At 43.7% G+C, this 57,671-nt stretch carries 54 protein-coding genes, 2 tRNA genes and 2 pseudogenes (1 of these 58 running past the window's edge); 52 read left to right on the top strand and 6 right to left on the bottom strand.

What is annotated here, in order from left to right; all coding sequences use genetic code 11:
- The 12 genes from tadA to DWZ44_RS07790 form a co-directional block, all read left to right on the top strand.
- Window positions 1-393 carry the 3' portion of a tRNA adenosine(34) deaminase TadA gene (gene tadA, locus DWZ44_RS07850; RefSeq protein WP_117804603.1) on the top strand. It extends 156 nt beyond the left edge of the window, so the window shows 393 of its 549 coding nt (coding positions 157-549); its start codon lies off the left edge, out of view; it ends in the stop codon at window positions 391-393.
- Window positions 394-572: 179 nt separating this feature from the next.
- Window positions 573-658 (top strand) — tRNA-Ser (locus DWZ44_RS07845).
- Between the two features lie 172 nt (window positions 659-830).
- On the top strand, window positions 831-2,264 hold the full coding sequence (locus tag DWZ44_RS07840) for an RsmF rRNA methyltransferase first C-terminal domain-containing protein (protein ID WP_117509592.1): 1,434 nt from the start codon (window positions 831-833) through the stop codon (window positions 2,262-2,264).
- A gap of 190 nt (window positions 2,265-2,454) precedes the next feature.
- A complete protein-coding gene (locus DWZ44_RS07835; RefSeq protein ID WP_117509591.1) occupies window positions 2,455-3,741 on the top strand; it encodes a PcsB-like coiled-coil domain-containing protein in 1,287 nt (428 codons plus the stop codon).
- 236 nt (window positions 3,742-3,977) lie between these two features.
- A tRNA-Pro gene (locus DWZ44_RS07830) sits at window positions 3,978-4,051 on the top strand.
- 99 nt (window positions 4,052-4,150) lie between these two features.
- Window positions 4,151-4,936, top strand: a complete 786-nt coding sequence (locus DWZ44_RS07825; protein WP_242857168.1) for a Cof-type HAD-IIB family hydrolase — start codon at window positions 4,151-4,153, stop codon at window positions 4,934-4,936.
- A 510-nt stretch (window positions 4,937-5,446) separates the two neighbouring features.
- Window positions 5,447-8,653, top strand: coding sequence for a response regulator (locus DWZ44_RS07815; RefSeq protein WP_117509590.1), 3,207 nt, complete (start codon window positions 5,447-5,449; stop codon window positions 8,651-8,653).
- Between the two features lie 58 nt (window positions 8,654-8,711).
- Complete coding sequence (locus DWZ44_RS07810; RefSeq protein ID WP_117804602.1) at window positions 8,712-10,556, top strand: ABC transporter substrate-binding protein; 1,845 nt, start codon at window positions 8,712-8,714, stop codon at window positions 10,554-10,556.
- 146 nt (window positions 10,557-10,702) lie between these two features.
- Window positions 10,703-12,844 carry an ATP-binding protein gene (locus DWZ44_RS07805; RefSeq protein WP_117804670.1) on the top strand — a complete coding sequence of 714 codons (2,142 nt, stop codon included), beginning with the start codon at window positions 10,703-10,705 and terminating at the stop codon, window positions 12,842-12,844.
- A 173-nt stretch (window positions 12,845-13,017) separates the two neighbouring features.
- The gene (locus DWZ44_RS07800; RefSeq protein ID WP_022463031.1) at window positions 13,018-13,482 is read left to right on the top strand and encodes a MarR family winged helix-turn-helix transcriptional regulator; all 465 of its coding nucleotides are present in this window, start codon (window positions 13,018-13,020) and stop codon (window positions 13,480-13,482) included.
- Window positions 13,466-14,815: an MATE family efflux transporter gene (locus DWZ44_RS07795; protein WP_117804601.1), complete on the top strand. Its 1,350-nt coding sequence runs from the start codon at window positions 13,466-13,468 to the stop codon at window positions 14,813-14,815. Before DWZ44_RS07800 ends, DWZ44_RS07795 begins: the two co-directional genes overlap by 17 nt.
- 163 nt (window positions 14,816-14,978) lie before the next feature.
- The gene (locus DWZ44_RS07790) at window positions 14,979-15,416 is read left to right on the top strand and encodes a MarR family winged helix-turn-helix transcriptional regulator (RefSeq protein ID WP_022463033.1); all 438 of its coding nucleotides are present in this window, start codon (window positions 14,979-14,981) and stop codon (window positions 15,414-15,416) included.
- Between the two features lie 90 nt (window positions 15,417-15,506).
- Here the strand turns inward: DWZ44_RS07790 and DWZ44_RS07785 are convergent, their stop codons facing one another.
- Entirely contained in the window at window positions 15,507-16,148 is a 642-nt protein-coding gene (locus DWZ44_RS07785; RefSeq protein ID WP_022463034.1) for an endonuclease III domain-containing protein, read from the bottom strand.
- A 45-nt stretch (window positions 16,149-16,193) separates the two neighbouring features.
- Window positions 16,194-17,069, bottom strand: a complete 876-nt coding sequence (locus DWZ44_RS07780; RefSeq protein WP_022463035.1) for an AraC family transcriptional regulator — start codon at window positions 17,067-17,069, stop codon at window positions 16,194-16,196.
- 167 nt (window positions 17,070-17,236) lie between these two features.
- On the opposite strand from DWZ44_RS07780, the gene DWZ44_RS07775 reads away from it, so the two are divergent.
- The 3 genes from DWZ44_RS07775 (at window position 17,237) to DWZ44_RS07760 (ending at window position 22,925) form a co-directional block, all read left to right on the top strand.
- Window positions 17,237-18,187: a phospho-N-acetylmuramoyl-pentapeptide-transferase gene (locus DWZ44_RS07775; protein ID WP_117804600.1), complete on the top strand. Its 951-nt coding sequence runs from the start codon at window positions 17,237-17,239 to the stop codon at window positions 18,185-18,187.
- Between the two features lie 303 nt (window positions 18,188-18,490).
- On the top strand, window positions 18,491-20,809 hold the full coding sequence (gene yicI / locus DWZ44_RS07765; RefSeq protein WP_117804598.1) for an alpha-xylosidase: 2,319 nt from the start codon (window positions 18,491-18,493) through the stop codon (window positions 20,807-20,809).
- Window positions 20,810-20,897: 88 nt separating this feature from the next.
- A complete protein-coding gene (locus tag DWZ44_RS07760; protein ID WP_117804597.1) occupies window positions 20,898-22,925 on the top strand; it encodes a glycoside hydrolase family 31 protein in 2,028 nt (675 codons plus the stop codon).
- Between the two features lie 84 nt (window positions 22,926-23,009).
- On the opposite strand, the gene DWZ44_RS07755 is transcribed toward DWZ44_RS07760, so the two are convergent.
- Together DWZ44_RS07755 and DWZ44_RS07750 are read right to left on the bottom strand one after the other, a co-directional pair.
- Entirely contained in the window at window positions 23,010-23,831 is an 822-nt protein-coding gene (locus DWZ44_RS07755; RefSeq protein ID WP_117804596.1) for a hypothetical protein, read from the bottom strand.
- Window positions 23,812-24,447 carry a helix-turn-helix domain-containing protein gene (locus DWZ44_RS07750; protein ID WP_117804595.1) on the bottom strand — a complete coding sequence of 212 codons (636 nt, stop codon included), beginning with the start codon at window positions 24,445-24,447 and terminating at the stop codon, window positions 23,812-23,814. Before DWZ44_RS07750 ends, DWZ44_RS07755 begins: the two co-directional genes overlap by 20 nt.
- A 149-nt stretch (window positions 24,448-24,596) precedes the next feature.
- On the opposite strand from DWZ44_RS07750, the gene DWZ44_RS07745 reads away from it, so the two are divergent.
- Window positions 24,597-24,872, top strand: coding sequence for a hypothetical protein (locus DWZ44_RS07745; RefSeq protein ID WP_055265064.1), 276 nt, complete (start codon window positions 24,597-24,599; stop codon window positions 24,870-24,872).
- Here the strand turns inward: DWZ44_RS07745 and DWZ44_RS07740 are convergent.
- Together DWZ44_RS07740 and DWZ44_RS07735 are read right to left on the bottom strand one after the other, a co-directional pair.
- The gene (locus tag DWZ44_RS07740; protein WP_117804669.1) at window positions 24,858-25,058 is read right to left on the bottom strand and encodes a Uma2 family endonuclease; all 201 of its coding nucleotides are present in this window, start codon (window positions 25,056-25,058) and stop codon (window positions 24,858-24,860) included. The genes DWZ44_RS07745 and DWZ44_RS07740 overlap by 15 nt on opposite strands.
- A gap of 38 nt (window positions 25,059-25,096) precedes the next feature.
- Window positions 25,097-25,339, bottom strand: coding sequence for a hypothetical protein (locus DWZ44_RS07735; RefSeq protein ID WP_055265060.1), 243 nt, complete (start codon window positions 25,337-25,339; stop codon window positions 25,097-25,099).
- A gap of 136 nt (window positions 25,340-25,475) precedes the next feature.
- Here DWZ44_RS07735 and DWZ44_RS07730 point away from each other — a divergent pair, with 136 nt between their 5' ends.
- The 36 genes and pseudogenes from DWZ44_RS07730 to DWZ44_RS07560 all read left to right on the top strand — a co-directional run.
- Window positions 25,476-25,958, top strand: coding sequence for a glycoside hydrolase family 3 N-terminal domain-containing protein (locus DWZ44_RS07730; RefSeq protein ID WP_416388409.1), 483 nt, complete (start codon window positions 25,476-25,478; stop codon window positions 25,956-25,958).
- 206 nt (window positions 25,959-26,164) lie between these two features.
- A complete protein-coding gene (locus tag DWZ44_RS07725; RefSeq protein WP_022461716.1) occupies window positions 26,165-26,428 on the top strand; it encodes an IreB family regulatory phosphoprotein in 264 nt (87 codons plus the stop codon).
- Between the two features lie 11 nt (window positions 26,429-26,439).
- The gene (gene ruvX / locus DWZ44_RS07720) at window positions 26,440-26,883 is read left to right on the top strand and encodes a Holliday junction resolvase RuvX (RefSeq protein ID WP_022461717.1); all 444 of its coding nucleotides are present in this window, start codon (window positions 26,440-26,442) and stop codon (window positions 26,881-26,883) included.
- A 15-nt stretch (window positions 26,884-26,898) separates the two neighbouring features.
- Window positions 26,899-27,159 carry a DUF1292 domain-containing protein gene (locus tag DWZ44_RS07715; protein WP_022461718.1) on the top strand — a complete coding sequence of 87 codons (261 nt, stop codon included), beginning with the start codon at window positions 26,899-26,901 and terminating at the stop codon, window positions 27,157-27,159.
- Between the two features lie 178 nt (window positions 27,160-27,337).
- Entirely contained in the window at window positions 27,338-29,002 is a 1,665-nt protein-coding gene (locus DWZ44_RS07710; RefSeq protein WP_055218756.1) for a ribonuclease J, read from the top strand.
- Between the two features lie 5 nt (window positions 29,003-29,007).
- The gene (locus tag DWZ44_RS07705) at window positions 29,008-29,343 is read left to right on the top strand and encodes a YlbF family regulator (RefSeq protein WP_158565848.1); all 336 of its coding nucleotides are present in this window, start codon (window positions 29,008-29,010) and stop codon (window positions 29,341-29,343) included.
- A gap of 26 nt (window positions 29,344-29,369) precedes the next feature.
- The gene (locus DWZ44_RS07700) at window positions 29,370-29,783 is read left to right on the top strand and encodes a solute-binding protein (RefSeq protein WP_117804592.1); all 414 of its coding nucleotides are present in this window, start codon (window positions 29,370-29,372) and stop codon (window positions 29,781-29,783) included.
- A 30-nt stretch (window positions 29,784-29,813) separates the two neighbouring features.
- Window positions 29,814-30,479: an O-methyltransferase gene (locus DWZ44_RS07695; RefSeq protein ID WP_022461075.1), complete on the top strand. Its 666-nt coding sequence runs from the start codon at window positions 29,814-29,816 to the stop codon at window positions 30,477-30,479.
- Window positions 30,476-31,705, top strand: a complete 1,230-nt coding sequence (locus DWZ44_RS07690; protein WP_117804591.1) for a peptidase U32 family protein — start codon at window positions 30,476-30,478, stop codon at window positions 31,703-31,705. The genes DWZ44_RS07695 and DWZ44_RS07690 overlap by 4 nt, the downstream gene beginning before the upstream one ends.
- A gap of 823 nt (window positions 31,706-32,528) precedes the next feature.
- Window positions 32,529-33,578, top strand: coding sequence for an NAD-dependent epimerase/dehydratase family protein (locus DWZ44_RS07685; protein WP_117804590.1), 1,050 nt, complete (start codon window positions 32,529-32,531; stop codon window positions 33,576-33,578).
- Between the two features lie 22 nt (window positions 33,579-33,600).
- Entirely contained in the window at window positions 33,601-34,851 is a 1,251-nt protein-coding gene (locus DWZ44_RS07680) for a nucleotide sugar dehydrogenase (RefSeq protein WP_117804589.1), read from the top strand.
- Between the two features lie 33 nt (window positions 34,852-34,884).
- Complete coding sequence (pssD, locus tag DWZ44_RS07675) at window positions 34,885-35,352, top strand: PssD/Cps14F family polysaccharide biosynthesis glycosyltransferase (RefSeq protein ID WP_330411414.1); 468 nt, start codon at window positions 34,885-34,887, stop codon at window positions 35,350-35,352.
- 15 nt (window positions 35,353-35,367) lie between these two features.
- Window positions 35,368-35,862, top strand: a complete 495-nt coding sequence (locus DWZ44_RS07670; RefSeq protein ID WP_117804588.1) for a glycosyltransferase — start codon at window positions 35,368-35,370, stop codon at window positions 35,860-35,862.
- Window positions 35,863-35,872: 10 nt separating this feature from the next.
- Window positions 35,873-36,994, top strand: a complete 1,122-nt coding sequence (locus DWZ44_RS07665) for a polysaccharide pyruvyl transferase family protein (RefSeq protein ID WP_117804587.1) — start codon at window positions 35,873-35,875, stop codon at window positions 36,992-36,994.
- A gap of 16 nt (window positions 36,995-37,010) precedes the next feature.
- Window positions 37,011-38,780 (top strand): 2-succinyl-5-enolpyruvyl-6-hydroxy-3-cyclohexene-1-carboxylic-acid synthase, encoded by a 1,770-nt coding sequence (gene menD, locus DWZ44_RS07660; RefSeq protein WP_117804586.1) that lies wholly within the window; start codon window positions 37,011-37,013, stop codon window positions 38,778-38,780.
- A gap of 12 nt (window positions 38,781-38,792) precedes the next feature.
- Window positions 38,793-39,656 carry an SDR family NAD(P)-dependent oxidoreductase gene (locus DWZ44_RS07655; protein WP_117804585.1) on the top strand — a complete coding sequence of 288 codons (864 nt, stop codon included), beginning with the start codon at window positions 38,793-38,795 and terminating at the stop codon, window positions 39,654-39,656.
- A complete protein-coding gene (locus DWZ44_RS07650; protein WP_117804584.1) occupies window positions 39,656-40,750 on the top strand; it encodes a glycosyltransferase family 1 protein in 1,095 nt (364 codons plus the stop codon). Before DWZ44_RS07655 ends, DWZ44_RS07650 begins: the two co-directional genes overlap by 1 nt.
- Window positions 40,751-41,416 (top strand): DUF1919 domain-containing protein, encoded by a 666-nt coding sequence (locus tag DWZ44_RS07645; protein ID WP_117804583.1) that lies wholly within the window; start codon window positions 40,751-40,753, stop codon window positions 41,414-41,416.
- Between the two features lie 25 nt (window positions 41,417-41,441).
- Window positions 41,442-42,506: a glycosyltransferase family 4 protein gene (locus DWZ44_RS07640; protein ID WP_117804582.1), complete on the top strand. Its 1,065-nt coding sequence runs from the start codon at window positions 41,442-41,444 to the stop codon at window positions 42,504-42,506.
- A gap of 20 nt (window positions 42,507-42,526) precedes the next feature.
- On the top strand, window positions 42,527-43,732 hold the full coding sequence (locus DWZ44_RS07635; protein ID WP_117804581.1) for a hypothetical protein: 1,206 nt from the start codon (window positions 42,527-42,529) through the stop codon (window positions 43,730-43,732).
- A gap of 6 nt (window positions 43,733-43,738) precedes the next feature.
- A complete protein-coding gene (locus DWZ44_RS07630; protein WP_117804580.1) occupies window positions 43,739-44,896 on the top strand; it encodes a glycosyltransferase in 1,158 nt (385 codons plus the stop codon).
- Entirely contained in the window at window positions 44,880-45,455 is a 576-nt protein-coding gene (locus DWZ44_RS07625; protein ID WP_117804579.1) for a serine acetyltransferase, read from the top strand. Before DWZ44_RS07630 ends, DWZ44_RS07625 begins: the two co-directional genes overlap by 17 nt.
- Window positions 45,456-45,473: 18 nt before the next feature.
- A complete protein-coding gene (locus DWZ44_RS07620; protein ID WP_117804578.1) occupies window positions 45,474-46,397 on the top strand; it encodes a deacetylase in 924 nt (307 codons plus the stop codon).
- Between the two features lie 8 nt (window positions 46,398-46,405).
- A complete protein-coding gene (locus tag DWZ44_RS07615) occupies window positions 46,406-47,851 on the top strand; it encodes a lipopolysaccharide biosynthesis protein (protein ID WP_117804577.1) in 1,446 nt (481 codons plus the stop codon).
- 20 nt (window positions 47,852-47,871) lie between these two features.
- On the top strand, window positions 47,872-48,993 hold the full coding sequence (locus DWZ44_RS07610; RefSeq protein WP_117804576.1) for an ATP-grasp domain-containing protein: 1,122 nt from the start codon (window positions 47,872-47,874) through the stop codon (window positions 48,991-48,993).
- A gap of 64 nt (window positions 48,994-49,057) precedes the next feature.
- Window positions 49,058-50,173: a YkvI family membrane protein gene (locus DWZ44_RS07605; protein ID WP_117804575.1), complete on the top strand. Its 1,116-nt coding sequence runs from the start codon at window positions 49,058-49,060 to the stop codon at window positions 50,171-50,173.
- On the top strand, window positions 50,167-50,592 hold the full coding sequence (locus DWZ44_RS07600) for an acyltransferase (protein WP_117804574.1): 426 nt from the start codon (window positions 50,167-50,169) through the stop codon (window positions 50,590-50,592). The genes DWZ44_RS07605 and DWZ44_RS07600 overlap by 7 nt, the downstream gene beginning before the upstream one ends.
- 113 nt (window positions 50,593-50,705) lie before the next feature.
- Window positions 50,706-50,834, top strand: a complete 129-nt coding sequence (locus DWZ44_RS18990) for a hypothetical protein (protein ID WP_256372546.1) — start codon at window positions 50,706-50,708, stop codon at window positions 50,832-50,834.
- Window positions 50,835-50,919: 85 nt separating this feature from the next.
- On the top strand, window positions 50,920-51,237 hold the full coding sequence (locus DWZ44_RS07595) for a serine O-acetyltransferase (protein ID WP_158565847.1): 318 nt from the start codon (window positions 50,920-50,922) through the stop codon (window positions 51,235-51,237).
- A 34-nt stretch (window positions 51,238-51,271) separates the two neighbouring features.
- Entirely contained in the window at window positions 51,272-51,640 is a 369-nt protein-coding gene (locus DWZ44_RS19145; RefSeq protein ID WP_117804572.1) for a hypothetical protein, read from the top strand.
- Window positions 51,634-51,735: pseudogene (locus DWZ44_RS19505) on the top strand (sugar O-acetyltransferase); the annotation flags it as partial. The gene DWZ44_RS19145 and the pseudogene DWZ44_RS19505, both read left to right, overlap by 7 nt.
- Window positions 51,736-51,922: 187 nt before the next feature.
- Window positions 51,923-52,960 (top strand): acyltransferase family protein, encoded by a 1,038-nt coding sequence (locus DWZ44_RS07580; RefSeq protein WP_117804570.1) that lies wholly within the window; start codon window positions 51,923-51,925, stop codon window positions 52,958-52,960.
- Between the two features lie 711 nt (window positions 52,961-53,671).
- Window positions 53,672-55,057 carry a phosphoglucosamine mutase gene (glmM, locus tag DWZ44_RS07575; protein ID WP_117804569.1) on the top strand — a complete coding sequence of 462 codons (1,386 nt, stop codon included), beginning with the start codon at window positions 53,672-53,674 and terminating at the stop codon, window positions 55,055-55,057.
- Window positions 55,058-55,151: 94 nt separating this feature from the next.
- Window positions 55,152-57,020, top strand: coding sequence for a glutamine--fructose-6-phosphate transaminase (isomerizing) (gene glmS / locus DWZ44_RS07570; RefSeq protein ID WP_117804568.1), 1,869 nt, complete (start codon window positions 55,152-55,154; stop codon window positions 57,018-57,020).
- Window positions 57,021-57,026: 6 nt separating this feature from the next.
- Window positions 57,027-57,230, top strand: coding sequence for a 4Fe-4S binding protein (locus DWZ44_RS07565; protein ID WP_117804567.1), 204 nt, complete (start codon window positions 57,027-57,029; stop codon window positions 57,228-57,230).
- A 9-nt stretch (window positions 57,231-57,239) separates the two neighbouring features.
- A pseudogene (locus DWZ44_RS07560) lies at window positions 57,240-57,617 on the top strand (sugar phosphate nucleotidyltransferase); the annotation flags it as partial.
- Window positions 57,618-57,671 lie beyond the last annotated feature (54 nt).

The following is a 57,671-nucleotide window of genomic DNA, read 5'->3' as shown; positions in this document are numbered from 1 at the left end:
GCGCGGGGCTATAACCGCAGAAATACGGATAAAAACACGCTGTCCCACGCGGAACTGAATGCGATCCGGAAAGCAAGCAAAAAGCTCGGCGACTGGCGGCTGGAGGGCTGTACATTGTATGTCACCCTGGAACCGTGCCAGATGTGCGCCGGTGCGATCGTACAGGCGAGAGTCAGCGAAGTCATCATCGGCAGCATGAACCCGAAGGCGGGCTGCGCGGGATCGATCTTAAATATGCTGGAAATGCACGAGTTTAACCATCAGGTGAAGGTCGAGCGCGGCGTGCTGAAAGAAGAGTGCTCGGAGATGCTGAGTGCGTTTTTCCGGAGACTGCGGGTGGTGAAAAAGAAGAAAAAAGAAGAGAGGAAGAGGGCGGAAGAAGGGAAAGAATAAAAGAAGAGGCAGCATCGGGATGGGATGCTGCCTGAGGAAGATTATTTGTTTGAGTAAGTTGCACTTTCGAATATTTCCGTAAAAAATACAATCCCCGCATTTCCAGCAGAAACCATCGAAAAAATCATTGACGAATCCCGAAAAAAGCACTATAATATATGATGTATTTGACAAAATACGGAGAAGTACCCAAGAGGCTGAAGGGTCTGGCTTCGAACACCAGTAGGTCGGAAACGGCGCAAGGGTTCAAATCCCTTCTTCTCCGCTATGCAAAAAAGAGACAGCAAAAAGATTGAAAAATCGAAAAAGCTGTCTCTTTTTCTGTGAGAAATTATGAAATAGATGCAAAACAAAAGAAACAAAGACAGAAAAAGCATCGCCAGTTCACGAAAAGGGACCGATGCACAACAAAGCAAAATAAAAAGGAGAGACAATACATGGCGCAGTTACCACAGGAATTTCTGACCCGCATGCAGGACATGCTGGGCGATGAATTTGATGCATTTTTAACTTCCTACGACGCACCCCGCACAGCCGGGCTGCGTGTGAATACAAAAAAATGCCGGACCGAAGATTTCCCGCCGCTTGTTCCGGGAACGTGGAAGAAAATTCCGTGGATTCCAAACGGCTATTTCGTGCCGGACGGCATGCGCATGGGCCAGTCTCCGCTGTATGCGGCAGGCGTCTTCTATCTGCAGGAGCCAAGCGCCATGACCCCGGCGTCCCGCCTCCCGATCGAACCGGGTGAGCGTGTGCTCGATCTCTGCGCCGCACCGGGCGGCAAGGCAACCGAGCTGAATGCGCGCCTGAAAGGAACCGGCCTTCTTGTCGCCAATGACATCAGCAACGCCCGCGCCAAAGCACTGCTGCGCAATCTGGAGCTGTTCGGAAGTGAAAACGTGCTTGTCACCAATGAGACACCGGCAGGCCTTGCAGACGTCTTCCCGGGCTTCTTCGATAAAATCCTCGTGGATGCACCGTGCTCCGGCGAGGGCATGTTCCGGAAAGATGAGGCAGTCATCGGCACCTGGACCCCGGAGCGGCCGGATTTCTTTGCGGATCTGCAGCGCGAGATCACCTCGAATGCTGTCAAAATGCTGCGTCCGGGCGGCCTCATGATGTATTCGACGTGTACCTTCGCCCCGCAGGAGGACGAGGGAACCGTTTCTTTCCTTCTGGAAAACTTCCCGGAAATGGAACTGATCGAGATGGAAGGCTACGAAGGTTTTTCAAAAGGCAATCCAGTCTGGGGAAACGGCGATCCGGAGATTGAAAAGACCGTGCGCATCTGGCCGCATAAAATGAACGGCGAGGGCCATTACCTTGCCCTGTTCCGCAAAAAAGGCGAAGCCATTCCTTATGAGACAGAAGAAAAACCGATCGAAAAGAAAAACAAAAAACAGAAAAACCGGAAAAAAGACCGTGGAACGGAAGCACCGGGTCCGTCGAAAGCAGAAAAACAGATCCTTTCCGATTTCCTGTCCCGGATGACAGCACCGATCCCGGTGGAGGAACTGGAAGTCCGCGCCGGAAAAGTATACCATTCCCCGTCCCTGCCGGATGGCGTGCGGAATCTTCATTTCCTGCGGAACGGTCTGTATCTCGGTGAACTGAAAAAAGACCGTTTCGAGCCGTCACAGCCGTTTGCCGTGACACTCTCCGCGGACAAGTTCAAAGATTACATGAATTTAAAGGCAGATGACGAGCGTACCGAAAAATATCTTCACGGTGAGACAATTTCCGTAGAGCCGGGAGAGACCGCATCGCCGTCAGGCTGGAAGCTGGTCTGCGTCGATGGATTCGGCCTTGGATGGGGCAAACTGGTCAATGGAACCTTGAAAAATAAGTACCCTGTTGGATGGAGAAAGTAGAAAAATCATGCCAGTTTTTGCAGGAAAAACGTCGAAATATTACAAAGTTATTAACAGAAATTAAAAAAGACTTTCATTTCAGACATACTTGTGTTATAATGGCAAAGTACGGCGGGAAAAAAGGCCCATTTTCCGCAGTAACTTGGAGTGACAATCAGCAACAGAACGTAATAAGTATGAGGTGTACGACATGAAAAAAAAGAAATTATTCAGCCTGGTTTTGGCCACAGTGCTTACGGCAGCAACCGTTCTGCCATGCTATGGTGCCAGTACAAAGGAGAAAATTTCAAATGCTCAGGCAGAACAGGCTGCCGCACAGTCTCAGCTTGACAGCATACAGAGCAGGATTGACGAACTCAATTCCAAAAAGGGACAATCAGAAGAATATCTTTCCGAACTGAACCAGCAGCTGGACGATCTGCAGAACCGTCTGCAGGAGCTTCAGGATCAGTATGATGCGAAGCAGAACGAACTGGTACAGATTCAGGCAGATCTGGAAGATGCAAAAGCAAAAGAAGAAGAGCAGTACGAGGCGATGAAGCTCCGTATCCAGTATATGTATGAAAATTCCTCCGGAAACGGATACATGGCAATGCTCTTTTCTTCCAAAAGCATTTCAGAGCTGATCAGCCGGGCAGAATACATACAGAAAATTTCCGATTTCGACCGCGATCTTATGCAGGAGTATGAGGACACGGTAGACCAGGTAAAAGAAAAAGAAACACAGGTGCAGGAAGAGCAGGCAGCGATCGTAGAACTGCAGCAGCAGAGCAGCGATCAGCAGGAAGCCATTCAGGAGCTGTACGCAGCAGCTTATCAGGAACTCCGTACCTACTCCGCAGAGCTGGACGATGCAAAATCCAGCGAGAGTGCACTGGTAGATGAAATCAACAGCAAAGCAGATGCAATCAACGACCTGATCCGTCAGGCGAAAGAAGAGGAGATTGCAGCGCAGAAGAAAGCAGAAGAGGAAGCAGCCGCCGCACAGCAGGCTGCCGCAGAAGCTGAGGCAGAGGCCGCCAGAAAACAGGCAGCCGAGGCCGCAAGAGTCGCAGCCGCAGAAGCAGCAAATGCCGCAGCGAAAGCAGATACCGATACAAGCAGCAGCTCCGGAAGCAGTTCTTCGGACAGCAGCGCATCCTCCACGACAACGGGGAGTCCATCCGCGTCAGATACTTCCAGCAGCTCCTCCAGCGGAACATACCTTGGAAGATTTAAACTGACAGGCTATTGCTCCTGTTCCATCTGTACCGGACAGTGGTCCGGCGGATCCACCGCGAGCGGAACCACACCGACCGCAGGAAGAACGATCGCCATGGGCGGTGTACCATTCGGAACGAAACTGATGATCAACGGCCAGGTTTACACGGTAGAAGACCGCGGAACCGCTTACGGCCACGTAGACATCTTCTGCAGCAGCCATTCCGAGGCGCTGAGCTTCGGCGTGCAGTATGCAGATGTATATCAGCTGAGCTGAGAAACAAAGATAAGAGATATGCCGGAACAGAACTTCCGGCATATCTCTTTTTTTGACTTTCTCAGAAACTGTCATTCTAAAAGAACACCAAAAAGGCCGCAAACCCGTGTGAAATGTACCTTTTGAAGCAATAATAAAAAAAATTAAAAAAATTTCAAAAAAGGTGTTGACATTCCTATAGACATCATATATAATAGCTATTGTTGACGGACGAGAGTTCAGAAAACAAATAAAATCGAAGCGTGGCTCAGTTTGGTAGAGCGCTGCGTTCGGGACGCAGAGGTCGTGGGTTCGAATCCCGTCGCTTCGACTGGAATGAAAATGCCGAAAGCCTTGACAATCAAGAGCTTCGGCATTTTTTCGTATGTCAGAAAGAGAACAGGAAACAGTACACGAGGAGGAAATTTTTGTGAAAGCATTATTTTTTGATATTGATGGAACGTTACTGAGTGAGATTACAAAAGAAATTCCGCAGAGCGCGCTCGATGCATTGAAAAAGACAGCGGAAAAAGGAAATCTTACGTTTATTAATACCGGCCGCACCTGGTCGGAGCTGCCCGAGGAGCTGAAAAAGCTTCCGTTTTCCGGATTTCTGTGCGGCTGCGGGACCTATCTGCGCCGGGACGGCGAAATCCTGATGCATCAGACGATTCCGAAAAAGCGCTGTGAGGAAATCCCGGTTATTTTAAAGGAGTGCAGGATCGGCATGATTCTGGAGGGAACGGATAATGTTTATTTTTCGTCGGAGGTATCCCGTTTTCGGGAGGTCGAGCAGACCCGTGCCTATTTCGCTGCTGTCGGAATCGGACTCGCGGAGACAGCGGAGACAAAAGGAATCATTTACGATAAATTTTGTATCGTAACCGATGCACAGTCTGATATAGAACGTATGTACCGTGAATTTGAGCAGGAGTTTGATATCATGGATCGCCGCGGCGGTGTATACGAAATCGTTCCGCACGGCTGCAGCAAAGGAACAGCTGTGGACTATGCGCTGAAACAGTTTCAGCTGGAGAAAGAAGATGCATACGTATTTGGCGACAGCAGCAACGACCTTACCATGTTCCGGTGCGGCGCACACACCATTGCGCTTGGAAAACATGATGAGATTCTGGATCCGTACACAGAGTACGTAACCGATACCGTCGAGCGGGACGGCGTGGCAAAGGCGATGGAGCATTACGGATTGATCTGACAGAAAAAAAGAAAGCGAAGGGGCGCATTTGAAAAGAAATTTTCAGGTGCGCCCCTTTGGTTGCAATTTTCTGAAAAAGGAAACAAGAAAAGCAGCGTCTGAAAAGGTATGTGCATTGCAAAGTAAAAAATTTCATGGTAATATAAAAATGAGTTTTTATGTATATTTGTAATGATACCAGGAGGTGAGCGTTCAGAAGTTCCATGGAAACAGAAAAAAATCAGATAAATAAAAAAAGCCTCAGATACCGTTTTACAGCAGGAACGATCGGAGTAAGTGTCTGGCAGCAGGAATGAATGCTCACTTGGCAAAGCCTATAAAAATTGAAAACATAAAGAGAATTTTGTGTGAATATTGTGTGTAGTGGCTGCAACTTCTCAAATCCGTATACCTGTTTTTCACGTTTTGTAGGATATTATAACGTAAATGTAAAACTGGCAGGGACAGGTTCTCTGTATACAGATAAAAGCAGGATAATGAAGCATAAAACAGAGAGAGGATTTTTATAAAATGGAAAAGTATGAAGACAAAATATATTCTTTAGGTGAGGCTGTAACGGGACAGACACAGGCTATGTCACAGGCCGTACAGAAAACACTGGAAAATAACGGCGGGGTAGGTATAATGACAGGATCTTATGACCAAAACCTGTCTATTTTGTCTGTGAATAATCTGCTGTTGCATAGTACAGGATATACATTCGATACTTTCATGGAACAGACAAAAGGCTCATTGAGAAACTTCTTTTATGACGAGGAAGATAGACTGGAGCGAGACCGTTTTTTGCAGCTTCACGGAACAGGGGAAGCACAGATCCTTACAGCAGACGGTACAGTGAAAAATGTACGGCTTTGTAAAGAGGATGCGACAGATGAGGCGGGCAGACAGATCTGGGTTATGTCCGTACAAGTCAACTGGGATCATGTAAATTTGACACTGCTCAATGAGGCTATCTGTTCCGGCTTCTGGTATTTTGACTGTGACGAAAACAGTGAGATTGTGAATGCAAACTGGAGTCATGAATTCCGAAAAATGCTTGGCTATCATGACACTCTGGACTTTCCGAATAAACTGGAATCCTGGTCAGATCTTCTGCATCCACAGGATAAAGAAAGAGTAATGGTGCAGCTTCAGGCGGCAATTAAGGATAAGACGAACCAGATAAAATACCAGGTAGAGTATCGTATGAGAATGAAGGATAATCAATACCAGTGGTTTCGGGCATCGGCAGAAGTAATACGCCGTCTGGATGGTTCTGCCAGCAGGATTGCCGGGATTTTTATTAATATTGATGCGGAAAAAAAAGAGGCCATGCAGGCACAAAAATCTGCTGCTTTCCACCGGGCTTTTACGAAAGCAGACCTGTGTGAGTATTATGTAAATCTGGAAGCGAATACTTTTGATACCTTTAAGGTTGAACCGTCCCTGATGACAGTCTTTGAACAGAGTCATACATGGGATGAACTGATCCGTCATTTTGTGGATTCCTATGTTGTGGAGACAGATAAGAAGGCGGTATCCTCTTTTTACGACCGTGGTTATATTGCAGAAAGGCTGAAGGGTCTGGAAACCGAATTGGCTTTAGAGTGCCGTATCACTCTGAATGGAGAAGAACGATGGGTCCGCAATGTGGTCATACGTGGCGAAATAGAGGATTCAGAATATGCCATGATCTTTCTGCGTGATATCACAGAGACAAAGGTAGAGAGCGCACGGCATCTGCAGATGGCGGCGGATAATGCTTCCATGGAGCAGATAATTCAGAGTATTGTGCGTCTGGTTGACCGCTTTGTTGTCTGTGATCTGGAAAATGACAGATATGAATTCTATAACCTGAATGGACAGATGATATATAAACCTCTGGGATTCTATCATGATTTTCAGATGCAGGTTCTTGAAAAATATAAGACACTGGAACCATTGGAAACTATGGACATCCTGATCGCACCGGAAAATATCCGGAAGAATCTGAAAAGTGAAAATGATATTTATAAGTTTGAGTATTGCAGCCTGGATGAAAAGACTTATAAAATCGCTTCTTATATTCCTTTGGAATGGAAGAATGGAAAGCTGGAAAAGGTATTGCTGGCATCCATGGATGTGACACAGGAGAAGAAAGCAGAGATTGAATCCCGTCAGGCACTGAAAGAGGCTTACCGGTCTGCAGAAAATGCAAACCGTGCGAAAACAGAATTCCTTTCCAATATGTCCCACGATATCCGGACACCGATGAATGCCATTGTCGGCCTGACAGCAATTGCAGGAGCAAATATTGAGAGCCAGGACAGAGTCATTGAATGTCTCAGCAAAATTACAAAATCAAGCCGTCATCTGCTGGGGCTGATTAATGAAGTGCTGGATATGGCACGTATTGAAAGTGGAAAAATGACGCTGGCACAGGAGGATTTCAATCTGCCAGATCTGGTGGATAATCTTATAACACTCACAAAACCGGTGATTGATGAACATAAACACAATTTAGATATACACATTAATCACATTGAACATGAGAGTGTCTGTGGTGACAGCCTGAGAATCCAGCAGGTATTTGTGAATCTGATGAGTAATGCGGTCAAGTATACACCGGATGGCGGGAATATTACTTTTTCCATAGAGGAAAAGCCAAATGGATTTTCGGAACTTGGATGCTATGAATTTACGATTGAGGATAATGGGATCGGTATGTCACCGGAATTCCAGAAAATCATGTTTGATCCTTTCAGCCGCGCAGATGACCATCGGACAACCAGAGTCCAGGGAACAGGTCTGGGAATGGCAATCAGCAGAAATATTGTGAACCTGATGAATGGTAATATTAAAGTGGAAAGCACCTTACATAAGGGAACTAAAATTACAGTAACAATTTATCTGGAACTTCAGGAAAAAGAAAAAGAACAGGACAGAAATCTGATGAATCTACCTGTTCTGGTTGTGGATGATGATAAGACATGTTGTGAAAGTACAGTTGCCACATTGAAGGAGATTGGGATTACAGGCGAATGGGTTCTCTCCGGCAGAGAAGCCGTTGAGCGCTGTTATGCACATCATGAGCTAAAAAATGATTACTTTGCTGTTATTTTAGATTGGAAAATGCCGGATATGGACGGAATTGAAACAGCCAGACAGATCCGGAAACGGATAGGGAAAGAGATTACCATTATTGTACTGACATCTTATGAATTCAGCGAGATCGAAGAAGAAGCAAAGGCTGCAGGCGTAGATGCTTTTATTGCAAAACCGCTGTTCCGTTCCCGTTTGGCGGCTACATTGCGGCAGTTTACTTCTGGCAGAAAAGAAAAAACAGCAAGAAATTATCTGGATGAGCTGTCTGAAGCAGATTACACAGGAAAAAGAATTCTGCTGGTCGAGGATAATGAGTTAAACAGAGAAATTGCTGTTGAAATTCTGCAGATGACAGGGGCGGAAGTGGAAACGGCAGAAAATGGAAAAATTGCAGTTGAAAAAGTAGAAGCTTCACCGAAAGGCTTGTATGACCTTATTTTTATGGATATCCAAATGCCTGTCATGAATGGTTATGAGGCAACCGCAGCAATCAGGAGCCTTCCGGGTGAACAGGGAAAACTACCGATTGTTGCCATGACAGCAAATGCTTTTGCAGAAGATGTACAGCTGGCAAAAAATACAGGCATGAATGGACATATCGCGAAACCGCTGGATATGAATAAGCTGAATGATGTTCTGGAAAACTGGCTGTAATTGTTTCCCAATTATTGAATTAATGATTTTATCAGGAAAGAATGAGGAAAATACGAGGATGAAAAAGGCAAAACAATGTCTGACAGCATTACTGCCAGGTGTGCTTTTAGCAATTACTGTTTTGTCTGGCTGTGGACAATCTCAAAAAGCAGTATCTAAAAATGACGATCACCTTACCGTGTATCTGTGGGAAAATCGTTTAATGAAAAATATTGGACCCTATATCCATGAGCAGTTTCCAGATCAGGATATTGAGTTTATTACCGGTAACAATGATACCGATTTATATAGCTATTTTGAGGAACATGGTGAACTGCCGGATATCATAACCGTACGTCGATTTTCTGGAAAAGATGCACAGGATCTGGAGCCATATCTAATGGATTTTGCTTCTTATGACGTGGTTTCCAGGTATTACTCCTATGCATTGCAATATTATAAAAATTCAAAAAATGAGATTCAGTGGCTTCCTATCTGCGGTATACCGCAGACGATTATTGCCAACAAGACATTGTTTGAACAGTATGGAATCAAGATACCGAAAAACTATAAGGAATATGCACAGGCATGCCAGCAATTTTATGATAATGGTATAAAACCGTATTCCCTGGATCTTGCAGAAGACTGGTCTGCTCATGAGGTGATTCAGACAGGTGCAATTGGGGAATTCATGAGTCTGGATGGAATCGAATGGAGAAGCTCAGCTGAAAGTGCATCAGGGGATATCGCGTTTGATGATGCGTTATGGAAACGTATTTTTTCAGAAACCAATACATTTTTGAAGGACTCACATTTTACAAGTGATGATATCAGCGTCGATATTAATACTGCAACGCAGATGTTCCTTGTGGGAAAAGCAGCAATGTTTCATGGTTATCCGGCACTTATGCAGGAATTTCAGGAACAGATGGATGCAGAATTAACTCGTATACCGTTTTTTTCACAGATTTCGGATGAAGCTTTTATAAATATGACCCCTTCTCTGAATATTGCATTTAACAAAGAACTGGAAAAAGATCAGGAAAAACTGGACCTGGCATTCGATGTCCTGGAGTGTATGATTTCAAAAGAAGGACAAACATTGATCGCAGATGGAAAGGGTGTAATTTCATTAAATGTAGATGTTCCAAACATGATGGAAGATGTACCTGGACTGGAAGATGAAATTAATAATAATTCTGTTTATATCCGATATTCTGCTCAAAAATCATTTTATGCCAGTCTTGAGGCTGTTCACGGATTATTGTCAGGGGAAATGGATGAAACACAGGCTTATGATGCTTTTCGCAGCACAATGAACAGTAAGGATTCAAAAGAAGAAACCACAGTTAATTTTGAAAATGAATATTCCATTTCGCTAAATGATAAAAACGGTCGTGATGCGGCATCTTCTATTTTAACTACGATTAGAGAAGAAAAGGATGCTCAGCTGGCTTTGGCACCATATTATTATTTTACTTCCTCCATTTACAAAGGGGAGTGTACCTGCAGCCGGGTTGGTCTGATGACAGCAAAGAGTTCAGATACACCATTATACCTGGCAAAAATCAATGGCAAAGAGATTTATGAACTTGCGGAGAAATATCTTGCTGATTCTGATGAAAAATTCCATATAACCAATAAATATGAATTACCAATTGCATCCGGTATGAAAATAATCGTCAGGCAGGAGGAAAACGGATTCTCATTAAAGGACATAGAAGTAAATAAGAAAAAAATCGACAAAGAAAAGGAGTACTCTATTCTTCTTACAGAAACCACAATGTCTGTTTTGAAAAAAATAAATCCGGAATGTGAGATCAGGCGGCTTGGTAACACAACATTATCAAGTGCATGGACCGCAGCAATGGAAAACGGACAGCAGCCGTCAGCACCGGAAGATTATATAGAGGTTGAAAAATAAAAGTGGGAACAGAACAGGCGAAAACAAAAAGAAAAAAGATGATAGTACCATTGTTCTTTTTAATTCTTATCTTTTTAAACTTAATTTTTGTAAAGCTCCTTTTGAACAGGATGAACAGCTATATCGCAGAAAACGGGAAAAGCAGTATGGGAGCAGTTGTTGAACAGATACAGCAGACCTATGATCTGCAGGTGAATGGATACTACAGTCGGCTGCATATGCTTGAGGATTTTCTTACTCAAGAGGGAGTGAGATCTATTGAACTGGATAGAAACAAGAAGTTCTTTGAGGCATGGCAGAAAGAATCTGAAAGTACACTTATATTTCTCCAGGAAAATGGAAAGGCAATAACCACTGATGGAACAAAACTTCGGGTTGACATGCCAAGTAAACTTTTGTTGGATTTGAGGAACGGATATAATATTGGAAAATTGGTTTCTCTTGATTACAACCAGAAGAAAAAAGATGGTTATCTGGTTGCAATTCCATGTCAGGAATATACGATTAAGGGGGAAACTTATACGGCAATTGGAACCTTGTATGATCATTCAAAATTAGATTCCATGTTAAGTGTGAAAAGCTATAACGGGAATGCGTATCTGTTTATGCTGGATAACGACGGAAATATTACTTATACAAATCAGAAAGAAGATAAATTTTTCAGGAACTATTTCTTGTTAAAGCATTTAAAAGGAGATCAGGCTATCACTGAGGAAGAGGCTGATTCTCTTCAAAAAAAGCTGGATGGCAGAGAACAGGGGGTAGAACTTGTGGAAAGTGACAAACCTTACTATCTGGGATACTGTCCGATAGAAAATAATAACACCATGCTGATTTGTATTGTAGAAAAAAGTGTTGTAGATAATGTACTAAGAGACTATCAGAAAACAATAGTGTTTGAAACAATACTCATGGCAGGTTTTATACTTTTGCTTTTTGCCGGATTATTCTACAGTATTTCCAGACGCAGTCTTGCTGAGCAAAAAGCTGAATACGAAAAAAGAAATAATGAGATTCAGACGCAGGCAATGAAGGATATGGAGGAGTCCAATAAAAAACTGAAAAAAGCAAAGGACATTACAACGGAAGCCTTGCAGACCGCTGAAAATGCAAATAAGGCGAAAACGGATTTCCTGTCCAATATGTCACATGATATTCGTACACCAATGAATGCAATTATCGGCATGACATCATTGATCAGACATGATGCCGGTAATAAAGCGAAAGTAATAGAGTATGCAGATAAAATAGACATTTCATCACAGCATCTGTTAGGAATCATTAATAATGTTCTGGATATGAGCAAAATTGAGGCAGGAAAAACAGTTTTTAAGTATACCGATTTTTCCATCTTGGATTTTATTACAGAACTCAATACCATATTCCATTCACAGATAGACGAAAAAAATCAGACTCTTACAATCATAAAAGAAAACATCCGGCACGAGTGGGTGAACGGAGATCAGGTTCATCTGATGCAGATTTTCAGCAACTTGGTTTCTAATGCAGTGAAGTACACGCAGGAAGGTGGAAAAATTCAGTTTCTGGTAGAAGAATGTGAGACAAAGTCATCTGTCTACGCAAAGTACCGTTTCTTGGTCAGCGATAATGGCATGGGAATGTCGGCAGATTTCAAAGATACAATTTTTGATGCTTTTACTCGTGCTGAAAGTTCTATGACGAATAAGATACAGGGAACTGGTCTTGGAATGGCTATTACCAAAAATCTGGTTGAAGCAATGGGAGGCACCATTGATGTGGAGAGTGAACTGGGCCAGGGAAGCTGTTTTGAGGTTCTTATAGATCTGAGAATAGCAGAAGATAGATTTGTTTCTTCAGCAGAACAGGCAGAAAAGGATGAACCGGCTGGCAATGTCCTGAAAGGAATGAGGTTTCTGTGTGCAGAGGACAATGAGCTGAATGCAGAAATCCTGATGGAATTGTTAAAGATTGAGGGTGCAGAGTGTACAATCTGTGAAAATGGTAAAAGGGTCTTAGAGGCATTTGAGCAGTCTGCTCCGGGGGATTATGACATGATCCTGATGGATGTGCAGATGCCGGTTATGAATGGTTATGAGGCAACAAAAGCAATCCGAAGAAGCTCCCATGAACTGGCAAAGACAATTCCAATCATTGCTATGACCGCCAATGCGTTTTCTGAGGATATCCAGCATTCTCTGGCAGCCGGTATGAATGCCCATGTTTCAAAACCGGTTGAGATGAAGGTACTGGAAAAGACGATCAGAAGCATAAAATCCGGCGGGGGGCACCGAAATGCAGCTCATTGAACAGTGACAAATGGATATGGAAAAGAGCTGATGAAAGAATCTGGCATTGCCAGAACTTTCAATCAGCTCTTTTTTATCATCAGTTCCCTCTTGACATTTTTTCATTTCCTGCTATACTTATCAAAAGTAATTACTAAAGATAACTAATTTTTAAACAGAAAGGAACCTTTTCCATGACACAGGAAAAATTAAAGCAGTTCCTGGATGCGTGTTTTGATGCAAAGCGTCTGATCGAGAAGCTCCCGGACCTGCCGGACGGTATGAAGCCGCGGCAGGTGCATGTGCTGGATGCGGTGAATGAGATTCAGAAAAAGCAGGGCTTCTGCCGCGTCAGCGACATCAGCAGCTATATGAACACAACGCTGCCGAGCATCACCAAGCTGGTGCAGGAACTGGAGGAGAGAAATCTTCTCGTGAAACAGGCGGATGAAAAAGATAAGCGCGTGATCAACCTGACACTGACCGAAGAGGGAAAAGAGTTTGTGGAACTCCGCGTGACGCACTTTCACGGGGAATGGGCATCCCGCCTGCCAGATCTGGACGACGCGGTGGTGGACGAATTTGTGCATGCAATCACACGGATGCAGGAAACGATGCCGGGAATAAAAGGAGTGAAAAACAATGGCAAAAGAAAATAAGAAAGAAGTATCGTTTGTAGAGGGACCGATTTTCCAGTCCCTGATCCGTTTTGCGCTGCCGGTGCTCGGCGCGCTGATTCTGCAGGCGGCTTACGGTGCGGTCGACCTTCTCGTGGTCGGCTGGTTCGGCGATGCGTCGAGTATTTCCGCTGTCGGAACCGGAAGCAACTTCATGCAGATGGTAACATTTATCATCACCAGCCTTGCGATGGGTTCGACCGTTATGATCGGCCAGCACATCGGCGAGGGCAAGCCGGATAAGGCCGGCAAAACCGTGGGAACCTCGATTGTTCTGTTCGCCATCATCGGTGTCGTCATGACGGTGATTCTGGAGCTGTTCGCAGGCCCGATCGCCAATATTTTACAGGTCCCGGCGGAGTCTTTTGACAAAACCGTCCTCTACCTGCGGATCTGTTCCGGCGGTATTCTGATCATCATCGCGTACAACGTCATCAGCAGCGTGCTTCGCGGAGTCGGTAATGCAAATCTGCCGCTTTTATTCGTCGGCATCGCCTGCGCAGCCAATATTGCCGGAGATCTGTTCTTCGTCGGTGTGCTGAAACTGGACGTTGCGGGAGCAGCGCTTGCGACGGTTCTGGCGCAGCTGATTTCTGTCATCGCCTCCATGGGTGTGTTGAAAAAAGGCAATCTGCCGATTGAATTCAAAAAAGAAGACTGCCGCATCGACCATGACGAGCTGAAGAAAGTCCTGAACGTCGGTGTGCCGATCGCGCTGCAGGAGACGACCGTACAGATTTCCTTCCTTGTGATCAACTCGATCATCAACGGCATGGGCCTTATGCCGTCCGCCGGATACGGTGTGGCGCAGAAGCTGACCTCATTCATCATGCTGATCCCGTCCTCTGTGATGCAGTCTGTGTCAGCATTCGTGGCACAGAACACCGGAGCCGGAAAGAAAGACCGCGCGTGGAAGGGCTTCCTCACCGCAATCGCAACGGGCTGCTCTCTTGGAGTTGTGATTTTCTGCATCGGTTTCTTCGGTGGAAGTGTCATCTCCAGAATCTTCACGAGCGATCCGGCCGTTATCGAGCAGAGCGCCGCTTACCTGCGCGGTTTCGCACCGGAATGTATTCTGACCTGTGTGCTGTTCAGCAGCATCGGATACTTCAACGGCCGCGGCATCAGCATCCCGGTTATGATCCAGGGAATCACCTCCGCCTGCCTGATCCGTATTCCGCTGGCGCTGTTCTTCTCACACCTGCCGAATACGAACCTGACCTTCGTCGGCATGTCCACCCCGATCACAACCGTATACGGCATCTGCTTTTTCATGATCTGCTTTGCACGGTTAAAGAAAAAAGGGCAGATGTAATTGAATCAAACATAACAGAACTGCCTGGGAAACGGCACGGAGTGATCCGCCGTTTCCCAGGCAGTTTTTGGTATTGTTTGTCCGGAACTTTTTTGATACAATACAGACAGAAAGAGCGGAACCCTGTTCAGAAGGGACAGAACAGACGGAAAGGGGAAGAGGAGTGGATAACAGAGAAATCATCAATGAGACACTGGTCCATCTGTTTCACGAGATACAAAAACTGGAAGAAGAGGCGATCATCACCGAGGATTTCAAGGATCTGACGAACAACGATATGCACATCATAGAAGCCGTCGGCCTGGAGGGCGGCAATATGTCATCGATCGCGGCAAAGCTCGACATCACGGTCGGATCGCTGACAACGTCGATGAACAGTCTGGTGAAAAAAGGCTACACCGAGCGGGAGCGCAGCGAGAAGGACCGCCGGATCGTCTACATCCACCTGACCGGAAAGGGACGGCAGGCATTCCATCATCACGCAAAATTCCACGAGCAGATGACGGATGCCGTGATGGCGGAACTCGGAGAAGAGGAAGTGCAGGTGCTCGGGAAAACGCTGAAAGCGCTGACGGACTTCTTTCGGTCATATAAAAAATAGAAACAAAAAGGCTTTTGCAGCCGGGACAGAATCAGAAAAATCTGTCCGGTATGCAAAAGCCTTTTTCGCATGGAAACGCATAGAAAAATGCTATTTTTCTACGCCGTTCTTCTCACAGATATCCGCGAGCACACACCGTTCACAGTGCGGTGTCGTCCTCGCAGTACAGACCTCGCGTCCGTGCTCCACAAACCGGTGGCAGAGCGAGCTTCCTTCTTCCGGCGGCACAATTTTCCAGAGTGCCATCTCCACCTTCTTCGGATCCTTGCAGTCATGCACGAGCCCGATGCGGTTGCACAGCCGGATGCAGTGCGTATCCGTCACAATCGCAGGCTTTTTGAATACATCGCCCATAATCAGGTTCGCACTTTTCCGTCCCACGCCCGGGAGCTTCAAAAGTGCGTTAAAGTCATCCGGCACCTGGCTGTGGTACTCGTCGCGCAGCATGCGCATGCAGGCGTTGATGTCGCGTGCCTTGCTCTTTCCAAGACCGCACGGCCGCACAATTTCCTCGATTTCCTCCGGTGTCGCGTTTGCCAGCGCATCGATATCAGGATACTTTGCGTAGAGATCCTCCACCACAACATTGACCCGCGCATCGGTGCACTGTGCGGCCAGGCGGACACTGACGAGCAGCTTCCACGCCTGGTCATAGTCAAGCGTACAGTCGGCGTCAGGATATTCTTGTTTCAAACGTTCAATGACGGCAAGCGCCAGTTCTTCTTTTGTCATCGTGTTAAACTCCCATTCTCAAAGATATAAAAACAGCGAAAGCTATCAGGATCCTTTCTCGCGTGCTGCCTTCCGAAGCTGCAGCGGCGTCGTGTGAAACCGCTCGCGGAAGAGGCGGTGAAACAGCTTATCGTTTGTAAAGCCATGCTTTTCCGCGAGCGTGCCGACCGGCAGATCCGTGGCGATCAGGTCGCGGTAGATGCGGGAAAGACGGTAGGAATTCAAGTATTCCAGATACGTCGTTTCCATGTTCTGGCGGAAGAAGCGGCAGAAATATTCCGGCTGCAGCGAGACAACATCGGCAGCCTCCTTCAGCGTAATCGGCCGCTGGTAATTTTCCTGCGTGTACGTCAGAATCGTATCGAGCCGTGTCTGCGTCCGGGAGCTCATCGGGTGGTGCGCAAGCGGGCTCTTCTCAGAAAATTTCGTGTAGAGCAGATCGAGAAACGTAAAAAGCTCCCGCTGGAACGTCAGCAGATAGCCGTCGGGCATTTCCTCATGAAGCTGCATCATCGAAAGCAGAAGACGCCGGAACTGGCTGATATTTTTCTGCACTTCCGGATTCGTACTGTCGTAGTCAATCGAGAACCAGAGCTGTGACGGATCAGGCAGATAGTTCGCAAGGAACGCATCCGGAATCTGCATCAGAATCGAGCGGTTTCCCGTGGACGGACAGCGCGCCGTGTGGATACGCCCGGAATTGATCAGCAGAAATTGCCCCGGAAGGACGGTCTTTGTGCGGTCCGAGAGCGTGACAATGGAGGAACCCTCCAGAATATAAATGATTTCCAGCGCGTCGTGCCAGTGCGGCGGCGAAAAACTGCCGAAATCGTCGGTTACACGAAATTCGATGCTGCGGTTCGGCTGCAGCGTGATGTGTTCCTGGCGTGTCTGGCGCGGCAGATGATCTTTGCGTGGCATAAAAAACTCCTTTTTTGTTCAACTTAGTGTATCACTATCTTATCACGAAACCCCCGAATTGGGTATAGCAATTTTTGTATGAAGTTGTTATAATAAATGAACACAAAGCCACGTCACATACGGCTTCGTGCAAACTCAATCTAAAGAAAAGTGAAGGAAGAAAACGTATGTATCAAGTATGGAGTAATTTTTTAAATCCCGGCCAGATCGCCATGCTGGGAATCGTGGTCACCTTTCTGCTGACCTTTCTGGCGTTAAAGCATCCATTTTCCTTTCTGCCGAGCGATCACGGCAGAGAATTTGCCGTAAACGGCGGCCTCTCCCGCGGAAAATTGCGCGGCGTCGGCCTCGTGATCGTCATCTGTTTCCTGATCGGAAGCGTATTGTTCCTGCCTCTTGGCGCCGAGTATGTGATCTACGCGATCCTGCTCGTCTGCATCATGCTGAGCGGCTACCTCGATGATGCATCCGAAACCCCGTGGAGCGATTACAAAAAAGGCGCGATTGACCTCGTCATCTCCATTGTGACCGTCATCACCTTTGTGAATTACAATTCCACCACGATCTGCTTCGGAAGCATGTCCCTTACCATTCCGAAAGTGGTCTACATAATCCTCGGCATCATCCTGATCTGGATTTCGATCAACGTTACAAACTGTTCCGACGGTGTCGACGGACTCTGCGCGAGCCTTTCCTGCGTGGTTATCTTCGCGTTCAGTATGATTTTCCACGATGTCCTTGGAAGCTTCACCGTAGCCAATTACCTGTTCGTGGCAGCGCTTCTCGCGTACCTGTATTTCAATACCTCGCCGAGCAGCATGCTGATGGGAGACGCCGGTTCGAGAGCACTTGGCTTCTACATCGCCATCCTTGCCATGCAGTCCCGCCATCCGTTCTTATATCTGCTGATGGCAGGCGTGATGATCGTCGACGGAGGAATCGGTCTTGTCAAAGTATTTTTACTCCGTTTCCTGAAAATCGCGATCCTCAAAAATACAAGAACACCGCTGCATGACCATGTCCGCCTGAAATACAAATGGTCCGACAGTCAGGTTGTGATCCGCTTTGTGATCCTGCAGATCCTGCTGGCAGTTGTTGCCTATCTGATTGTGGCATAAAGAAAAAACAAAAGAAGAAAGATGGGAGTGTGTCCCGGCAAAAGTAACTGGAAATGAAACAGGATACTTTTGCGGGACACACTCCCGTTTTGCATATTGGAACCAGAAAAAGGTTCAAACCGGAAAAAAGATAATATCGCCGTATTTTTTCACAGAATCCTCCCTGTTTTCGACAGGAAAAGTGTGGTAGGATAAAATTACCAAAAAACGTCAGCCTGAAACAGGAATTCTGTAAAAAATGATGAAAAGAGAGCGCTTTTCATCCTCTGTTTCGGGCGCATCAAATCAGGAGGTAATGAAAAGATGAAATTCACAGAAGGTTACTGGCTTCCGAGTGAAAAAGCAAATGCATCCCATGCAATGCAGGCTTATGAAGTAGAGCAGATCCCAGGCGGTATGCGTATCCTGGCTACCACCCGCCCGATCGAGCACAGAGGTATGACCCTGAACCTGCCGACCATCACCGTTGAGTTCGTGGCACACACACCGGATACCATCTCCATGGAAGCATGGCACTATGAAGCCTACGACAACAAAGTTCCGTCCTTCGACAAAACAGAGAGCGTATACGAGGACGTAACCGTTACCATCAACGACGATGAGGCAGTTCTCGACACCGGAAGCGTACTGGTACGCGTACAGAGAAAAGGAATCTTCGCTTACACCTTCGAGGCAGACGGAAAAGTCCTGACCGGAAGCGGATTCCGCAACCTTTCCTATATCAGATGGGATCGCAAGCAGAGCACCATGCTGCCGGCACCGAACTACATGACCGAAAAATATCAGCCATACATGGTAAGTGAGCTGTCCCTTGGCGTAGGTGAGTGCGTATACGGCCTTGGCGAGAGATTCACCCCATTCGTGAAAAACGGACAGGTTGTCGATACCTGGAATGAAGACGGCGGTACTGCATCCGAGATCGGATACAAATGCGTACCATTCTATATGACAAACAACGGCTACGGTATTCTCGTTGACAGCACCGACAACGTTTCCTTCGAAGTAGCAAGCGAAAAAGTTGAGTATGTCGGCTTCTCCGTACCGGGCGAGAGAATCAAATATTATCTGTTCCACGGCCCGTCACCGAAGAAGATCATGAACGAGTACACCGCACTGACCGGACGTCCGGCACTTCCTCCGGCATGGTCCTTTGGTCTGTGGCTGTCCACATCCTTTACCACAAACTACGACGAAGAGACTACCACATCCTTCATCGAGGGAATGGAAAAGAGAAATATTCCGCTGAGCGTTTTCCACTTCGACTGCTTCTGGATGCACGAATTCCACTGGTGCGATTTTGAGTGGGACAAGAAATGCTTCCCGGATATCCGCGCAACCTTAAAGAAATATCACGACAAAGGTCTTCACATCTGTGCATGGATCAACCCGTATATTGCACAGGGAACCACATTCTTCAAAGAAGGCGCTGCAAACGGCTATCTGCTGCAGAGAGCAGACGGAAAAGGCGTATGGCAGACCGACAACTGGCAGGCAGGTATGGGCCTTGTGGACTTTACCAACCCGGATGCGGTCAAATGGTATACCGATAAACTGAGAACTGTTCTGGACTGTGGCGTAGACTGCTTCAAGACCGACTTCGGCGAGAGAATCCCGGTTGACGTTGTTTACCACGACGGAAGCGATCCGCAGGCAATGCACAACTACTATACATACCTGTACAACCAGGCAGTATTCAATCTGTTAAAAGAAGTAAAAGGCGAGAACGAGGCAGTTCTGTTTGCAAGAAGTGCAACAGCAGGAAGCCAGAAATTCCCGGTACACTGGGGCGGCGACTGCTCTGCAAACTATCCGTCCATGGCAGAAACCCTGCGCGGCGGTCTTTCCTTCGCGATGAGCGGCTTCTCCTTCTGGAGCCATGATATCTCCGGATTCGAGAGCACCGCAACACCGGATCTGTACAAGAGATGGTGCGCATTTGGACTGATGTCCACCCACAGCCGTCTGCACGGATCCACAAGCTACCGTGTGCCGTGGCTGTTCGACGAAGAGTCCTGCGACGTAGTAAAATTCTTCACCAACCTGAAATGCTCGCTGATGCCGTACATTTTCCAGAAATCTGTAGAGGCACACGAGGAAGGAACCCCGGTAATGCGCCCGATGGTATTCGAGTTCATGAACGACCCGGCCGTTCCGTATCTGGATCAGCAGTACATGTTAGGTGATGCCCTTATGGTTGCACCGGTATTCCGCGAGGATAAAGTTGCACAGTACTACCTGCCGGAAGGCACCTGGACTGAGCTTCTGACCGGCGAGACAAAAGAGGGCGGCAGATGGTATCAGGGAACCTACGACTACTTCTCCATGCCGCTGTATGTAAGAGAGAACAGCATCGTAGTAAGAGGAAACTGCGACACCAGACCGGATTACGACTACGATGACCACGCAACTGTTTGCGTATATCAGTTAAAAGACGCAGCCGAGACAAAGGTTTCGGATATCCACGGAAACACCGTATTCACCGTGAAAGCAGTTAAAGACGGCGATGCAGTGAAAGTGTCCGTAGAAGGCGCACATACCGAACTGAAAGTAGAAGTCTTCGTCGGAAATGAAAAGAAAGAAGCTGTTCTGGCAGCAGATGCAAGCGAAGTTGTTGTTGCATAAACATCGGAATGTAAGAATATAGGGGAGGGAGAGGCACGGAAAAGAAAATTTTTCTGTGACCTCTCCTTTCAAAAAGGAGGAAAAAACAATGCGTTTTCAGACAGAAAATGGTGTACTAATTGCACAGGCAAACGGAGAAACACTGCGGATTGAGCCGTGGGGAAAAGATTCCTTACGTGTCCGCGCAACGATGCTTCCGGGATTTTCCGGAAAGGACTGGGCACTGACCGAAGTGCCGGAAAAAACAGAGGCAAAAGCAGAGCAGTTTGAGGTCGATCATCTGGAAATCGACGGATCGATGGGAAAAAGAACCAGCGCATCGATCACCAATGGAAAACTCCGTGCTGTGGTCAACTTTGCAGGCGTTATCACCTTCTACAAAGAAGATCAGGAAATTTTAAGAGAATATCACCGGTGCTACGACGGAACGATCAGCAAAGAGAGCCGCTGCTTAAAAACGGTCAACCGTGAGTGGAAAGGTGTGATCGGCGGAAGCGAATACAGCCTGAACCTGAAATTTGAGAGCAACGACGAAGAGAAGATTTTCGGAATGGGCCAGTATCAGCAGAAATACATGGATCTGAAGGGATGCACCCTGGAGCTGGCGCAGCGGAACTCCCAGATCAGCGTACCATTCGCCGTATCCAGCTTAGGATATGGTATGCTGTGGAACAATCCGGCTGTCGGACAGGTAACCTTCGGAAAGAACTACACCGAATGGACTGCACGCTCGACCAAAGATATGGACTACTGGCTGACCGCAGCCGATACACCGAAAGAGATCCTGGAAAATTACACCGCAGTGACCGGCCGCGCGCCGAAATTCCCGGAGGACCGTATGGGCCTGTGGCAGTGCAAGCTGCGCTACCGTACGCAGGAGGAAGTGCTTGAAGTGGCACGCCGCTACCAGAAGGAAGGCATCAAAATCGATCAGGTTGTCATCGATTTCTTCCACTGGACCGTACAGGGCGACTGGAAATTCGATGAAAAATACTGGCCGGATCCAAAAGCCATGGTGGACGAACTGCATTCCATGGGAATCAAAGTTATCGTTTCCGTATGGCCAAGCGTAGACCGGAAGAGCGAGAATTTCTGGCCGATGCTGGACCGCGGCCTGCTGATTAAAACAGAGCGCGGCGCCCTGCAGACGTATGATTTCCAGGGGGACTGCGTGGAAATCGATGTGTTCAACCCGGAAACCAGAAAATACGTCTGGGAAGTCTGCAAGAAAAACTATTATGATTTTGGAATCGATGCCTTCTGGCTGGACAACTCAGAACCGGATTTCGGCGTTTACGATTTCGATCATTACCGCTATATCGACGGACCTGCTCTTTCCTGCAGCAATATCTATCCGCAGCTGTACAGCCGTGTCTTCTATGACGGCATGAAAGCAGAAGGAGAAGAAAATATTGTAAACCTGCTTCGCTGCGCCTGGGCCGGAAGCCAGAAATACGGAAATGTTGTATGGTCCGGCGATGTGCCGAGTACCTTTGAAGCCTTCTATGATCAGCTCCAGGCCGGCCTTAATATGGGTCTTGCCGGCATTCCGTGGTGGACAACCGATATCGGCGGCTTTATGACAGATGATGTCAACGACCCGGATTTCCAGCAGCTTCTGATCCGCTGGTATGAGTTTGCCGTTTACTCTGCTGTTTTTCGTATGCACGGCGACCGCGGACCGCACAACATTCCACCGCTCGATGACCGTGATTTTGGCGGCGGCTACCTGTATACCGGCCAGTCCAATGAACTGTGGAGCTATGGAGAAGAAAATTACCGGATCATGAAAAAATATTACGACATCCGCATCAGCATGCACGATTACATCAAACAGCTGTATGACGAAGCATCCGAAAACGGTTCTCCGCTGATCCGTACCATGTTCTACGAGTTCCCGGATGACAAAAAATGCTGGGAGCTGCAGGATCAGTATATGTTCGGAAGCGAATACCTGGTAGCGCCGATTTTCCATCTGAACGAGTTCGAGCGTGAAGTATATCTTCCGGCAGGACGCTGGGAAGACACCAGAGACGGAAAAGTGTACGGAGGAGGACAGACCGTTCTTGCCGCCGCACCAATCGATTCGATTCCGGTATTCAAGAAAATAGCATAAGATCGTGTAAAAAGGTCAAAAAAGAAAACAGTACAGAAGACACACACAGCGTGGGGACTTTTCTGTACTGTTTTTACTTTGTCTCTAACTGCGCATCAGATATCCATATTTGCGCATCTGTCGGCGTATGATTTGCTCAACACGCTGGCGGATTTCCAGAGGGTAGTAATCGGCCAGAGAAGCCAGTTCCGTGCGGACATCTTTTGGCGTAAAGGAAAAGTGAAGCTGGATACCGTATAATTCCTCCGCAGCATCCAGCTGTGTATCAAAATCAGAGCTGAAAGGTTTGGCTTCGATGCGTTCCATACAAACATCCATCGGCAGATCCAGAGGGTAGTCATTGCTGGTGTCTGCAAACAGGCATAAACCCTGATCGAACAGGGGACTTAGAGAATATTGCGCTGTTTCTGTATCATATAGAACAGCGATGTTGTTGGTGTGCCGGTCTTCATTCAGAAAGAAGGCATCAATTTCCAGCATAGCGGTCAAATATGCGCCGAAGTTCTGAATTCCCGTCATGTTTTCTAACTGGTCTGCCAGAAAACGAATGCGTTCCGCAGGTTCTGAAAAAGCAGCAAGTGAGATTGCCAGACTGTCTCCGGTATTCTGACGGTACAGTTTTTCCAATGGGATCAGCATCTGATTTGCTTTTAGAAAATCAGGACTGGAACAGCCACTGCGGAGAGTGCCGCGGTATGCAATCCGAACAGGCTGATACAGGACAAACGGATGGGAAAGAGTGCTTTTTTGCAGTAAATGAGACACCAGTGTCTCCGAGAGTCCCTCATATCCCATATAGTCGGATTTGTACCAGATATTACCGATTTTCCACTTGAGCTGGTCCCCTTTTGAGGTGTGATCTGTTTTTTTGACAGGCAGCTGATTATCAAGACGGATCTGTTCCATGGCGTGCCTCCTTATTCTTCAGAATCAGGATCCATTGCTCGTCACCGGCCATTCGCCCATCTGTTTTTTCAATGATAAGCAGCGGATCATAAAAGGGAAGTCCCATTTCTTTTAAAATATCTTTGGCATGATCGCGTGTTTTGGGAAAACAGCGGCTTTCCAGAAACCAGGTAAAATCATCCCAGGTCGGATGCTCCACAACGCCAAAGGCACGAAGCGGAATTTTTTTTGTGTAATTCTGGATTGCAATTTTCTCATGACGGAAGTCGATATCAATCGTTGTGCAAAGCTGATCGCGGTAAAGAAAACACATCCGCGTTTTGACATCGGGATCCGTGCTGAAACAGTGAGCACGGGCAATTTGATTGTATACTGTCTGCCTGCTGACCTGAAAGGTGCGCGCGATCTCGGCAATACTTTTTCCCTGCTGCTGCATGGCAGCCATCTGAATGATTTGCGGCAGCGAAAAAGCTGGTTTTCTTCCAGCCGCATGGCGCAGTGCTTCTTTTTTCGCTAACTGCTGGTATTGTTTCGCGTCTTTGGAAAGCCTGCGCAGCTCCTTTGGGTCCGTTGTTCCAAAGATCTCGTAAATCTGTTGCTCAAATGTGTTTTTCATGCAATCACCTCGTTTCTGCCATTACTGTATCACAGAGATCTGAAAGCGTCAAGAAATCATTTATTGACAAAAAACGAACTGATTGAGAAAAGTTACGGCTCGCAGATGTCTGAGAACAGCAATCATGGCGATGAAAGAACTTCCCTGCAGTGCAGGCAAAAGCTTGGCAGAAAAAAGCAAAGGCAGACCCCATTCTGCGTGAAAAACTGCTTCAGACAAGGGAAAATCCGAATCCAATCCACGCATTCTGCGAAATCTGCCATGCCTATGGCGTTTCCATCTATGAAATGGATCTTGCCATGGCAGGTGAAGAATTTTACGCAGAAATCAAACGCAGCACCAATGGCGGCGGAGAAAATTCCCCGGCGCTTGAAGGGGAAGATGACTTCTATGAGCTGTTTCTGGCAGCGTTAGAAAATATATGATTTTTTGCGAAGAATGTAAGTATTGATGAGTGTAGAAAGCTGCATGGATAGTGCCTGATGAACCTGCGAAGGGCTTGCCATGTCGTAGACGACACCGTCAAAAACTTCGAAGCGTTTCTCTTCTGGAAGCATTTCATACTGTTCCAGCGTGACTTTTTCGAGCTGTGGTTGAAGAACTGGCGTCATAAAATACACATCTTTTCCCAAAAATGAAATGAAATCGCTTAAAATTCTTTCTTTAAATGTTCTGCGAGAATCGTATCGTAATCGCCTTCGATTTCCTCATCGCGCCCTGCATACCGCAGATTGGTCTCCACGCCGACCGGCTCCACATCGTCTGCAAATTCCCAGATATGATACCGCAGACCGCGGTGCTCAAAGTCGATGCTTCCGCAGTTGTCCTCTTCCGTATAGGAAAACGTGATTTTTTTCTCGTTTAAGACAGATTGAATTTGTGTCATATGCATAAAGCGTGATACCTCCGATTTTGTAGTTATCTGGAATAAAAAACAGCTACATTTGTTTACATTAGTATAGAACAGGGCGGGAGAAAATTCAATCGAAATTCTGGTCAGAATCATCGCAGCAGCTCTCACACGCGGTGTGCAGAGACAGCACGGGGTCGGAACGACCATCAAACATTACGCCTGCAACAATCAGGAAGAAAACCGCCGCGGCGTATCGAGCATCGTCTCCGAGCGCGCTCTGCGTGAGATCTATCTGAAGGGCTTCGAAATTGCAATCAAAGAATCCCAGCCAAAGGCGATCATGACCTCCTACAACAAGGTAAACGGTGTCCACACCGCCAACAGCTACGATCTGTGCACAACCGCTGCAAGAAAGGAATGGGGCTTTGCCGGCATCATCATGACAGACTGGACCACAACAAACGCCGACGGAGGCTCCTCTGCCGCAAAATGCATTGCTGCCGGAAACGATCTTGTGATGCCGGGAACCGAAACCGACCGCCGCGAAATCCTGGATGCGCTGAGTGCCGAAAATGACCAGTATCTCGAGGAAAAAGACCTGACCGCCTGTGCCCAGAGAATCCTGGAAATGATTTTTACTTCCAATTCATATGAATAATGCGGCGTTTTCAGGGATAAAATAACATCAGAAATAGCTGCCGCCTCTTCGCAAAGCAAAATTTTCCATGCGGGCTTTGAATATTACAGTTCGCTGAGATGCAGTGAACTGTAACATTCAAATAGTTGGGCAATTTCACGATTGAAATTTCCCATAACATGTATTAGAATATAAATGATATCAATAAATACGAGGACGTGAAAAGAATGTCAGGATTAAGTAACACACAATATTTTAAAGTAAAAACAGAGCCGGAGATTCAGGTAAAAGAGGTACTCGAAACCGTTTACAACGCCATGGTAGAAAAAGGGTATAATCCAGTCAACCAGATCGTAGGCTATATCATGTCAGGCGACCCGACGTACATCACAAGCTTTAAGGGAGCCAGAAGCCTGATCATGAAAGTAGAGCGTGATGAACTGGTAGAGGAACTGTTAAAAGAGTACATCAAAAATGAATCCTGGAAGTGAGCGTAATTACTATGAGAATAATGGGATTAGATTACGGCTCAAAAACAGTAGGGGTGGCAGTCAGCGACGCCCTGGGTCTTACTGCGCAGGGAATCGAAATTGTCCGCAGAAAATCGGAGAATAAGCTGCGTCAGACGCTGGCCCGGATTGAAGAGATAGCAAAAGAGTACGGCGTGGAAAAAATCGTACTCGGCTTCCCGAAACATATGAACAACGACATCGGAGAGCGGGCCGAAAAATCTCTCGAGTTCAAAGAAATGCTGGAGAGACGGACAGGCCTGCCCGTTGTCATGTGGGACGAGCGGCTGACAACGGTCGAAGCAGACCGCACCATGATGGAAACCGGAATCCGCAGGGAAAACCGCAAGGAGTACGTAGATATGATTGCAGCTGTTTTTATCCTGCAGGGATATCTGGACTATCTTTCCCATCAGAAGGAATCACAGGAAAACTGAACAAAGGAATATTGTATGGAAAAAATAACATTTGTAACAGATGATGGCGGCAAAGAAGAATTTTACGTGGAAGAGCAGACCAGAATCAATGGAGTCAACTATATTCTGGTATCCGATTCAAAGGACGACGAGGCAAATGCCTATATTCTGAAGGATATCTCCACCGACACCGACGCAGAGGCAGAGTATGTTATGGTAGAAGACGACACCGAATTCGATGCCGTTTCCGGCGTATTTGCTTCCATGTTGGATGACGAGGCAGACATCACCTATTGAACCAGCCGTTTTGAAGCCATACCGGGACGCAGACAAAGCGGGACCGGGACAGCGCTTTAAAGGGCAAATCCTGCAGGTGCGGGACATGCTCCATCAGCCTGAAGTGACGCTCAGGGGATGCGCGCGTGAAGCCGTACCGGTAACGGAATCGTTTGGAAAACATGCGCGGAGGTGCTATTTGAAAAAGAATAATGGAAGTAAATTAAAAATTATACCGCTTGGCGGTCTGGAACAGATCGGTATGAACATCACCGTTTTCGAGTATGAGGACAGTATCATCGTCGTAGACTGCGGACTTGCATTCCCGGAAGACGACATGCTCGGTATCGACCTGGTCATCCCGGATGTAACATATCTGAAAGAAAACATCGACAAAGTCAAAGGCTTCGTCATCACCCACGGCCACGAGGACCACATCGGTGCGCTGCCGTACATCTTAAAAGAAGTGAACGTGCCGGTCTACGCCACCAAACTGACGATTGGCCTGATCGAAAACAAATTAAAGGAGCACAACCTGCTCCGCACCACAAAACGGAAAATCATCAAACACGGACAGTCCATCAACCTGGGCGCATTCCGTATTGAGTTTATTAAAACAAACCACAGTATTGCAGATGCAGCAGCACTGGCAATCTACTCCCCGGCTGGCATCATCGTCCACACCGGAGACTTCAAAGTCGACTACACACCAGTCTTTGGTGATGTCATCGACCTGCAGAGATTCGCAGAGATCGGAAAGAAAGGCGTTCTGGCACTGATGTGCGACAGTACCAATGCAGAGCGGCCTGGCTTTACCATGTCCGAGCGGACCGTAGGAAAGACGATCGACGGCCTGTTTGCCGAGCATCAGAATTCCCGAATCATCATCGCAACCTTCGCATCGAACGTCGACCGTGTGCAGCAGATCATCAACTCTGCTTATAAATACGGCCGTAAAGTTGTCATCGAAGGCCGCAGTATGGTCAACATCATCTCCATCGCGCAGGAGCTGGGCTACATCAATATCCCGGAAAATACCCTGATCGATGTGGAGCAGATGAAAAACTACACCGGCGAGCAGCTTGTCCTGATCACCACCGGAAGCCAGGGCGAGTCCATGGCAGCACTGTCCCGTATGGCGGCACACCTGCACAAAAAGATCTCGATCCTGCCGGGCGACACCGTGATCTTCAGTTCCCACCCAATCCCGGGAAATGAAAAAGCCGTTTCAAACGTCATCAACGAACTGTCTGCACAGGGTGCCAACGTCGTATTCCAGGACGTTCACGTATCCGGACATGCCTGCCAGGAGGAAATCAAACTGATCTACTCCCTGGTAAAACCGAAATACGCCATTCCGGTACACGGCGAATACCGCCACTTAAAAGCACACGCAGAAGTAGCACAGAGCCTCGGCATCCCGAAAGAGAACATCTTTCTCATGTATTCCGGTGATGTCATGGAACTCGATGAGGACGGCGCAGCAGTAACTGGCAAAGTCCACACCGGAGCCATCATGGTCGACGGACTCGGCGTTGGTGATGTAGGAAATATCGTCCTGCGTGACCGCCAGCATCTGTCCGAGGACGGAATCATGGTCGTTGTACTGACTCTCGAAAAGAGAACGAACCAGCTTCTGGCCGGCCCGGACATCGTATCCCGCGGTTTCGTCTATGTACGCGAATCCGAGGATTTGATGGGCGAGGCAAGAGAAGTTGTAGAAGAGGCGCTGGATGGCTGCCTTTCCAAAAATATCTCCGACTGGGGCAAGATCAAATCCACGATCAAAGATGCCCTCGGCGATTATGTATGGAAGAAAACAAAGAGAAGACCGATGATCCTTCCGATCATCATGGAGGCATAAATACCATGGACAAAGTAACAGAATGTCTGGATGCGCTCATCGAAGAAATGAGGGAGAGCAGGGCATATCAGAATTACTTGTGGATGGAAGAGGAACTTGAAAAAGACCCGGACTTAAAAAGCTGGGTCGACGACTATCGAATCCGCAACTACCGACTGCAGCAGTCCGAAAACGTAGACCTTTACGATGCGGTAGATTCCCTGGAGCGGGATTCCTACGCACTCCGCAAAAGCGAGAAAGCAAACGCCTATCTTGAAGCGGAACTCGAGGTCTGTAAGATGGTACAGAAGGTGCAGGACTGCATTTCAGAGGCAATCCGCATCGGAGTACCGGAAATCTAAAACCGAAAATCAAAAGGAGAGCGCCCATGTCCGAAAAGAAAAGGGATGCCGGATACCGCGCAGCGCTGACAGGTGCGAAAGGAACCGTGCGCCTGCTCATTTACGTCTGCGTGATTCTTGTGATCATTCTGGCAGCGAAAACTTCATATCAGTTTGGACATGACGTGTTTGCCGAGGAGCCAGTCGCATCCAGAGGAAAAGGAAAGGAAGTCACCGTACAGGTGCGTTCCGGCATGGAGGCGAAAGAACTTGGCGAACTCCTGAAAGACAACGGACTGATCGACGAAAGCCTTCTGGTTTTCGAAGTCCAGTACCGCCTGTCCGGCTACTACGGCGGCATCAAGGACGGTTCCTACGTGCTGAACACCGCACAGACCGTCAATGAAATGCTGGAAATTCTGGCGGGCGTCAACACCGAAGGACAGCCGTCCGCGGAATAACGCACGTTTGCAAAACAAGAGGAATCTTACATGATAATAGACGAACGAATGGTAACCTACATCAATTCCCTGGACACCGGCCACACCCCGTTTCTGGAAAATCTGGAGCGGACGGCCAAACAGACAAAAGTGCCGATCATTCGCCGTGAAATGCAGAGCTTTTTAAAAGTATTCTTAAAGATGAAACAGCCAAAGAGAATCCTGGAGGTAGGAACTGCCGTAGGATTCTCTGCTGTTTTCATGGCACAGTACGGCGAACCGGACGCAGAGATTACCACAATAGAAAATTACGAAAAACGCATCCCGATCGCACGGGAGAACTTCGAAAAATCCGGCTTTGCCGACCGCATTACCCTGATCCCGGGAGATGCCGCCGAAGTTTTAAAAACCCTGGACGGGCCGTATGATTTTATCTTCATGGACGCCGCCAAGGGACAGTACATCCACTTCCTGCCGGAAGTCCTGCGTGTCCTTGATAAGAACGGCGTACTGATCACCGACAACGTGCTGCAGGACGGCGACGTCATCGAATCCCGCTTCGCCGTGGAACGCCGGAACCGCACGATCCACAAACGGATGCGGGAATACTTATTTGAACTGACACACAATGAAGGGCTGCTGACATCGGTCGTGCCGCTGGGAGATGGAATCGCGATCACGATGAAAAGCCATGAGAAGAGAGAGGAAACAACATGAGAAAACCGGAATTACTGGTTCCAGCCAGCAGTCTGGAAGTATTAAAAGTAGCAGTGATCTTCGGCGCAGATGCCGTATATATCGGCGGAGAAGTCTTCGGACTCCGCGCGAAGGCGAAGAACTTTTCGATGGAAGATATGAAAGAAGGCGTGGAGTTTGCGCATGCGCATGGAGTGAAAGTGTATGTCACCGCGAATATTCTGGCACATAACCAGGATCTTGAGGGCGTGCGGGCTTACTTTGCCGAATTGAAAGAGATCGGGCCGGATGCACTGATTATTTCCGATCCGGGAGTCTATCTCATCGCCATGGAAGTGTGCCCGGAGATTGAACGGCATATCAGTACACAGGCGAATAATACGAACTATGGGACGTATCAGTTTTGGTATGAACAGGGGGCGAAGCGCGTCGTGACAGCGCGGGAGCTGTCGCTGGCGGAGATCAAAGAGATTCGGGAGCATATTCCGGAGGAGATGGAGATCGAGACGTTTATTCATGGGGCGATGTGTATTTCGTACTCGGGTAGATGTCTGCTGTCCAATTATTTCACGGGAAGAGATGCGAACCAGGGGGCTTGTACACATCCGTGCCGGTGGAAGTATGCGGTCGTGGAAGAGTCCAGACCGGGGGAGTATCTGCCGGTGTATGAGAATGAGAGAGGGACGTATATCTTTAACTCGAAAGATCTTTGTATGATTGAGCATATCCCGGATTTGTTGGATGCGGGGATTGACAGTTATAAGATTGAAGGAAGAATGAAGACGGCGCTGTATGTGGCGACGGTGGCAAGGACGTATCGGAAGGCAATTGATGATTATCTGGAGAGCCCTAAGAAGTATGAGGAGAATATGGAGTGGTATCGGGATCAGATCTCGAACTGTACGTACAGGCAGTTTACTACGGGATTTTTCTATGGAAAGCCGGATCATGAGAGCCAGATTTATGATAGTAATACGTATGTGAAGGAGTATACGTATCTGGGGATTGTTGGGGAGAAGAATGAAAAAAGCAGATATGCGATTGAGCAGAGGAATAAGTTTTCGGTTGGGGAAGAGATTGAAGTGATGAAACCGGATGGGGAGAATGTCCGCGTTACGGTGAAGGGGATCTGGGATGATGAAGGGAACCAGATGGAGAGTGCGCCGCATCCGAAGCAGAAATTGTGGATTGATCTTGGCGTGGAATTGGATAGGTTTGATATTTTGAGAAGGAAAGAAATGGAATAGGATAGGAAAATAAAAGGGATTAGGAACGTGTCATTTTCGAAAGGTTGCTAATCCTTTTTTGCGCGAATAGAGATTATGTAAAATAATGGTAATGATAAAAGAAACAAATAGGAAAAAGTTCGACATTCTGTGAAGAAAGTTGCTTCATAATGTTTACAAACTGGAGCAAATAAGCTAGAATGTACATGATATTATTGGACTAAGGCTAAATGCTGTTTTAATAGGCCGTAAGTCACAAAAATATGTTAAGTATCATTACAAACGGAATGTATATAACTGGCAATGTCTACTCAACAAAATCAGTTGAGGTCTGATGGTCTATGGTGGAGCGTAATACACATGCGATAATAGGCATTTTTGCATAAATATACGCCGCATTTTACTGTGAAAATCATGTTTTGTGCAGTAGGACGTTAATACTGATAACTGCATTTATCTGCGTGGCGTTGAGTAACGGACGGAAATTACTAATATTCTGTCGTGTAGACATCATAAAAAATGAATAAATCATTGTGCAGGTTGCAATAAGAATGATGGGTTTGTTTGTATGATTATTACAAAAAGATGGAATGGATAAATTTGGAAAAATAGATGTAGAAAAACAGGTCTACTCAATAACATAACACTTTGATGTAGAGGGTGGAGAGTGCGGCGTATGAATATGCGCCGGAGAAATGCGGAAGAAGATGCAACTGATTTTGTTGAGTGAACTTGTCTGGATAAAGATATGTTGGAAAATAGACGAAATATCGGGAAAAGTATTGATTGCTGGGGTGATTGGATACGACAGCATAAGAAAACACTTAGAAATGGAGGAATACATATGAGCACAGTTACTTTAGATAATAAAACGATTTTAGTCACAGGTGCAGCCGGTTTCATAGGCTCCAACCTTGTGAAACGAATTTATCAGGAGGCTCCTTCTGCTACGGTCATCGGCATTGACAACATGAATGCTTACTACGACGTGGCACTCAAAGAGTTCCGCCTGAATGAGCTGGCTAAGTATCCCACATTTACCTTTGTCAAAGGCAACATCGCCGACAAGGAGCTGATCACGGAGCTGTTCGAGAAGTACAAGCCGTCTGTGGTCGTCAACCTTGCTGCACAGGCTGGTGTGCGTTACTCCATCACCAACCCGGATGCTTATGTGGAATCTAACTTGGTCGGCTTTTTCAATATCCTCGAAGCCTGCCGTCATTGCGAGAGTCTAGAGCACCTGGTGTATGCTTCTTCTTCCTCCGTCTACGGTTCCAACAAGAAGGTTCCGTACAGCACGGATGACAAGGTAGATAATCCTGTGTCTTTGTATGCAGCCACTAAGAAATCTAATGAGCTGATGGCACATGCCTACTCGAAGCTCTATAACATTCCGTCCACTGGACTGCGCTTCTTCACCGTGTATGGTCCTGCAGGTCGTCCGGACATGGCCTACTTCGGATTCACCAACAAGCTGGTGAAGGGCGAAACTATCAAAATCTTCAACTATGGCAACTGCAAGCGTGATTTTACTTATGTGGATGACATCGTTGAGGGTGTTGTCCGTGTGATGAAGAAAGCACCTGACAAGAAGAATGGCGAGGATGGTCTGCCGATTCCGCCGTATGCAGTTTACAACATTGGTAATCAGAACCCTGAGAACCTGCTAGACTTCGTGCAGATTCTGAGTGAGGAGTTAGTAAGAGCGAAAGTTCTGCCGGAAGATTATGACTTCGAGGCACACAAGGAACTGGTTCCGATGCAGCCGGGTGATGTGCCTGTGACCTATGCAGATACTAGCGCACTGGAGCGTGACTTCGGGTATAAACCGAGTACAAGTCTGAGAACTGGATTAAGGAAGTTCGCTGAGTGGTACGCTGAGTTTTATAAATAAAGAAAATTAGAGGGATAGAGAAATGAGAGAGTTTAAGGATTTAAAGATTGCTGTGGCTGGTACTGGTTATGTTGGTCTTTCTATTGCTACGTTGCTGTCTCAGCATCACAAGGTGACGGCAGTAGATATCATTCCTGAGAAAGTAGAGCTGATCAATAACAAAAAGTCTCCGATTCAGGATGAGTACATTGAAAAGTATCTGGCAGAAAAGGAACTGGATCTGACCGCAACGTTGGATGCGAAGGAAGCATACAGTGATGCTGATTTTGTAGTCATCGCCGCACCGACAAATTATGATAGCAAGAAGAATTTCTTTGATACCTCTGCAGTGGAAGCTGTCATTAAACTGGTCATCGAATACAATCCGGAAGCCATTATGGTTATCAAGAGTACCATCCCGGTTGGTTATACAGCAAGTGTTCGTGAGAAGTTCCACTGCGACAATATCATCTTCAGCCCGGAGTTCTTGCGTGAGAGCAAGGCTCTGTATGATAACCTTTATCCCTCCCGTATCATCGTCGGAACCGACGTGGATAATGCTCGACTGGTAAAGGCAGCACACACTTTTGCAGAACTCCTGCAGGAAGGCGCAATTAAGGAGAACATTGACACTTTGTTCATGGGCTTTACTGAGGCAGAGGCAGTTAAGCTGTTTGCCAACACCTATCTGGCACTGCGTGTCAGCTACTTCAACGAACTGGATACTTATGCCGAGATGAAGGGACTGAACACACAGCAAATCATTAACGGTGTTTGCTTGGATCCTCGTATTGGTACTCATTACAATAATCCTTCCTTCGGTTATGGTGGATATTGCCTGCCGAAAGACACCAAGCAGCTGCTGGCGAACTACGCCGATGTACCGGAAAATCTGATCGAAGCAATCGTTGAGAGCAATAGAACAAGAAAAGACTTCATCGCCGACCGTGTTCTGGAGATTGCTGGTGCTTATGAAGCGAATGACAGCTGGGATGAGAGCAAGGAAAAAGAAGTTGTTGTTGGTGTATACCGACTGACCATGAAGAGCAACAGTGATAACTTCCGTCAGAGTTCTATCCAAGGTGTCATGAAGCGCATCAAGGCCAAGGGCGCAACTGTGATCATCTATGAGCCGACTCTGAAAGATGGCGAGACATTCTTCGGATCAGTAGTGGTTAATGATCTGGATAAGTTCAAGGAAATGAGCCACGCCATCATCGCAAACAGGTATGACAAGTGCCTCGATGATGTGAAAGAGAAAGTTTACACTAGAGATATTTTCCAGCGTGACTAAGCAGGGATAAAGAAGATTAGAGGAGAGTGTCAGATGAAAGATAATAAAAATATAAAGGTATGCTTGGTGGGTTCATCTGGCGGTCATTTAACCCACCTTTATATGTTAAAACCGTTTTGGAAAGATAAGAATCATTTTTGGGTTACATTTGATAAAGAGGATGCAAGAAGTCTGCTTGAAGGTGAAAAAATGTATCCTTGTCATTATCCGACAAACCGGAGTCTAAAGGCTCTTATTAAGAATACCAAGATTGCATGGAATGTGTTACACAAGGAAAAGCCAGATTTGATTATTTCCTGTGGTGCAGCAGTTGCGGTCCCGTTTTTTTATATTGGTAAAATGATGGGCGCAAAGTTGGTCTACATCGAGGTTTTTGATCGAATTGATAAACCGACAATGACAGGAAAGATGGTTTATCCCATTGTGGACAAGTTTGTTGTGCAGTGGGAAGAGCAGAAAAAGGTTTATCCGAAAGCGGTTAATCTGGGAAGTATATTCTAAGTAGGGGACGAGAAAATGATATTTGTGACGGTAGGAACACATGAGCAGCCATTTAATCGGCTGATTCAGAAAATAGATGAATTAAAGAAAGACGGCATTATAAACGAAGATGTAATTATCCAGACTGGCTTTAGTACATACGAGCCGAAATACTGTCAGTGGAGTAAGTTGATTCCATATCAGCAGATGGTGAAAAATGTGGCCGCCGCCCGTATTGTAATCACTCACGGTGGCCCGGCAAGTTTTATCATGCCACTACAGATAGGTAAGACTCCTATTGTTGTGCCACGTCAGCATCAGTTCAATGAGCATGTGAACGATCATCAGGTGGAGTTTGCGAGAAACGTGGCTCAGAGAATGGGAACGATTATTCCGGTGGAGGACATTAATACACTGGGAGATATCATAACGAACTATGATCAGATTGTTGCCGGCATGGGACATGGTATGAGTAGTAATAATGCCAAGTTTAATGAAGAACTTGAAAAACTGGTAGATGAATTGTATTGAGGATGGATGGATGAGAAAAGTTGGAATCATGTCGATGCAGCGCATTGCAAATTACGGTTCGTTTTTGCAGGCGTATGCATTGAAACAGCTAATTGAGAAAGTTGGCTGTAATGTAGAATTTGTGGACTACCATGTAGGTGCTCCAGTAATTGCAGAAAATGCAGATAGTAAAAACAAGGTTGTCCGAAAGATAGAAAAGGGGCTGGAAACCTTTCGGTATCAGGCTCCTCTTGCACACAAATTATCGTTCATCCGATATAAACAGTCCTTTGCTCGAAAGTATATGCCGCTTTTGGGAATTGCAGACGAAATGAACTACAATCCGACAGTGGATTGTCTTGTGATTGGCAGTGACGAGGTTTTTAATTGTATTCAAAAAAATTCCAATGTGGGCTATTCGCCAGAATTGTTTGGGAAAAATAACTATGCTAAGAAACTTATCACTTATGCAGCGTCTTTCGGCAATACCACATTGGAAAAGCTGGAAAAGTATAAAAAGGCCAATGAAGTCGGAGCTTTGTTGAAGAAGTTTGACGCGATTTCTGTACGAGATGCTAATTCAGGAACTATTGTAGAACAGCTCACTGGGAAAGAACCAGTGTACAATCTGGATCCGGTTCTGACCTATGATTACATGAACTGCTGCGACAAAATCCCACAGGTTCAGACTAATGAGAAGTATTTGATTCTGTACGCGTATGCAGGTCGTATTTCCAATGATGAGGCAGATTGGATTGCTGCTTATGCAAAAAAAAAGAATTTGAAGGTATATGCAATTGGTGGTATCCAAAAATGTGCAGACCGATTCGTGGACTGCTCACCCTTTGAGGTTCTGGCCTATTTCAGAAATGCAGAAGAAGTTATTACCGATACCTTCCACGGCAGCATCTTCTCGGTGATCACACATCGGCCGTTTACAACATTGATTCGCAAGAGTGTAGGTAACAGCTATGGTAATGAAGAAAAGTTGAGCGATTTGCTAAAACGACTGGGACTGGCCAATCGGATGACAACGAAAATTGAAGATACAGAAAACATCAATGAAAAGGCGATTGATTACGCGAAAGTTGATGAGCAGTTGAAAGCACATAGAGAAGTGGCGAAGGAGTATCTGAGAAAAAATCTCTCCTGAAGGAAAGGAATGACATATGTATACTGAACTGAAAACCTATCAGATTATTATAGCTTTACTGAAGAAATATGGCATTACACATTGTGTTCTGTCTGCGGGCAGTCGCAATGTTCCGTTTGTTCACTCAATTGAAGAAGACCCTGATTTTCATTGCTATTCAGTAGTTGATGAAAGAAGTGCTGGTTATTTTGCACTTGGTTTGTCGCAGGAATTGAACCAACCGGTTGTAATCTCTTGTACGTCCTCTACGGCAACCTGTAATTATTGGCCGCCTGTTGCAGAAGCATTTTATCAGGGGGTACCGATCGTTGTATTGACCAGTGATCGTGATCCTGAAATGCTTGGTCAGTGGGAAGATCAGATGATTGATCAGGTTGGAATGTATGATCGACATGTAAGAAAATCAGTTAATCTTCCGATTATTAATAATCGCGATGATGAAATTTATTGTCAGCGACTAGTCAATGAAGCATTACTAGAGTTGAATCATCATGGAACTGGTCCGGTGCATATCAATGTTCCGATGAAGTCCTATAACAATTCTTTTAATATTAAGACTCTCCCAGAGGTTACGAAGATTGACCTTCTTTGCTTAGATGATGCTGATGACTTATGGAAAGAGAAAATTGAAAAACTGAAAAAAGCTAGGCGGATTTTGGTTACCTGTGGACAGAACAGCTATGTTAGTCCTGCTCTTCAGGAAAGCTTAAAAGGATTTTTTGAAAAGTACAATTCTGCGGTATCAATTGAGTATATGTCTAATATTGAGATAGAAGAAGGTTTGAATCTCAATGTTTGCATGGATGCACGGTATGTTATCCCAAAGAAGGTAAAAGAATTCTTGCCGGATATTGTGATTTCTTTTGGTGGCAATATTTTTGCAGGAATTAAAGAGCAATTTAGAAAGTTTGCAGGAGAGTTTGAACATTGGCTGGTTCAGGAAGATGGCCGGGTTGTTGATCTTTATAAAAGCATTACCACGATTTTCGAATGCAAGCCAGAATATTTCTTCAAATATTGTGTAAATGTAGCTGACGAAAATCAGACGAATGACTGTGAATATTATCAGGGACTGAAGAGATATGTGGATTCGGTTATCTACCCGGATTTCCCGTATTCGCATGTGTATGCAATTAAAGAAGTTGTAGAAAAAATCCCGGCAGACTCTGTATTGCATTTGAGCATTAACGATAGTATTCGTATTACGAATTTCTTTAAGCTTAATCCGAGAATTAAAACCTATGCAAATATTGGGACACATGGCATAGATGGCTGTTTGTCTTCTTTCCTGGGACAGGCCGCTGCGGGAAATAAACAAAGCTATCTCGTAATTGGCGATTTGGCATTTTTCTACGATATGAATGCAATGAGACTGCGCCATATTAAGAATAATGTTCATATTTTGCTGATTAATAATGAGGGCGGATCAGAGTTTTACTTCAATCACATGTGGAAAGATGAGGCAAGTGATTTGCACACAACCGCAAGGCATCATACTAAGGCTGAGGGGTGGGTTAAATCGAACAACTTTATCTATTTGAGCGCACATGACAAAGAATCTATGCGGGAAGCTCTTAAGGAATTCATGCGCAGCGATTTGGAGAAGCCAGTTTTCTTAGAAGTGTTTACAGAAATGAAAACGGACTCGGATGTGATTTATGATTTCTTTGATCTCAGCAGACCGAAGGATGTACAGTCTGAAACGATTCGTAGGAGTAAGGAATTCATCAAGGCAACTATAGGACAGGAGAAAGCTCAGAAAATTGCAGGGCTTTTTAAGAAGTAAGGAGCTTACGGTATGGGCTATAAAAGAATTATCAGGAAAATTGCAAAGTTTATTTTGGCATCTCAGCCAGATGCATTTGTACAGGTAAATGTTGGACAGATTCAATTAGGCAGCATTTTGAAGGACAAAAAGATTGTCATTACCGGAGGAGGAAGTGGCCTTGGATTTGCAATGGCTAAAAAATTCATCTCTGAGGGTGCACAAGTTGTTATATCCGGAAGAAATGCTGATAAATTGAATGCTGCAGCAGAGAAACTCGGAAATAGCAATTGCAAGACCGTGGTTGCAGATGTCTGCGATGTAGCCCATAGCAAGGAGTTCTTGGAAAAGGTAAAAGAACTGTTGGGTGGCAGGATTGACTGTTTAGTCAGCAATGCCGGAGTGTCTTTGCACGAAAATATTTATACGAATGTGACTGTAGAGGGATTCGATAAACAGTTTAACACTAAGTTTCGTGCGGGCTACTTCCTGGGAAAGGCTTTTCTTGAAATGAAAACGAAGGAAGGACAGCCAAATGCAGAACTACTGTATATAACATCTGAAACGGGTGATCAAGTATATGATATTCCGTATGGGATGACAAATGCAGCATTAAACAGCATGGTTGGTGCGTTTTCAAGAAGAGTATACCAGCAAGGAATTCGTGTGAATGCAATCGCACCGGGTGTTACTCTTACGGAAATGACAAGAGATTATGCTGAGTCAAGTGATGGTAATCTGTATAGAAATTGTGCTTCCGGCAGGACTTTCCTCCCGGAGGAAGTAGCAGAAGTTGCATGTTTCCTTTTGAGTGATGCCTCGAAATGCATTTCTGGTGAAGTGCTTCATTGTAATGCAGGAAATCACTTGAAAGCATTTTGGGATGAAAGTAAATAATGAAAGTTTTAGTGATTAATACGGTTAGATTCAAACTGAACGGTATATCGGCGGTAATAAAGAATTATTATCAGGCTATGGATAAGAAAAATCTTCAGATGGATTTTGTTGCTATTGATGAACCTAGTGATGAATACCGTAGCTTTTTCGAGGAAAGTCATCTGAGATGCTATGTATTTCATAAGAAAAATATTGTTAATTATTTTTGCAAAATCTTGGAGCTTTGCCGTAAAGAAAAATACAACATTGTTCATATACATGGTAACAGTGCAAATATGGCAATCGAACTATTTGCAGTAGCGCTTGGAGGAGTAAAAGTTCGAATTACGCATTCACACAATACTGCAACAATGCATCCATTCATGCATAACCTGTTGTGGCCAATATTTTCAGAATTATGTACAACTAGGTTGGCATGTGGTGAAGATGCTGGAAAGTGGTTGTATAGAGATAAGAAATTTACTGTTTTAAACAATGGGATTCAAACAAAAGATTATGCATTCTCTGAAGAAAAGCGTAATACGGTACGAAAAGCGCTTGGAATACAAGATGATGAAGTATTGCTTGGTCATGTCGGAAACTTTATTGAGCAAAAAAATCATTCTTTTTTGATTGATATTTTTGCAGAAGTACATAGTGAGAATCCAAAATATAAATTGATTTTAATTAGCGATGGAATGCTGATGCCTATAATTAAGGACAAAGTGCATTCTCTAGGATTGGATGATGCAGTAATATTTTTAGGAAAAACCTTGAAGGTATCAGATTATCTTCAGGCAATGGATTTGTTTTTACTCCCGTCATTACATGAGGGACTGCCAGTGGTTTTGGTAGAGGCACAAGCGGCAGGTCTTATTTGTGCTGTATCGAATACGGTAGCAAAAGAGGCTGACTTGACGGGGAGCAGTGTTTTTCTGCCAATAGATTCTACTGCTCCGTGGGCAGAAGCAGTAAAAAAGCTGGGATATAAGACAAGAAACAGAGAAGAAGACTCAACGAACAATATAGCTTTAATTAAAGAAAAAGGGTACGACATAGAACAAAATGCTGATAAGTTGCGTCAAATTTATGTAAATGCGTGTGAGGGAAGATAAATGACGTATGAAGGATTGAGACTAAAAGTATTAAAATTCTGGCGAATTGGTTTGGCAAACCATAGAAAAAAGCATCTGAAATCTACAGATTTCACGATTATCTCTAATAACTGTTGGGGTGGGATGATTTATGAAAGTTACAACCTGCCCAAAGAATCGCCTACGGTTGGAATGTTCTTTATTGCAAAAGATTATATTGAATTCTTGTCTGACTTAAAAGGCTATGTCAATGGAAAATTGACTTTTATCAAGTCTGAAGAATCTCGTTGGAAAGATATGCCGCAGATTTCAGGAGATAAGAGATTTGGTTCGTATCCTGTGGGCGTTTTGTCTAATGGGAAAAATTCGATTGAAATCTTCTTCTTACATTACCATAGTGAGCAGGAAGCAAGAGAAAAATGGGAACGTCGAGTGCAGAGAATTAACTGGAATAAGTTACTGGTGAAGTTTAACGACCAAAATGGTTGCACAGAGACAGAAGTGAACAAGTTTATGGAGACGCCTTTTAAGAATAAGGTGTTCTTTACTTGTAAGCACTGGCCAAATGAAAATGGGGGGTACACGGTTATTCACCAGTTCCCCAAGCACGAGTTTATAATGGCTTCTTATGAGCCTTTTGGAAAGAGCAAGTATATAGATATCACAAAGGTGCTGAATAATTTGTGATTCAGCCGTTTGTAATGGAGGAATCATGAAAAAAATAGATATTATAACTAAAGCAATGACTTCCGGTGGAGCAGAAAGAGTAATTGCCCAGCTGGCTAATTATTTTGCTGAACAGAATGTCAGTTGCAGAATAGTTACTACCGATAAACGAGAAGTCATGTATCCGCTCGATGAAAAAGTTAAAGTTGTTGCAATTGGGAAAAAATCAGATAATAAAGCAATTGATAGAGTACTGAGATATAAAAAAATCAGAAGTGTTATTCAAGAAAATAAGCCAGATGTTGTATTGACTATGCCGGAAGATACGGGCATTTATGCAATTTTAGCATTGATAGGTACAGGAATTCCAGTCTATGTTTCTGAGAGAAATAACCCATGGGTCATGCCAAATGTGAAAATCACACGATTTTTAAGAAAATTGGCTTATCCATTTGCAAAAGGCATAATTTTTCAGACAGAAATGGCGAAATTGTTTTTTTCAGAGCATATACAGAAAAAAGGGGTTGTTTTGCAAAATCCAGTGGATGCAACGAGAATTCCAGAACCATACACAGGTGAAAGAAAAAAGGTGTTTGCGGCTGTGGGGCGTTTGGAACCGCAAAAGAATTTCCCGATGCTAATTAAGGCTTTCTCGGAATTTCACAAAGAAGAAAAAGATTATCAATTGATTATTTACGGAGAAGGAAAAGAGCGCACTAATCTTGAAAAGCTCATTAAACAACTTAATCTCGAAGGCTCGGTGTCTTTACCTGGAAGAAACAAAGATGTTCTTAATGCCATTAATGATTCTGCTGCTTTCATTCTTTCTTCAGACTATGAAGGCATGCCAAATGCATTGATTGAGGCAATGTGCATGGGAATGCCTGTTATTTCGACTGACTGTCCTTCGGGGGGACCAAGAGAATTGATTCGTAACGGTGAGAACGGTTTACTTATAGATGTAAATGATGTCGAAGGTATGAAAAAAGCAATGAAGCAGCTCGTCATTGGTAGAGGTGAAACACTTGGGAAAAATGCATATTTAACAGGGAAAAAATTAACAGATCCATATATTTTTGAAGAATGGAAAAATGTACTATTTAGAGTGTGATATTTGAGAGGAAAGTATTAATGGCGCATTTAAGGATAAGAAAACAAGATATACCAATAATTACATTTTGCGTAGGAATTTTTGTTTTTCCATATATATTAAGGGAACGTATATTAGGATCATTGGCATTGATTAATTTTTTGGTTTATTTTGGTTTGATTTATGGTAGTCAAAAAAATGTTCTCATTCTTCCGACAAAGTATAAGAAAGGTATATTTAATGCAGCAGTATGGTTTTGTTATACAGTTGTTGCTACCTTTTTGCTTTTCTATATAAAAGGAAATGAGTGGAGTAGTGTAAGACGAATTTTATTGCTATTCGTATATATATTCCCTGCAATTTTTATATGTACAAAAATAGTTGATGTAGATAAAATTAATCGCTATTCAGATGCGTGGCTAAAAGTGCTTCAGATAGTATGTCGGTTGATGTGCATATTCTGGATCTTAGACAAACTTTTAGGTAATACCATCCAGAATTTATGGGTTAATGTATATCAAAGTAATACTTTGCTTTCTCTCATTAGGTCAGGAAGATTTGTTTCTTTTTACGGTCATGCACTAGAAAATGCAGCTTTTTTTCTAATGCTGCTAATATGGACGACAATAAAAAAAGATGAATATGGAAAGCAAAATTCCACATATATTTTGGATGTTTTTACAGCTTTGTTTGGAATTGCTATATGTGGAAGTAAGTCTGGCTTGATGTTGGCTATTTTGCTTCTTTTGTTATGTAATATAGGATTGAAAAAAGCTAAATATATGATAGCAATCCTTGTGTTATTTTTGGGACTGTATATAACAGGCACGTTCGATTTAATTATATCACGTATTATGGACGGGCTTGCAGCGGGTGATTTGTCAACCGCAAGAAATTCATCACTCGAAACCTTAATGTTAAAGGGTATTGTCGATTTCAAAATGATGGAAGGACATGCTTTTAAATACGGTGATGTAGCAATGGTTGCGGCACTGGAATATCCATTTTTACAATGGTCATTCGTTTGTGGAATTGTATTTACAGTTGTTCAATATTTGATGTATTTTATCAAACCGGGAGTACAAGTACTGTTATCAAAAAAATGGAGTGTATTTATATGCATGCTTGTTTTAATGGCATTTTATAATGGAAATAACGGAATTGTATCATTTAATGATGACTTGTTGATTTATAGTCTAAATGTATGGCTAATTACGCAGGTGGCAGGTAGAAGAGATGAAGGATAGAAGAAAATGCAAAAAAAAATTAAAGTAATGCATATGATTTGGTCAATGGGAGATGGGGGAGCTCAGCAGGTAGTAATTAATTACCTGAGAGACTTCAATAATGATCCAGATATTGAAATCAAGTTATATGTATATACAAAACCAACAACTTCGAAGTATGATCAAGAGATTAAAAGAGAGGGGTACAATGTTGTTTATTTGAATAATCCAATAACAAAATTACAGATTCCATATATCAAAAGATTTTTCCAGAGACCAGTTTCAAAAAAAGTATGGGATCAAGTAATTAAAGATTATAACCCCGATGTTGTACATGTGCATATTTCAGCACTCCTTGGTGTAACGATGCCAGGAATTATAAAAAATAAAGTTCCAGTTCGATTTGATACATTGCATAGCAGTCCATATCGTTATACAGGAAAAATTAAAAAAATTATTTCAAATGCTTTTCAATGTCAAAATGTAATCCCTATTTGTGTCACAGAGGCACAGGTAGAAGAAGCAAAAGAATGGTATGGTATTACAAAGTATGAAGTTGTTCGTAATGGTATAGACATAGAACAAATCAGGAGAAAATGCTGCTCTAAACATGAAGGAAGAGAAGTATTTGGTCTAGAAGATAATTTATTTGTCATAATTGGAGTAGGAAGATTAAACTCGATCAAGAAATTTGACCTACTGCTAGAAGCTTTTGCGAAAGTTCACCAAGTACAATCTGAATCGATTCTAATAATTGCTGGAGATGGTGAAGAAAAAGATAGGCTTATTCATTTAGCAAAGAAACTTGGCGTAGAAAAATCTGTTAGATTTCTTGGTAACATCGCTGATGTAACAAAACTTTATTGTGCGGCTGATGTTTTGGCAGTTACATCTGATACAGAATCCTCATCATTGGTAGCAATTGAAGCGCAGGCATGTGGAACGAGGTGTGTTTTGTCTGCTGGTGTTCCAAAAGAAAGTGTTCTTTTGCAGCAGACACAAAAGCTGGGGAAAAATGCTACTTCGGAGACATGGTGTAATGCGTTACTGAACGATTCTTATAAAAATACGGCGGTAGCTTCCATTGAAGATTATGAAGTGCATAATATGAGTAAAAAAATGAAGGAAATATATTTAAAGTATTATTCGGCGTATGAGGAGAAGCGAGATGTCGATACAAAGTAAAGAAGATTTATTATATTATTTGGAACAAGACCGTATTGCATTAAAGCGCCCAGCTGGTTTTGTGTTGCAAAAAGACAATATTTGGAAATTTGAAATTTTGCTCAGAAAGGCAGAGTACTATTGCAACTGTATGCCGGGCAAGTTGAAAAAGATTAGTTCTATTTATAAAAGAAGGCTATACAGATTGGTTGCAAAATGTGGAGGATTTTCCATTCCAATCAATTGTTTTGGACCTGGATTGTCAATTGCTCATTGTGGAGCTATTGTGGTAAACGATACGGCAAGAATTGGAAAAAATTGTCGTATTCATGAGGGCGTGACCATTGGAGCAACAGGAAAAAATGGACAGGCTGCAATTATTGGTGACAACTGTTTCCTTGCTACTGGTGCAAAAGTAATTGGAGCTGTGCATCTTGGAAATGATATTGCTGTGAGTGCTAATGCAGTGGTTACAAAATCTTTCTCGGAAGATAAAATCACCTTAGGGAGGGTGCCTGCAAAGAAAATAAGCAATCATTCATCGAGAGATTTCCTTGCAGACGGTTTGTTTGAAAATTAGTTTGAAAGGAGAACTAGCATGGTGAAAAAATTTATTATTACAATTGATACAGAAGGCGATGGGCAGTGGAATCCGGATGCGCCTTGTTCAACAGAGAATGCACGGTTTATCCCGCGATTTCAGGAACTTGCGGAGAAATTCGGATTTAAGCCCACATGGTTAACAAACTATGAAATGGCAGAAGATCCATTTTACATAGAATACATGACAGACTGTTTGAGAAGGGATACCTGTGAAATTGGAATGCATCTTCATGCATGGAATAATCCACCAGAGTATCCATTGAAAAAAGTAAATGATCAGAGGGATTATTTATTTGAGTATCCGGAAAACATTATGGACGAAAAGATTCGTGTTATTACCGAAAAATTGGAAAACACTTTTTCTACTAAGATGCTTTCACATAGAAGTGGACGTTGGTCAACGGATGACACCTATTTCAAATTATTAAAGAAGTATGGATACAAGTATGATTGTTCTGTTACACCGTTTATGAATTGGGAAATTTGTGTTGGATCAACAGGAAAACCGGGTTCTGATTATAGTAATTGTCCAACAAAACCATATGAAATATATGATGGAATTATGGAAGTGCCTGTTTCTGTTCGACCGATGAAATACATTGCCACGGATGCAATGCGTTCCATTTACGGGATTGCACATGAATTGAAATGGAGTAATAGAATTCGTTATGCTTGGTTGAGACCCACTAAAAATCCATCTTTTATTGCTCTTAAGAAAGTATTAGATATTGTTAGTAATGATAGCGATTATGCTATGTTTATGCTTCATTCTTCGGAGATGATGCCAGGGGGAAGTCCTTCATTTCCAGATGAGAAAAGTATTGAAGAGTTATATGAGTGTATCGAGAAGTTGTTTGCATATGCAAAGCAAAAAGGGTACATGGGTTGTAAATTATCAGATTATCAAGTAGAGGACTAGTATGAAAAATGGAAAGTAACAAACAAAAAGTAGCAGGAGGGCTGTTTTGGTCTTACGGCGAAAGAATAATGGCACAGTTGGTATCACTTGTTGTGTCCGTTGTATTAGCAAGACTTCTTGATCCTGAAAACTATGGAGTAATATCTATCGTGATGATATTTATCACATTTTGTGATGCAATCGTTTCGGGTGGATTTGGAAACGCAATTGTGCAGAAAAAAGATGCGGATGAATTAGATGTAAATACAATGCTGTGTTGTAGTGTTGCAACATCATTTTTTCTATATGTGATTATTTTTTTTGCGGCTCCAGCTATTGCGGATTTTTACGATATGGACATCATACGTCCAATTTTAAGAGTACTTGGATTACGACTGCTGATTTCTGGTGTTAATAGTATTCAGCGTGCATGGATTCAGAAACGAATGCTGTTTAGACGTTTCTTCGTTTCGACTTCCTTTGGTACAGTTATATCGGCTGTGGTTGGTATATCTATGGCATATAGGGGGATGGGAGCATGGTCATTGGTAGCACAATATTTGACAAACAGCTTTATTGATACGATGGTTTTGCTTATTACAAATGACTGGAAACCGAGACTACAGTTTTCCTGGAGAAGAGCAAAGTCAATGCTTTCTTATGGATGGAAAGTGTTACTAACAACTGTTGTGTATACTATCGAAGGAGACTTGCGAAGCCTTATTATTGGTAAACAGTTTGGATCCGCAGATCTGGCGTACTATGATCAAGGTAAAAAATTCCCGAATCTTTTAGTGACTAATATAAATACATCCATTAGCAATGTGATATTCCCTGTACTTTCAAAAAGTCAGGATGATTTGAATCGAATGCGTACCATATGCAGAAGGTCTATAAGAACAAGTACATACTTACTTGCACCACTTCTAATTGGATTAATTGCAGTAGCAAACGAATTCGTTCAGGTAATTCTATCAGAAAAATGGCTTCCATGTGTACCATATCTTCAGATTCTAACATTAGTTTTTTTAGTAAGACCCTTGACTACAACATGTCAGCAAGCGATTATGTCCACAGGGAGAAGTGATATAACTTTAAAAATAATGATTACAGTAAATGTAACAGATGTTGTATTATTGCTTGTGGCTGTATTTGCAATGAAGAGTGTGCTTATGATTGCGGTAGGAGCGTTACTTACGGAGATTGTAAGTTTGGGATTGTTTATGAAATATGTGAAAAAATGTATAGGATATTCATACAAAGAGCAAGTGTTAGATATTGGGCCAAGTCTCCTTGTGGCAGTATCAATGGGAATTATTGTGTATTGCGTTGGATTGCTAGAACTTAAGACGTTTTTTTTACTGATTGCACAAATTGTAATTGGAGCGATTTATTATATATTAGTATCTTATATCCTGCATTTTGAACCATTTGAGTATATTTTAAAGATGGTAGTCGAAAAATTCAGGAAATGAAGAATTGGGAGAGTGATAATATGGTGACTAATCATAAATGTATCGTTTTTGCTGAAGAACATTACAATCCGTTGGGAGTTATAAGGAGTTTAGGAGAGAGTGGAATCAAATCCATTGGCATTTTTATAAATAGTAAAGAAAAACTAGCGTCTAAGAGTAAATATTTGCAGAAAGTTTATTATGTCAAAAACAGAGAGGAGGGTTACGAAATCCTCCTAAAGGAATATGGAAATGAAAGGGAAAAGCCATATATATTTACATCTGATGATATCACAACTAGCTTTCTTGACCATAAATATGATTTGATTAAGGACAAGTTTATATTCTATAATGCCGGATACAAAGATAGAATTACGCACTACATGGGTAAAGACACAATCCTTCAACTTGCGGAGAAACATGGGATTCCGGTTCTGAAAAATGTTGTTGTTGACAAAGGGGAGATACCAGAAGGATTAGAGTATCCCTTGATTACTAAAGCTGCTATTTCAACAATCGGTGCTTGGAAGAAGGATGTATTTATATGTAATAATCAAGAGGAACTTGAGGAGGCATACAAGCATATTCGTAGTTCTCGTGTAATGCTTCAAAAATATATACACAAAAAAAATGAGTTGGCTCTGGAAGCTGTCAGTGCTAATAAAGGAACAAATTTTTGTGTGACTATTGCATCCACATATAATTATATTCTGCCGGATACATATAGCCCATATATGACGGTAACTAATTTCAAAGACGAAGATTTAAAGTCGAAACTGGAAGCAATGATTCGAGAAATTGGTTTTGAGGGAATTATGGAAATAGAATTTTTAATTGATCAGGATGATAAATTCTATTTTGGTGAAATAAATTTCAGAAATTCAACATGGAGCTATGCATCAACATGCGCAAAAATGCCACTGCCAATAATGTGGATTGAAGCCATGGAAAATAATGTCAAGTTAAAAGATAGAGAGAAAAAGGTTCCGGATAAATTTACTGCGATGGTTGAAGTGTATGATTATCGAACGAGAGTTAAGACTAAACAAATTAGTTTAACAAAATGGCTTAATGATTTAAGACAATCAAATTGTAAATACTATATCGGGAAGAACGATTTTAAACCTGTTCTTGCATGGATGATGGAAAAGATTAAAAGATGAGTTTATTTTGGCGGAAAGGAAGATCTATATATTACGGATAGATCATATGTGTGTATAATAAGTAATGAATAAGAAATTATTTCAAATTTTATCAATTTGTGGAGCGTGCATTTCTTTTTATATAGGAGCAGGATTTGCAACCATGCAGGAGGTGCTCCAGTATGAAGCATCTTACGGTTCGAGATTTTTTTGGGTCATTTTAGTAGTTGCCGGTATCTATATCTACACTAATCTCTCTTTTGCCACAAATGGAAGTCGTCTTAAGATAGCAAGAGGTGGTGATATATTTGGAATATATTGCGGCGTTTTTGGAAAAAAGTTTGGAAAAATAGCTGCTGTGTTTTTTGATTATTTTTCAGCTTTTTTCTGTTATATGAGTTTTGTTGTTATGTGTGGTGGAGCAAACGCTACATGTACACAGCAATGGGGACTTCCAAGCGGTGTTGGTGCAATTGTATTGACAGCTTTAGTAGTTGGGACAGTTATTTTGGGACTGGAAGGAATTGTAAAAACACTTGGGAAGGTTGGACCGATAATAATAGCGATGATATTGATTGTATCGATATATACTGCTATTACAGGAATACCAAACTACAGTAGCAATGTTCAAGCTGTTGATGCTGGTGTTTATTCGTCAGTTATGGCGCAGGTCGGAAATGGAAATCCTCTATTATCTGGAGCTTCTTATGGTGGATTTGTTATTTTATGGTTTGCAGCATTCTTGGCAGAAATTGGGTCAAAAAACAATTTAAAAAATGTAAATTTAGGAATGCTGTTATCGGTACTGTTCATTTTTGGAGCCGCATCAGTTTGCTGCGTTGCATTAATTGGACATATCAATGTGACTGCAGCGGCTGATATTCCAGCTTTAGTTTTGGCTGGTCAGATTTCACCAATTCTTGCACAAATATTTGCAATTATTATATGTGCTGGAATTTATACGTCAGCTGTTCCGCTTTTATGGACTGGCGTTAGGAAAGTGTCGAATGAAGGAACTAAGAAATATAGGATCATTACAATTGCTGGCGGTGTGATTGGATGCATAGTTGCCTGCTTTATTCCATACAAGGGTCTGATAAATGTGTTATATGGAATGAATGGATATCTTGGTTTTGTGCTTATTTTCTTTATGCTAGTTTATGATGCCAAAACCAAAATGAGCAGAAAGGTTAAATGTTAATGTTAGTAAAAAAAATAGTACATAAGATTATAGACCTGTATAAACGGCAAAATCATATCAAATATGCGAAATCCCTTGGTGTCAAGGTTGGGGAAGACAGCAGATTTGTCGATAATCCTATATGGGGATCCGAACCATATCTTATTTCAATTGGTGATCATGTGTTGATTTCTGGAAAGGTGACGTTTCTTAATCATGACGGTGCCACATGGGTTTTCCGTGAGAAAGGTCCGTATAAGGGTACTTACAAATTCGGCCCAATTAAAATCGGCAATAATTGTTTTATCGGATTTGGTGCGACTATTCTTCCTAATGTAACTGTAGGCGATGATTGTATAATTGCGGCAGGAAGTATGGTGACAAAGAGCGTTCCGGCTGGAGAAGTCTGGGGGGGGGGTGCCGGCTCATTTTATTACTAAAACGGAAGACTATGCCAAGAAATGTTATGAAAATAGGTTACCGTATGATCCTGTGCTAATACAAACTGATGCAAAAAATGAGATGCTGCGTGTGTTGAGAATGGAGAAACAAAATGATTGATACAAAAGAAAAATTGAAGCATTGCTTAGCTGTGGAAAAAAATATTTATTTTCCAGGGGGTGGGGATAAGGCTTCCGTTTGGAATACGCGAGAAAGATGTACTTTACGGATATATTTATAATTTGAGAAATGCAGAATATCATTTCAATACTGGACACAAATTACGATATGCATTTTACAAATTTCATCTTTATAGGATGTCGAATTTGTACTCAATTCATATTGGGATGAATGTTTGTGATGAAGGATTAAGCATTGCCCATGTTGGACCGATTATTATTCATGGAAGAAGCAGAATTGGAAAAAATCTGAGAGTTCATGTAGGCGTTAATATAGGAGCAAACGGTGGAGAACCACCAGTTTTAGGCGATAATGTTTATATAGGCCCAGGAGCAAAGATATTTGGAGACATTAAAATTGTAAGTGGGTGTCGCATTGGTGCAAATGCGGTGGTGTGTAAAAATTGTGAAGAAGAAAATAGTATATTAGTAGGAGTGCCTGCTAAAAATGTTACTGCTTTGTAAATAACCAATATGTTAAGAAAACGGAGAAATTGCAATGGCTATGGATAAGATGTTAAAAAAAGGATTGAACAGAAAAAGAAAGTTAAAAATTGGATATTTTGTTGCCTGTCTGCTTGGTGCAAAATATAAATGGAATTTTTTGCGTAAAAATAAAGTGTTTGCTTATCTTGGAGATAATGTTTTATTCCAGCCTAATATGCTTCCAAATGATCCTCAGTATATAAAATTACACGAAAATGTACAAGTTGCAACTGGAGTCACTTTTTTTAATCATGATGTTATAAATACTGTATTTAGCAAAATGCACACAGCGGAAAAAAATGTATTAGCTACTCACATTGAATGTATTGAAGTAATGGAAAATTGTTTCATTGGTGGAAATTCAACGATTGTGGGGGGGTGAAAATTGGCCCTAATGCTATTGTCGCTGCAGGGAGTGTTGTTGTAAAAGATGTACCAGAGGGGACGGTAGTAGGAGGAAATCCTGCCAGAGTAATTGGTAGTTTTTGGGATGTTAAAGAAAAGAGAGAAAGTTCAGAAAAAGTATTCTCAGATTATCCTCAGTTTTGGTCCTATATGTATAAGCACGAAGACCAGCGAATAGAAGAAAAATGGGCAGAGTTTCAAAATAAACATAAAAATGATGCTTCAAGAGAACAAATGATATGAAGGAGTTTTTGTAGGCATGGAGAAAAATACATATGATAAAAGTATCATGAGAACTGGAAGTTGTAACAATAGAAACAAATCGATTGATATTGCAAAGGGATTACTGATTTTATGTGTTGTAATCGGACATGGAACACAAAATCAGAGCCTATCAGATTTTATGTATCGTTTTCATATGCCTTTATTTTTGATTTTATCAGGATGCTTTTTGAAAAAGGTAGAAGACGTAGGAACGTATGCAAAAATGAAGGCAACTCGTCTTTTGACACCATATTTGATTTATATGGCGATAGATTTTCTGTTTTTTGATCATCTACATAATTTTAGCCGAATAATTCATTATCTATATGGTGGAAGATTTATCAATGGCGTCTATTGGTATATAACTAGTCTATATATAGCTTTGGTTGTTGCAGTAATATTACTCAATAAACTTAACAAGAAGCAACTAATGGTCATTGGAATAGTGGGAGGGGGGACAGCAATAATTGAGTCTAATATTATTGGCTCTATTTCATTGCTGAAACGTCCTGGTATTCCATTTGATGCAGATGTTTCCTTGCTCGTTTTATCGTATTTGATAGTTGGCTATATTCTGAAAGATAGAATAGTTGATCTATTTCAAAGACAATCATTAAAGCTGGATGTTATTGCAATAGGTGTTATAGGATTGCTTATATTAGAACATCTGCTAATGGAAAAGTATGGGGTTTCTAGGCAAATTGATATGAAACTTGTTGTTTATAAAAATCCGATTTCTGTATATATTATTCCCACTTTATATGGATTTGTTATTGCGAGACTAAGCGCATTTATAGAACGAAATTGCGGAAGACTAAGTCTATGCTTGGAATATGTGGGAAGTGTTACAATTCCAATAATGTTCTTACATGAACCTTTGAACCGTTTTTGTCCAATGTCAAATTACTTGCTGATCTATTTATTAATTGGAATGGGGATACCTGTTGTGTTTTCAATTGCAGTTAGCAGATTTGAATACTGTAAGTATTTTGGAATTCCTAAGAGAAAAATAGCAAAAAGATATAGGTGCTAACTTCCAATGTTTTTCCTACTCAACGCCATCATAAGTAATTTGATGACGTTGAGTTTCTTTTCACTGCTTGCTCTCTAAGAATGCTGAAATTTCCGCTCTCATTTTTGTGTGTTCATATAGGTGTCAGCTCCCATGAAAGATAGTTATCTGATATATTACAAAATACGCTTGGTGGTTTTATAAGTGCAGTTGTTTGGTAAGCGATGAATAATCCACCGGTTTTTCAGTATCCAAAATTTATGAGATAATCCCTCTAAGGAGCTGCCTGAGCAAAAAGTACTGTAAACAGGAAAGCGTCCGCCATCAATGGTGCTGTGAAACAGGAATGCAAAATATATAAGACAAAGTAGAGCCAGTAGCTGCATTGACATTTTCTATAGGGCAACGACCCTGCTAAAGGAGCATGAGCAGCACCCAACTATGGATAAGCAGAACGAAGGAATTTAGGACCCGTCAGAGGATGGTGATCCTGGTAGACATGAGAGGTTAGTTACTGTAGGTGGATTTGGGAAACAGGAAGGCCTTCATAAGAAGAAACAAAGACGTTTTATTTCTTGTACCTAAAATCATCAGAAATGGACTCCATGAAGTCACTTCATATCCAGAAAACTCTATTTTGTAGATATATGTAACTTATTAACTGTTCAGAAAAGTCAGTAAAATCAAGGCTTTTTGTTGAACATGCACTAAAAAGAATAGAGAGAATAAAAAATGTCTAAATACTTTGGAACAGACGGCTTCCGTGGAGAAGCCGGAATTACATTAACAGCGGATCACGCCTATAAGGTTGGTCGCTTCTTAGGCTGGTATTATAATGCTCTCCGTGAGCGCAACGGTGACACCGACCCTGCTCGTGTTGTTATTGGTAAGGATACCCGCCGCAGCTCGTATATGTTCGAGTACAGCCTTGTGGCTGGTCTGACCGCTTCTGGTGCAGATGCCTATTTGCTCCATGTTACCACTACTCCATCTGTGGCGTACATCGCTCGCGTGGATGACTTTGATTGCGGCATTATGATCTCCGCAAGTCACAATCCGTACTACGACAATGGCATCAAGCTAATCGACTGCTACGGCGAGAAAATGCCTGAGGAAACTCTGCTGCTGGTGGAGGCCTACATCGATGGCAAACTCCATGTCTTTGATAAGGACTGGCCAGAGCTGCCCTTTGCTCATCGTGAGCACATCGGCTGCACTGTGGACTATGTGGCAGGTCGCAACCGCTACATGGGCTACCTGATCTCGCTGGGCATCTACTCCTTTAAGGGTGTCAAGGTCGGTTTGGATTGCGCTAATGGTAGCTCCTGGAGTATCGCAAAGTCCGTGTTCGATGCGCTTGGCGCAGATACCTATGTCATCAATAATAATCCGAATGGTCTGAATATCAATAACAATGCAGGTTCAACCCATATCGAGGGCCTTCAGAAGTTTGTTGTGGAGAAGGGCTTGGATGTTGGTTTTGCTTACGATGGTGATGCCGACCGTTGCCTGTGCATGGACGAAAAGGGCAATATTATCACTGGCGACCATATCCTTTACATTTACGGTTGCTACATGAAGGAACGTGGTAAGCTGTTAAATAATACTGTTGTCACCACAGTTATGTCCAACTTTGGTCTCTACAAGGCTTTCGATGAGCAAGGTATCGGTTACGCTAAGACCGCTGTCGGCGATAAGTATGTTTATGAGTATATGGCCAAGAATGGCTGCCGTATCGGCGGTGAGCAAAGCGGCCATATCATCTTCTCCAAGTATGCGAGCACTGGTGATGGTATTCTGACCAGCCTGAAAATGATGGAAGTCATGCTGGCTAAGAAGAAGCCGATGAGTGAGCTGGCAGCACCGCTGAAGATTTATCCGCAGGTGTTGGAAAATGTCCGTGTGACCGATAAGAAGGCTGCACAGAATGATCCTGTTGTTCAGGAAGCTGTGTCTAAGGTTGCTGAAGCACTGGGCGATACTGGTCGTATTCTGGTGCGTGAGTCCGGCACTGAGCCTGTGGTGCGTGTCATGGTGGAAGCACCAGATCATGATACTTGCCAGAAGTATGTTGACGAAGTGGTTAATGTGATCTGCGAAAAGGGATATAAGGCGTAAAGTCAATGACGACTCTGGCAATTACCCGGAGTCGTTTTGCATAAGAGGGAAAGTATAATAGACGAGAAAAGTAAATATCGGGAGGGATAAACCTATGTGTGGAATCGTTGGTTTTACAGGAAACCGACAGGCAGCACCGATCCTGCTGGATGGTCTGTCGAAACTGGAATATAGAGGATATGATTCGGCCGGACTGGCTGTCCGTGATGGAGAGAATCTGGCACAAGTCGTGAAAGCAAAGGGTCGTCTGTCCAATTTGATCGAAAAGACAGATGGCGGTAAGGCATTGAAAGGAACCTGTGGTATCGGACATACCCGCTGGGCTACCCACGGTGAGCCGAGCCAGACAAATGCACATCCGCATGTATCTGGTAATTGCACCAGATCTGGTTCCGGCCCGGTCGAATCCGAGGTCGTTGGTGTACATAACGGTATTATTGAGAACTATACCGAACTGAAGGAAAAGCTGCTGAAGCACGGTTACACTTTCTACAGCCAGACCGATACGGAAGTAGTTGTTAAACTGGTTGATTACTATTATAAGAAGTATAACCTTGGCCCCATCGATGCTATTGCGAAGACAATGGTTCGTGTCCGTGGTTCCTATGCTTTGGAGCTGATGTTCCGTGACTATCCGGGCGAGATCTGGGTAGCGCGTAAGGACAGCCCGATGATCATCGGTATTGCGGCTGGTGAAACTTATGTGGCTTCGGATGTTCCGGCAATCCTGAAATACACTCGCAATGTGTATTATATTGGAAACCTTGAGTTTGCAAAACTTGTTCCGGGTGAGGCTCATTTCTATGACCTAAATGGTGATGAAATCGAAAAGCAGACCACCGAGATCAAGTGGGATGCAGAAGCGGCTGAAAAGGGCGGCTTTGAACATTTCATGATGAAAGAGATCCATGAGCAGCCGAAAGCTGTCCAGGATACTCTTAATTCCGTAATCAAGAACGGGGTTATCGATCTGTCCAGCGTGGAGATTACCGAAGATGAGATTAAGAATTTCGAGCAGATTTATATTGTTGCTTGTGGTTCTGCATGGCATGTGGGCATGGCTGTTCAGTATGTGCTGGAAGATATGGCAGACATCCCGGTGCGTGTGGAACTTGCATCTGAGTTCCGCTACCGTAAGATGCCGCTCAATCAGAAAGCACTGGTGATCGTTGTTAGCCAGTCTGGTGAGACAGCGGATACACTGGCAGCATTGCGTCTTGCAAAAGAAAAGGGCATCACCACAATGGCAATCGTTAATGTGGTGGGCAGCAGCATCGCGCGTGAAGCTGATAAAGTGTTCTACACACTTGCTGGACCGGAGATCTCTGTTGCTACGACAAAGGCATACAGTGCACAGCTTGCCGCTATGTACTGCCTGGCAGTGCAGTTTGCGAAGGTCAGAGGCAAAATCACGGATGAGCAGTACAGCTATTATATTTCTGAACTGCAGACTATTCCGGAGAAGATACAGAAGATTCTGGAAGACAAAGAGCGTATCCAGTGGTTTGCGGCAAAGTACGCCAACGCTCATGATGTGTTCTTTGTTGGTCGTGGTATCGACTATGCAGTCAGCCTGGAAGGCAGCTTGAAGCTGAAGGAAATTAGCTACATCCACTCCGAAGCATACGCAGCAGGTGAGTTGAAGCACGGCACCATCAGCCTGATCGAGCAGGGAACACTGGTCATCGGTGTGCTGACTCAGAGTGAACTGTATGAAAAGACCGTAAGTAATATGGTAGAGTGCAAGAGCCGCGGGGCCTATCTGATGGGGCTGACTACTTATGGAAAGTACGAGATTGAAGATCAAGTGAACTTCACTGTATATGTTCCAAAGGTAGATGAGCATTTCATTGGCAGTCTGGCCGTGATTCCGCTGCAGTTGCTGGGATACTATGTATCTGTGGCAAAGGGCCTCGATGTGGATAAGCCGAGAAACCTTGCAAAGAGTGTGACGGTGGAGTGATTGGATATGGAAAGAGAAATACCGGTACTATATAAAAGAAAAGAAGAATGTTGCGGATGCACAGCCTGTTATGCTATCTGTCCGAAAGAAGCTATATCTATGGTGGAAGACGAAGAAGGCTTTGAATATCCACAGATAGATGAAAGTAAATGTGTTCGTTGCTATCAGTGCATTAAGGTATGCCCAATTAAAGCAGCACGAGCACAGTAAGGAGAGATTATGAACACAACATTACTTATCATGGCGGCCGGAATCGGCAGCCGATTTGGAACAGGAATAAAATAGTTGAAGCCGGTCGATGATGCTAACCATATCATCATGGACTACTCAATTCACGATGCGATTGAGGCTGGTTTCAAGCATGTGGTATTTATTATCCGTAAGGATATCGGGAAGGAGTTCAAAGAGGCCATCGGTGATCGTATTGCCGCTATTTGCTCTTCTCATAATGTAACTGTTGACTATGCTTTCCAAGATATTAACGATATTCCAGGAGAACTTCCGGCAGGCCGGACAAAGCCGTGGGGAACCGGTCAGGCTGTGCTTGCTGCGAAAAATGTGATTGAGACTCCGTTCATTGTGATCAATGCAGATGATTAGTAAACGGTAGAATACGAGTACCTTGACAAATAGCAGACCGCTTTTGCGGTC

The organism is Blautia sp. AF32-4BH (genome assembly GCF_003460565.1).
GTDB classification, from domain to species: Bacteria; Bacillota; Clostridia; order Lachnospirales; family Lachnospiraceae; genus Fusicatenibacter; species Fusicatenibacter saccharivorans.
Note: the sequence above shows the minus strand (reverse complement) of the source record. Positions and strands in the feature narration are given on the sequence as shown.

What these genes read in the sequence shown, in the direction of transcription:
- DWZ44_RS07695 (WP_022461075.1), top strand. Translation starts at nt 29,814, where the DNA reads ATGATAATAGACGAACGAATGGTAACCTACATCAATTCCCTGGACACC.
- DWZ44_RS07715 (WP_022461718.1), top strand. Translation starts at nt 26,899, where the DNA reads ATGGAAAAAATAACATTTGTAACAGATGATGGCGGCAAAGAAGAATTT.
- DWZ44_RS07840 (WP_117509592.1), top strand. Translation starts at nt 831, where the DNA reads ATGGCGCAGTTACCACAGGAATTTCTGACCCGCATGCAGGACATGCTG.
- DWZ44_RS07615 (WP_117804577.1), top strand. Translation starts at nt 46,406, where the DNA reads ATGGAAAGTAACAAACAAAAAGTAGCAGGAGGGCTGTTTTGGTCTTAC.
- DWZ44_RS07780 (WP_022463035.1), bottom strand. Translation starts at nt 17,069, where the DNA reads ATGCCACGCAAAGATCATCTGCCGCGCCAGACACGCCAGGAACACATC.
- pssD (WP_330411414.1), top strand. Translation starts at nt 34,885, where the DNA reads ATGAAAGATAATAAAAATATAAAGGTATGCTTGGTGGGTTCATCTGGC.
- DWZ44_RS07605 (WP_117804575.1), top strand. Translation starts at nt 49,058, where the DNA reads ATGAATAAGAAATTATTTCAAATTTTATCAATTTGTGGAGCGTGCATT.
- DWZ44_RS07775 (WP_117804600.1), top strand. Translation starts at nt 17,237, where the DNA reads ATGTATCAAGTATGGAGTAATTTTTTAAATCCCGGCCAGATCGCCATG.
- DWZ44_RS07645 (WP_117804583.1), top strand. Translation starts at nt 40,751, where the DNA reads ATGACGTATGAAGGATTGAGACTAAAAGTATTAAAATTCTGGCGAATT.
- DWZ44_RS07650 (WP_117804584.1), top strand. Translation starts at nt 39,656, where the DNA reads ATGAAAGTTTTAGTGATTAATACGGTTAGATTCAAACTGAACGGTATA.
- DWZ44_RS07670 (WP_117804588.1), top strand. Translation starts at nt 35,368, where the DNA reads ATGATATTTGTGACGGTAGGAACACATGAGCAGCCATTTAATCGGCTG.
- DWZ44_RS07665 (WP_117804587.1), top strand. Translation starts at nt 35,873, where the DNA reads ATGAGAAAAGTTGGAATCATGTCGATGCAGCGCATTGCAAATTACGGT.
- DWZ44_RS07760 (WP_117804597.1), top strand. Translation starts at nt 20,898, where the DNA reads ATGCGTTTTCAGACAGAAAATGGTGTACTAATTGCACAGGCAAACGGA.
- DWZ44_RS18990 (WP_256372546.1), top strand. Translation starts at nt 50,706, where the DNA reads ATGATTGATACAAAAGAAAAATTGAAGCATTGCTTAGCTGTGGAAAAA.
- DWZ44_RS07805 (WP_117804670.1), top strand. Translation starts at nt 10,703, where the DNA reads ATGGGAGCAGTTGTTGAACAGATACAGCAGACCTATGATCTGCAGGTG.
- DWZ44_RS07700 (WP_117804592.1), top strand. Translation starts at nt 29,370, where the DNA reads ATGTCCGAAAAGAAAAGGGATGCCGGATACCGCGCAGCGCTGACAGGT.
- DWZ44_RS07690 (WP_117804591.1), top strand. Translation starts at nt 30,476, where the DNA reads ATGAGAAAACCGGAATTACTGGTTCCAGCCAGCAGTCTGGAAGTATTA.
- DWZ44_RS07680 (WP_117804589.1), top strand. Translation starts at nt 33,601, where the DNA reads ATGAGAGAGTTTAAGGATTTAAAGATTGCTGTGGCTGGTACTGGTTAT.
- DWZ44_RS07630 (WP_117804580.1), top strand. Translation starts at nt 43,739, where the DNA reads ATGCAAAAAAAAATTAAAGTAATGCATATGATTTGGTCAATGGGAGAT.
- DWZ44_RS07835 (WP_117509591.1), top strand. Translation starts at nt 2,455, where the DNA reads ATGAAAAAAAAGAAATTATTCAGCCTGGTTTTGGCCACAGTGCTTACG.
- DWZ44_RS07600 (WP_117804574.1), top strand. Translation starts at nt 50,167, where the DNA reads ATGTTAATGTTAGTAAAAAAAATAGTACATAAGATTATAGACCTGTAT.
- glmS (WP_117804568.1), top strand. Translation starts at nt 55,152, where the DNA reads ATGTGTGGAATCGTTGGTTTTACAGGAAACCGACAGGCAGCACCGATC.
- DWZ44_RS07580 (WP_117804570.1), top strand. Translation starts at nt 51,923, where the DNA reads ATGGAGAAAAATACATATGATAAAAGTATCATGAGAACTGGAAGTTGT.
- DWZ44_RS07565 (WP_117804567.1), top strand. Translation starts at nt 57,027, where the DNA reads ATGGAAAGAGAAATACCGGTACTATATAAAAGAAAAGAAGAATGTTGC.
- DWZ44_RS07635 (WP_117804581.1), top strand. Translation starts at nt 42,527, where the DNA reads ATGGCGCATTTAAGGATAAGAAAACAAGATATACCAATAATTACATTT.
- DWZ44_RS07795 (WP_117804601.1), top strand. Translation starts at nt 13,466, where the DNA reads ATGGCAAAAGAAAATAAGAAAGAAGTATCGTTTGTAGAGGGACCGATT.
- menD (WP_117804586.1), top strand. Translation starts at nt 37,011, where the DNA reads ATGTATACTGAACTGAAAACCTATCAGATTATTATAGCTTTACTGAAG.
- DWZ44_RS07750 (WP_117804595.1), bottom strand. Translation starts at nt 24,447, where the DNA reads ATGAAAAACACATTTGAGCAACAGATTTACGAGATCTTTGGAACAACG.
- DWZ44_RS07755 (WP_117804596.1), bottom strand. Translation starts at nt 23,831, where the DNA reads ATGGAACAGATCCGTCTTGATAATCAGCTGCCTGTCAAAAAAACAGAT.
- DWZ44_RS07740 (WP_117804669.1), bottom strand. Translation starts at nt 25,058, where the DNA reads ATGACGCCAGTTCTTCAACCACAGCTCGAAAAAGTCACGCTGGAACAG.
- DWZ44_RS07610 (WP_117804576.1), top strand. Translation starts at nt 47,872, where the DNA reads ATGGTGACTAATCATAAATGTATCGTTTTTGCTGAAGAACATTACAAT.
- glmM (WP_117804569.1), top strand. Translation starts at nt 53,672, where the DNA reads ATGTCTAAATACTTTGGAACAGACGGCTTCCGTGGAGAAGCCGGAATT.
- DWZ44_RS19145 (WP_117804572.1), top strand. Translation starts at nt 51,272, where the DNA reads ATGGCTATGGATAAGATGTTAAAAAAAGGATTGAACAGAAAAAGAAAG.
- DWZ44_RS07735 (WP_055265060.1), bottom strand. Translation starts at nt 25,339, where the DNA reads ATGCATATGACACAAATTCAATCTGTCTTAAACGAGAAAAAAATCACG.
- DWZ44_RS07725 (WP_022461716.1), top strand. Translation starts at nt 26,165, where the DNA reads ATGTCAGGATTAAGTAACACACAATATTTTAAAGTAAAAACAGAGCCG.
- DWZ44_RS07705 (WP_158565848.1), top strand. Translation starts at nt 29,008, where the DNA reads ATGGACAAAGTAACAGAATGTCTGGATGCGCTCATCGAAGAAATGAGG.
- DWZ44_RS07625 (WP_117804579.1), top strand. Translation starts at nt 44,880, where the DNA reads ATGTCGATACAAAGTAAAGAAGATTTATTATATTATTTGGAACAAGAC.
- DWZ44_RS07620 (WP_117804578.1), top strand. Translation starts at nt 45,474, where the DNA reads ATGGTGAAAAAATTTATTATTACAATTGATACAGAAGGCGATGGGCAG.
- DWZ44_RS07685 (WP_117804590.1), top strand. Translation starts at nt 32,529, where the DNA reads ATGAGCACAGTTACTTTAGATAATAAAACGATTTTAGTCACAGGTGCA.
- DWZ44_RS07640 (WP_117804582.1), top strand. Translation starts at nt 41,442, where the DNA reads ATGAAAAAAATAGATATTATAACTAAAGCAATGACTTCCGGTGGAGCA.
- DWZ44_RS07800 (WP_022463031.1), top strand. Translation starts at nt 13,018, where the DNA reads ATGACACAGGAAAAATTAAAGCAGTTCCTGGATGCGTGTTTTGATGCA.
- DWZ44_RS07815 (WP_117509590.1), top strand. Translation starts at nt 5,447, where the DNA reads ATGGAAAAGTATGAAGACAAAATATATTCTTTAGGTGAGGCTGTAACG.
- yicI (WP_117804598.1), top strand. Translation starts at nt 18,491, where the DNA reads ATGAAATTCACAGAAGGTTACTGGCTTCCGAGTGAAAAAGCAAATGCA.
- DWZ44_RS07810 (WP_117804602.1), top strand. Translation starts at nt 8,712, where the DNA reads ATGAAAAAGGCAAAACAATGTCTGACAGCATTACTGCCAGGTGTGCTT.
- DWZ44_RS07785 (WP_022463034.1), bottom strand. Translation starts at nt 16,148, where the DNA reads ATGACAAAAGAAGAACTGGCGCTTGCCGTCATTGAACGTTTGAAACAA.
- DWZ44_RS07655 (WP_117804585.1), top strand. Translation starts at nt 38,793, where the DNA reads ATGGGCTATAAAAGAATTATCAGGAAAATTGCAAAGTTTATTTTGGCA.
- ruvX (WP_022461717.1), top strand. Translation starts at nt 26,440, where the DNA reads ATGAGAATAATGGGATTAGATTACGGCTCAAAAACAGTAGGGGTGGCA.